This is a genomic window from Streptomyces rapamycinicus NRRL 5491 (assembly GCF_024298965.1).
Lineage (GTDB): Bacteria > Actinomycetota > Actinomycetes > Streptomycetales > Streptomycetaceae > Streptomyces > Streptomyces rapamycinicus.
The window spans coordinates 8,394,786-8,450,551 of sequence record NZ_CP085193.1; the positions used below are offsets into that span (position 1 = coordinate 8,394,786).

Genomic DNA, 55,766 nt, shown 5'->3' on the forward strand with positions numbered 1-55,766 from the left:
GAAGCGTGGTGGAGGCGGCGCACTGGTGCGTTTCCGCGGGACCGGGGCGGTGGGAGCGGGCACCGGCGGGCGGAAGGTCACCGGCGCGGATTGATCACGGGTCCGTCGGGGCCGTGTGGGGGACGGATCGGTGGGTGGCTGGAACCGTGGCCGGCCCGAGGGCGTGGTGGGATAGCCGGTTCGGGTGGGTGGGGGTGTGCCGGATCCGGGTGTGCGGAAGGACGGCGGGCCGGGTGGTGTCGTGGGCCGGGGCATGGGGGCCGGGCGGGGGCTGGCCGAGTTGTTGTTGGATGGGCTGGTGGGGGCGCGGAAGGTGGGCATGCCCGGTGGTCCGATCTGTGGACCGAACGGAGGGGTTGCTCCGGGTACGGGTTCGCGGAACAGGGCCGGTCCGGGCGGGCGGCGCCGGACCACGGGTGGGCTGGCCGCTCGCGTGCTGCGGCGGGTCTGAGCGGGGATTGGTGTGCTGTTCCTGCCGGTGCGGGATCGCGATGCCGCACCGAAGGCGCTGGTTGAGTTCATGCCGCGTAGTGCTCCGAGGGTTTTGGCGGCGATGTAGGTGCGCACCAGGCTCCCGGTGAAGGAACGCCGGTGGCTGCCGCGGAGAGAGCCGAGAATCCAGAAGGGGATCTTGAACAGGATGTACATCAGGGCCAGGGAGACGATGAGGTCGACCAGGCCCGTTTTGTTGGGGCCGAGCAGGGTGAAGCCGTCCGGGTCCAGGAACACCCGCAGGGCGATGACCAGGGTCAGGGACTGGGCGAGTTGAACGGCCAGTAGGCCGAAGAAGCTGCGCCACCACCAGCGGGCGATGCCGTCGGTCTGCGGCAGGGCGTGGCACATCAGGGCCAGTGGCGCTCCGGCGACCATGATCATGGTGAGCGCGACGCGTACGGCGTAGGTGACGAGGAGTGCCACCAGCATCCCGGCGATGAACACCTGCATGAAGATGACGAAGATGCCGCCGTTGATGGAGTTGAGGATCAGGTTGCGCAGCGTCTTCGCGGCGCTGTCCTCGTCCACGCCCTCGCTGAGTACGGCTCGGGACAGGGCGTTGGTGGTGGCGATGGCCTTGTTGGCGACGAACAGGGACAGGGCCGCGGCCAGGAAGCCCAGGACGATGCGCGGGGCGATTTCCTTGATGGAGTAGTGGGTCTGGACGGACTGGTAGGCCATCACCACGATCCCGGCGATCATGATGAGCATGCCGTAACAGGCCAGCATGATGTGCCAGGAGTTCGACCACAGCTCACCGATGCGTGGCAGCTGGTCCAGGGTCGGGGTGGACAGCAGGGTTTTGCCGAGAAGGTCCAGCAGCGGGTTGAGCGCCTTGGTGACCAGTCCCTTGAAGAAGACGGTGATGGCGGCGTTGATGCCGTCGACGATCCAGCCGACGACACCGCCCGGACCGCCTCCGTCATCGTCGTCGCCGTCCGGTTCTTCGGTCGGGAGCGGAACGGAGCTGGCGTCGCCGCTGCTGCTGGGCTGCGGAATGCAGTCCGACGGCGGCGACCCGCTCGACGGAGAAGCACACGGGTGCTTCTCCGTCGTTGAAGGCGGTGCGGTGGGAACGTGAGGAATTCCTGGTGATGAGCCCCACGACGGCGAACTCGGCGCCGGACTGCCGGGCGCGGCTGAGGCGGTGCCGGAAGGTTCAGGGGCGGGGGCGTCAGGTGCGGCTCGCGCACCCGACGCCAGCAGCCAGCCGAACAGCACCGCGATGACCACCGCCACGAAGCCCGAACCCAGGGCCCGTATCCGGTTCACCGGCCGGTGAGGGCGCGCTCCCGACGCTGTGCGGAGCGCGCTGTGCCAGCGGGCCACGGGCGGAGGGGGTGGCGGGGCGGCGGGCATCAGGCACCCACGATCCCTTTGAAGATCTCCACCACCAGCGGCGCCAGGGTGGCCAGCCCATACCCGTAGCCGGCGCTCTTGAAGGAGGACTTGGCTTTCTCGACTTCACCCGGGTCGCCTGCGGCCAGGATGTACCGCACACCCCCGACGGTGAGGAACACGGTGGCCAGACCTGCCAGAATGCCCATGAGCCAGCTACGCAGGTTGTCCAGGACCGTGTTGATCGACTTGGCCAGCGCCTGGACCTGTACCGGCTCGGCTTGCGCCGCCGACGTCAGCAGGATCGACACCGCGACAACGAGGCTGACGATCAGCAGGAACCGCCCCGCCCATGTGGCCAGGCACCGCTGGCTGCTGCGGTCGGCACGGGCGGTGCGGTGGTGTCGGCAGCGGCGGGACGGCGGTGATGTCAGGCGCATCGTGGTACCTCCGAAGACTGCCTGGGGGATGCGGCGGGCGAACTCCCCCCGCACCTGAGAAGGCCGGTCTCGGGCCGCGAATTGGACAGGGGATCCGGAGCTTTCTGCGCGGCGTCGTCCGGCGAATTGCTAACGGAGTGTGACGAGCCTGTGCGGAGTTGTCGGGCAGGCCGGTCGGGGTCGGCCAGCACGCTGGCGGCGACCGGGTCGTTCGAGTCGGTGTCCAGGGCTTGATCGCGTAGGAATGCGACCAGACGGCGCTCGGCGCGTTGGCGGGCCTTGTAGGCCGCGTCGGTCGTAGTCCGATTCGCGACTGCCCAGCCGGTGATGGCGGACTCCTCCAGTCGGGTCGCGCCGATCAGGTCAGCCTCGGTCCGGGTCAGGACCGACTGACGGACTGCCTGGGCGAGAACGAGGTCCGGGTGCCCCCACGGGGGCCTGGGCGGAGAGGAATGGAAGCCGGAGGCCACCGGTGTGGGCGCGCCCAGAGCTTCGGCCAGGGCGGCGTGCCCGGCTCGATAGGCCGCCCACCGCAGCCGCACGAGCACACGCGGCCGGTCGAGATCGATGTCCGCCAAGGCGGATAGAAAGCCGGAGAGGACCTCCGCCTGGACGTCGAACGCGTCGCCGGGATACCGGGCCGCCAGCCACCGCGAGGTGCTTGCCAGGGCGGGCAGCGCCATCCCGGTGCACGCCAGAGTCCAGGTGGCGCCTTCCTCCCGGGAGCGCCGCACCAGATGAGCCCACACGGCGTCGCGGGTGCGGCGAGAGCAGCGGCACCGCAGCATGCGGCTCCGCAACTCGTTCAACGGCACCAGGCGGTTGGGCAGACCGGAAAACTTCCGGCCGTCCACCGACAGGGGATCCGGCCCGGTCACCAGCCAGGTAAAGCACTGCCGAGCGGTATCAAGCGGCAACTGTTGGACTTGACGGCGGTTCGAGTGATGAGCGTGACGCCTGCCAGCCATGAAACGCCCTCCTTCACACAAGAGGTGGAAACGACGCATCAATGGATTCAGGTCGCCGACAAGAAATAGCCAAGAGGGCAACAAGGCGTTCGGCCTTGTGTGCCGTCAAAATTGCTAAAGAGTTCCTAAGCGCGACAATGAAGGCGGTCGCGCGGAGGTAGTGGGGAACGGCTTTGGACGCACGCCCTTAGTCGCCTCTTAAGCTGCTTTGACCTGCTGTTTTATTTTCTCAGTAGGTGTTCCCTGGTCGTGTGGCAAGCCAGTGAGACCGGGCGCGCCGGGTCGTGCTTTCGCCACCCGAGGGCTCGGGGAGTGGAAGATTCCCCGAAGGAAATATGGAGCGTCGCCGAGGCCTGCCTGGAGTCCGGTGAGGCACCGACTTTTCCGCCCATCGGCATGCTGACGAAGAATCCCAAGAGAGCGTTCGGCAGGGCGCGACCCTGAGGGGCGGATGGGTGACTTCGGCTCGACGGTGTCCAAAACTGGCCCCGAACCCGGTCTTTTCCGGTGTCCACGCAGTGCTACGGACCCAAGGAGAACGGGTATGACACGCAACCGACGAGGCGCCAGGCCACCCCACGGTCGAGAAGGACATCAGCAGTACGACCCCTTCGACCGACGGGGCGGCGGGGGCGCCCAGGCCAGTTCACCCCGAGGCGCGCTGTTGGGACGCTGGGTGCGCCCCGGGTCGGTCTGGCCGGTCGCATTGGAGCAGAGCCACCCGGATGCGGACACCCTCCCCGGGTGGCTTCTGGGCGCCATCGTCAAGATCGTCGCCCTCTACAGCGAACCCGGGCAGCGGGTACTGCTCCTCGCCCCGCCCACCCGCCACGGTGAATCCACGGCCGGACGAGAACTCCCGGGCTCGGCTGAGTCAGGATCCGGTCTGCTGACCGGACTGACCGACGCGGCCCAGACCGCAGCCCGACTCGACCGCACCCTCCATGTGTGTATCGCTGCGTCCGTCAGGAGCCCGCTGTCCGAACCCGGACTCACCCGCCAGTCGGGGTTCGGACTCCTCCCGGGGCCGCCCGACCCGACACCGACTCACGCCGACCTGCCCGCGGACCCGAACGCGACCGCAGTCAGTCCGGATCGCTACGACACTGTGATCACTTTCGTCGACCCACGAGACCCCGACTGGGTCGCCGACACCCCTTGGCGCGATCTCCTGACGCCGAACGGGACCTTGGCATTCATCACCCACAGTGACCATCAACAGGGGCGTCTGTTCGACCCCGGCAGCCTGCTGACGCACACCGCTCACCGCGCGGGGCTCATCGCCCTCGATCACGTAGTCCTGCTGGAGACTCCTATCCGTCGCAGCGGCCTGACCGCACCACCGCCTCGCGAGGCAACCCCGCTCTCGCAACGTCGGACCGATGCTTCGAAGGCGCGCCACATTCGCATCCACTCCGACGTGTACCTGTTCGCACGTCCCCGGGCGGAGGCAGACACCGAAGCTGGGGAGGGGCGCTGATGGCTCACCAATTCCCGCCGCTGTGCTGGGTGGGCCTTCCGCTCTCGGTGTGGCCCACTGGACAGCACGACGGCTCCCTCCAGTTGGCGCGCGGCCCCTACGTGTCCGCCACCGCCCAGGATCCTGCCCGTATGCCTCCGGCCATCGCCGCCTACGCCATCGCTGCGTATACCCGCCCCGGCGACACCGTGCTCGACCCCGACTGCGGCGTCGGCACGGTCCTGGTCGAGGCCCTGTGCGCCGGACGACATGCCATCGGGATCACCCGCCACCACCGATGGCGGACCATCGCCCGTGCCAACGTCACCGCAGCCAAACGTGACGGCGCTGTGCCGGATGGAATGGTGCTCGATGGTCCCCCCGACGCGACGGCCATGCGCAATGCCGGGCTGGCCGGCCACAGCGACCTGCTCCTGACTGCCTGGCGTCCCCCTCTGCGCTCCCGTGCGCACCGGACAGATGAACTTGATCGGGGCACCAGCGCGACCGCCGAGGAAGGCGCGGCCGTTGACCGACTCCATGCGCTGCTGGTCCAATGCCAACCGCTGCTGCGGCCCGGCGGCTACGTGATCGTTGTGGTCCCGCGACACCGCAGCCGCGATGCTCTGCTCGACCTGCCGGGGCATGTAGCGCGTGTTGGGCGGACGGGCGGACTGCTTCCGGTGGAACGGTGCGTCGCGCTGCTGAGTGGGCTGCGCGACTCCCGGCTCGTAGTGCGCGCCTCGCTGGCTCAGCGCCGCAGCGTCGCTCGCCACGAACGAGTCCTCGCACAGCCGGTCATGCTGACCACTCACCAGGATGTGCTGATCTTCCAGACTCCACGGCATACCGCCGCCGCAGCGCTGTCCGCTCCACCGCATGGGCCCAGTCCGCTGCGCCGCCGGGAGCGGGCGGCCGTCTCGCAGGGGAGGGCCGCGGCGTGATCTTCCCGTACTACGCCGATGATTCGGTCACCCTTTACACCGGGGATGGGGTCGAGGTGCTGCGCAATCTCCCGGACGACCGCGCGGACTGCGTGGTCACCTCGCCCCCGTACTGGGGACTGCGCGACTACGTCACCGGCACCTGGACCGGCGGCAACCCGTCGTGCGCCCATTCCACAGGCCATGGCACCAACGCCGCCCAGCACAAGCACCCGAGCCTGGAATATCCCGCGTCCACCGCGCACCGGGGCGGTGCCCCTCGCCCTTCAGCGGCACCGGCACCACCGGGCAGGCCGCATGCCAATTGGACCGCTCCTACCTCGGGATCGACCTCAACCCGCCGTTCCAGACTCTCGCTGAAGCGCGACTTTCGCAGATGAGGCGGCAAAGTGCCGATATAGAGGATCCTGCTGACGGGCGGCCGGGGACACCGTGAAACTGGCCCATTCCCCAGTCGCGGTTTTCGCTAAGGCATGCTCTGTCAACGCTTCATTTCGTGTCGCTGACCTCACCGTGGCCATGGCCCCCTGAACCGCGTCCGATTGGGAGTCTTCAAGATCCTACAGTGGGCATGTCGACGAAAGTGGCGTGCCAGGAGAGTCAAATTCATTCGCTTGATTTCCGCTTGCGCGGGACCAAAATTTGGAGGGTTTCATTGTCGAAATCCCCTGGCTATTCTGGGCGCCTGTTAACTGCACAGGAAACAGCGGGCCGACTCGGCGTGAAGCGCAAGACGCTCTATAACTGGGCAAGCACCTGGGAGGTGGAGCGACGGGGTCCAGAACCGCTCCGCATGGGAGGCCGGGCGCTGCGTTATCGGGAATCAGATGTTTCCCAGTACATCAAAAACATGCCGCGGGCTGCCTGACGGAGGGCTAGATAGGAGGTGACGAGTGGCCAAGGAAGAGCCGTATGACCGCTGGCACAAGTCTCGGCCCAGGGCCGGAGAGCCAGAGTGCCGCGAACACCCCGGTCTGGTACCGAGTGGCGAGCATGGGTGTGAGAAGCGGTGGCAAGCGCGCTGGAGGGACGAGAATGGACGCCAGTGCTCAAAGAACTTCCCGAAGAACAAGAAGACGGCTGCTCTAGCATTCCAACGCAGTCAACGTGCTGCGGTGGAGGAAGGTCGAGACCCGTTCCCGCATAGGGGTCGAAAGAGCAGCTCCGGCACCCCGACCATCGCTGAGTACATTGAGACATTCCTGTCTCGACACGAAGGCCGTGAGGGCACCGTTAAGACATACGGGTACCGGCTGCGAGGGAAAGTTGTACCGGTTTTGGGTTCGCGTTTGGTAGGCGACGTAAAGCGCGGAGAGTATCGAGATTTCTTCACCGAGATAAAGGCTGGAGGGATACCCGATACTACTCGTTCCGGAGTGAAGAAGGCGTTGTCGGCCATGTTGTCCATGGCGGTAGAGGATGGCTACCTTGAGGGAAACCCCGTGTCGGGTATCCGTCTTCCCAAAGGGAGCGGCAGAGGCGTGCGGCTGGCATGGAAACATGTGATCGCATTGGCTGAGGAGATCGATCCTCGATATGAACTGTTGATTTGGTACGGGGCTTTGCAAGCTCTGCGTTCCATGGAAGCTGCTGGAGTGCGGCGTCCCGACATGGAGACCGCAGCGGGCAAGCAGTTAGTGGAGGAACAGCGGCAACGGGGGAAAGCAGTGCCCTTGAAGACGGAAGCCAGTCAAGCGGTGCTCGATGTTGGTTCCTTCCTGCTCGACAAGTACAAGGCGCACATGGCTCGTTGGCGAGCGCCTCTGTCGACTGCGGCGCTACGTAAGAGAGAAAAGCGAGGTTTGCCCCCCGTCCCTGAGGAGTACGGAGACCTGGTCACAGTAACCAGGTACTGGACGCCCGTACGAGAGAACGCCCTGTGTCGGGCGTTCGACCTGGCGAAGGAGCGGGCTCGGGTGCGAGGAGTGGAGATCCCGAAGAAGGCCACATTCCGGGACCTTCGGCATTTTGCTGATGCCGTGCTGGTCGCCTCGGGCCTGGAGCCGCGCAAGGTGCAGGCGCGCATGCGCCACGCACGGCTGGCCGAGACGCTGGATACGTACGGCTACCTCGTTTGGGAAGTTGACTGGGAGAACGCTCCCGCCTCGTTCGAGGAGTTGTACGGCATCGCAGCGCCTGCTGGCCTGCCTGAGGTTGCCCTGACACCCCGAGCCGAGCGTGAACGAAGGAGCTCCCAACGACCTCGGTGAGCGATGGATGTAACCTGCGGTGCTTACCGGGTAGGACGGGCGTTTCGCTGGCAGATTGATCGTAGCCACGGCACAAGGTCCCGGAGACACGAGGAGGGCAGCACTCATGATCGGCGAAGTTGACTTCCATGCGGCTGGGGTTCCTCGGCTTCGGAAGGTTGTGCACCAGATGTGCATCACGATCGGTGATGCGGCATGTAGGTGCAGGTCGGAGGGTATCTGTGGGGGAGCCCCTACTGTCCCCGGCGTACAGGCCGACTCGTCCGCCACCAGGTCTCTGACCTGGGCCTATGCCCTGCTCAGGGCGCAACGTCCGTGACGGCCGCGATATGGCCGGTCAGCGTCTCCCAGTTGCCGGAGCCGATGGCCGTCTTCTCCTCCTGGGTGAACGGCGCCTGCTCCAGGAACGAGCGGGCGACCCCGCCGCTGGTGTCCAGGAAGGGGAAGCCGCCGGGCCGCGTCCCGAACGTGTACGGGTAGTCGGTCGAGTACAGCATGCGGTCCGTGCCGACGACCTCCGCCGTCCACCGCAGATAGCGCTCGCTGACCGTGCCGCTTCCCGCGACCCAGAAGTTCTGGCGGAAGTAGTCGGCCAGGGGGCGTTCCAGCTTCGCCGCGTGGCTCAGGATCCCGATGTGGTCCAGGTAGAACAGGACGACCTCGCCCCAGTGCCCCGCGATCACCTGAAGACCGGGGTGGCGGTCGAAGACGCCGGAGAAGATCATCCGCAGGTACTGCACGCCCAGGTCGTAGTACCAGCCCAGCCCGGCGGTCGCGAGCATGGGGCCCACCCCGTGGGGCAGTCCCGAGTAGTACGCCTCCTGGACCGCCCGTACCGGGGTCTGCGGGTGGAAGTGCAGCGGCACCCGGAGCCGCTCGGCGGTGGCGTAGAGGTCGTCGAACTCCGGTGCGTCGGCCGGCTTGTCGCCGGTGCGCCCGTACAGCATCGCGCCGCGGAAGCCCAGCCGGGTGACCGCGCGTTCGAGTTCCGCCGCGGCGGCCTCGGGTGAGGGTGTCGGGATGGCCGCCAGTGCCTGGAAACGCCGCGGGTGGGCCCGGACGGCCTCGGCGAGCGCGTCGTTCGCCGCCCGCGCGACGCTCACGGCGTCCGCCGCCGTGAGGTTCTGCACCCCCGGGCTGGCCAGGGAGAGCACCGCGACATCCACGCCCTGGTCGTCCATGTCGGCCAGGCGCCGATCGCCGACGTCTCGCAACCGCCGTGCGAACGGCTCGTCGCCGTAGCCGAGTTGCGGGATCCGCGGAACCCCCGCCTTCGCCCATGCGTCGAGCAGGACCGGCAGAACCACGTGTTCCTCCAGGCCTACGATGCGCAGCTGCTCGGGCATAGCACACTCCTCTTGGTTCGCTGTTTCCGACGATACGGCAATGACGATAACACCGATAGTATCGATGGAATCGGATCGGCGGTATCATTGATTCATGTCTGATGGATCGAAGGGCGGCGCCATTCCCGTCCCGGAGCCGGAGGCCGCGGTCGACGCCCGTGAGGTCACCCGGCAGCGGGTTGTCGAGGCGGCGGCGGGCTTGCTCGCGCGCGAGGGGCGCGACGCGGTGACCACCCGCGCGGTCGCGGCGGCAGCCGGGGCGCAACCCCCCGCGATCTATCGCTTGTTCGGCGACAAGGACGGGCTCCTCGAGGCGGTGGCCGAGCATGGCTACGCCACGTTCCTCGCGGCCAAGCACGCGGACGCCCACCCTCGGGACCCCGTGGAGGATCTGCGGGCGGGCTGGGACCTCGCCGTTGAGTTCGGGCTCGCCAACCCCGAGCTTTACGCGCTGATGTACGGCGAGCCCAAACGCGGCACGACATCGGCCGCATTTCAGGCGGGCATGCGGATCCTGCTGGGGCGCGTCCGCCGCCTCGCCGCCGGCGGCCTGCTCCGCGTCGACGAAACGCTTGCGGCGGCTCTCATCCACGCGACCGCGCGCGGGGCCGTGCTCACCTGGCTGTCACTGCCCGCGGATCAGCGCGACCCGGCTCTGCTCACGGCGATGCGCGAAGCGATGGTCACCGCCGTCACCCACGAGAAACCCGTCGTGCGGGACGCGGGCCCGGCCGGCGCCGCCCGGACCTTGCGTGCCCTCCTGCCCGAACAGACGGCGCTCAGCGGTGCGGAGCGGCATCTGCTCGGCGAATGGCTCGACCGGCTCGCCGCGGACGACTAGGAACTCACGCTCATCCGCTCGGCGCCGGTCACGCGCAGCATGTCGAGTGCCGATGCCTCGCGCGTGCCGGCCGCGGCGGAGTAGACGATCATCGACTGGTCGGTGTCCGGCAGCAGGAGCGTGTCACAGTCCAGGACCAGGCGCCCCACATCGGGGTGGTCGATCGTCTTGCGCGTCGACCGGTACACCGCCGAGCGCCCCTCCTCCCACATGCTCCAGAACCGCTCGCTGCCGGCGATCAACTCCTCGATCAGCGCACGTAGATCCGGGTCGTCCGGGTAGCGCGAGAGCGCGGTGCGCAGCAGCCCGACCGACTGCTGTGCCGACGCCTCATCCTCTTCCGGGTCGAGCGCCACGCGCGCGTAGCCGCTGCCGAGGAACCGCTGCCAGATGATGTTGCGGCGCCCCTCGGGCCATTGGCTCAGGTCTCCGAGGAGCGCACCCGCCATCGGGGTCTGCGCCAGCACGTCGCCCTTGGCCGACAGCACCAGCGCGGGCAGGCCGGCCAGTCGTTGGAGCAGCCGCAGCACGCTCGGCCGGAGCGCCATCTCAACCCCGCCGGCGAGTGGCGGTGCGCTGCCGGCGAGGCGGAAGACCTGGTCGCGTTCGTCCCGCTCGAGCCGGAGCGCCTGGGTCAGCGCCGTGAGCACCTGGGTGGACGGCCGCGGTCCGCGGCCCTGCTCCAGGCGGACCACGTACTCCACGCTCAGCCCGGCGAGTTGGGCCACCTCCTCACGGCGCAGCCCGGCGACCCGGCGCCTGGGGCCGGCCGCGAGGCCGACCTCCCCGGGTGCGATGCGGGCCCGGGCGGCCTTGAGGACGCGGGCGAGTTCGAGACGGTCCATGCGCCCAGTCTCCCCCGGCCGGCGCTCGGCATCCTGGTACGGCCGCTCCCACTCTCGGGCGTGCCTGGATGGCGTCCCGCCACCGGTGCATCGTTCGGGGCATGAGCGATACCCGATCCACCTCGGACCCCACGACCACCGTCCTGATCACCGGCGCCAACAAGGGCCTTGGCCACGAGACGGCCCGCCGGCTCGGCGGGCTCGGCTGGCGCGTCTTCCTCGGCGCACGTGACGATGTACGCGGCCGCGAGGCCGCCGAGCGGCTGTCGGCCGACGGCGCCGACGTGACGTTCGTGCCGCTGGACGTCACGTCCGACGACTCGGTCAACGCCGCCGTCCGGACCGTCCGCGAGACCACCGACCGGCTCGACGTCCTGGTCAACAACGCCGGGATCACCGGTGAGCTCATCGGCCCCGAGGATACGCTGCCGCAGCACCTCATCCCCGTTTTCCGCGTCAACGTGTTCGGCCCGGTCCGCGTCACTCACGCGTTCCTGCCGCTGCTGCGGGCGGCGCACGACCCACGAGTGGTGATGGTCTCCAGCGGCGCCGGGTCGCTCACCATCACATCGGACCCCCAGCGGAAGGAGTCGACCTTCCCCCACCTCATGTATCCGTCCTCCAAGGCCGCCCTCAACATGATCACCACCCAGTACGCCAAAGCCATCCCCGGGATCCGCTTCAACCTGGCCGACCCCGGCTTCACCGCCACCGACCTCAACGGACACAAGGGCACCCAGACGGTCACCGAGGGCACCGACGCCATCGTCGAGTTCGCCACCACCTCGCCCGGGCCGACCGGGCAGTACCGCGACCGCGACGGCGCCCTCCCCTGGTGAGGGGGACCGGGCGCACCCACATGGTGAAACCTTGGTGAGAAATCTTGAGGAGAGCTGCATGAGTGATGGAGAAGTTCCCACTTTTTCCATGGCTGAGCGTGATCGCCGGTGGGACCTGGCGCGGGCGTTCATGGAGCGCGAGGGTCTCGACGCGCTGCTCGTCTTCGGTGAACACGAAGACGCCGGCCCGGCGCCGTTCGCCTTTGACACCTGGTTCACCAACGGCAGGGCCGGGACGACGGTTGTCTTTCCCCGCGACGGAGACCCCATATCCCTGTTCCCTATGGAGATGTTCACGAAGGACCACCTCGAATCCACGCGCAGAGGCGACGTCATATGGATCCCGCCGGAGAACATCCGAGCGTCTCGCGACTCCCGCGCGATCGGTGACACGCTCCGCGAACTGGGGCTGGAGAAAGGGACGATCGGCGTCGTCGGCTTGGAGCCCTATCCCCCGTGGCACCCCGAGGGCATCGTGCCCTACCGCCTCTGGAACAACGTTCTGACGCAGTTTCCCGAGGTTCGGTTCAAGCAGGTCGCCATGGCTCTTTCCCGGCTCATCATGCCGCTGGGCCACGAGGAGATCGCCGTTGTGCGCCACTCGGCGCGTATCGGCGACGCCATGGTGCGAGCCATGGTCGACACCGCCGCTGCCGGTGTTCCGGAGAGCGAGGTGTACGCGGCGGGAATGGCCGCGGGATATGCGCGCGGGACCATTCCGGCGGCCATGCATTTCTGGTCCGGCCCCGACCCCCTCGCCTCCGGTCTGCCGCAGTGGGGCTACCGCCCGCAAGCTCCCCGCACCCTGCGGGACGGCGACATCATCTCCGCGGAGGTGTTCTGCAATGTCGGCGGACGCCACACCCAGCACCAGGTCACCATCGCCATCGGTGAGCCGCACGAGGACCTTCGGCGCGCCGCGGGCGTCGCTCGCACGGCCTACGACGCCGGGCTGCGAGCGCTGCGCCCCGGCCGGACGTTCGGCGACGTCGTCGACGCCGTGCGCCAGCCGTTGGACGCGGCCGACGGTTGGGAATTCGGCCCCGCGGTACACGCGCTCAACCCGGCGATCGCGCTGAGCGGCTTCCCCGCGGACGCCAGTCGGCGGATGGCCGGCGCCTCGGCCTACCCGCCCGAGGACGATCACCCCACCATCTCCGGCGACCTGGCACTCGAACCCGGGATGACCTTCGCCTTCGAGCCCAACTACGCCTTCGGGCGGCGCCTGGCCTACCTCGGCGGCACGGTGATCGTCGGCGAGGGCGAGCCGATCGAACTCAACCCGTACACGGCGCGGATCCTGCGGGCGGCAGGGGGCGACGCGACGATTTGCGCTGGAGTTGACTCCAGCTCTTAGCGTGGGGGTATGGCTGACTCCTCCGAACCGGACCGGATCGGCATCCGCGCTGTGTCGGAGCTGACGGGGCTGAGCATCGACACATTGCGCTGGTACGAGCGCGAAGGTCTGCTGCCCCTGGTGGAACGGGGCACTGGCGGACGGCGCCGCTACTCGCCCGCCGCGATCCGGTTCATCCGCCTGGTGCAGGCGCTGCGCCGCACCGGTATGCCGGTGGACGACGTGCGGGCCTTCGTGCGGATGGGCTCCGGCCTGGAATGGCACGACAGGCGTACGGCCCTCCTGGAGCGGCACGCCGCGGCCATCGAGCAGCAGATCGGGCAGTTGTGTCAGGACCTGGCGGTGGTGCGGGACAAGATCGCGCACCACCGCGACCTGAAACGGCGTGGCCTGGACTGCGAGGACGAGATCGGCACCGCTGCCCCCGGCGCCCGCCCTCCGGGCGAGGCGGCCCCGCGAACGAAGCGAGCGGCGGGAACGACGCGAACAACGGAAGACAGGAACGAACATGCCTAAGGTCAGTGGATGGGCGGCGCACGCGCAGGGCGCGGCCGTGGCCCCGTGGGACTTCGAGCGCCGGGAGCCGCGGGACAAGGACATCGCGGTGCGGGTCCGCTACTGCGGTGTGTGCGCCAGCGACCTGTCCGCGATCCGCCACGGCGACCCGGCCGCCTTCCCGCTCGTGGCGGGACACGAGATCGTCGGGGAGGTCAGCGCGGTCGGCGACGCGGTCACGCGGTTCTCGGTCGGCGACCAGGTCGCGGTGGGCAACATCGTCGACTCGTGCCGCACCTGCCCCGCCTGCCGCGCCGGCCGGGAGAACTGGTGCCACGAGGGAGTCACGCTCACCTACGGCGGCACCGACCGCGTCGACGGCTCCCGCACCCAAGGCGGATACTCCACCGAATACGTCGTCGACGAGCACTTCGCCTACCCGCTGCCGAGCGGGCTGGACCCGGCGGGAGTGGCCCCGCTGATGTGCGCGGGCGTCACCACCTACGTACCGTTGCGCCGCTGGGGCACCGGCCCCGGCCGGACGGTCGGCGTAGTCGGCATGGGCGGCCTGGGCCATATCGCCCTCCAACTCGCCCACGCCATGGGCGCCGAGGTCGTGCAGTTCACCACCTCTCCCGACAAGGCCACCGAGGCCCGCCGACTGGGCGCCGACGATGTGGTCCTCTCCCGGGACGAGCGGCAGATGGCCGCGCAGACCGGGCGCTTCGACCTGATCCTCGACACCGTCGGAGCGCCGCACGCGCTGGAGCCCTATCTGACCGCCCTGGCGATCGACGGGACCCTCTGCCTGGTCGGCATCCCGGAGCAAGACCTGCGGCTCAGCCCCCTCAGCCTGATCGTCGGCGCGAAGAACCTGGCCGGCGCGGGCAGCGGCGGAACCGTCGAAACCCAGGAGATGCTCGACTTCTGCGGCGCACACGGCATCACCGCCGAAACCGAGATCGTGCCCGCGCACGACGTCAATACCGGCCTCGACCGGCTGGCCCGCAACGACGTCCGCTACCGCTTCGTCCTCGACCTGGCCTGATGCGCGGCGTGAGGTGTTTCACGGAGGGGCGTGATGTGCCGGGGGGCTGGGTAAGCGCGCCGCGATCATCGCTTGAGATGCCGAGGTAATCGGTACACATAGGGCGAAAAGCATTGCTGGAAAGGAGGCGACATGTCGTCGAAGCGACGTCGTAAGAAGAAGGCCCGTCGTAAGAACGGAGCCAATCACGGGAGCCGCCCCCAGTCCTGACCTGGGGCTTCCGCCGAATGACGGCGACGGGCTCCCCGAGCGCGTGGCGCCACCGCGCCCGGGCACGGGGAGTCCCGTCAGTTGGCCTACGAGGGGTTCGAGGCGGCTGGGCGGCCTCCGGCGCGTTCCCACTGGGCCTCGTCCCACTCGACGTATTCGATCTGGGCGCCGCCGGGCAGCCTGGCGGTCAGGTTTCTGCCGGTGGGGGCCGCCTGCGGGCCGCGTACGATCTCGGCTCCGGTCCGGGTGAGACGTGCCTGGCATTCGTCCAGGTCGTCCACGATCAGCGTGGCCGACGTCGCCCGGTACGGCTCCAGTGTCCGTTCGTCTCCCGCCACCACCAGAATCCGGCCGACGGTGGCCAGCTCCAGGCCGTTCGGCATGGTGAAGCGGGTGGTGATCGGTTCACCGGTGAGGGCGGTGAGCGGTGACAGCGCCGCGTCCAGGTCGGTGGCGTAGACGCGGGCGTAGGTGCGGAAGATGCGCATGTTCAGCGGCAAGGTGTGACCGGCCGTGGCTATTCCGCCGGACCGGGTCTAGGCGTGGCGGCCCGCGCAGAGGGCTGTCTGGACGGCGGCCTTCATGTCGGCGTCCTGGGCGTCCGTGCCGCCCGCGTTGAGGTTCACCATGACCGTCGCCTGCCGGCCGTCGGCCGTGGCGCCGCCCACCGTTCCGTATCCGAGGATGTCGCCGCCGTGGCCCCAGTAGAGGCCGCCGTGGGGCAGTGGTCTGCTCTCCAGGCCGAGGCCGAGGCCGAGGCCGTACGCCCGACCGTCGGGGTTGCCGGTCGGGCGGGTCGTCATCATCTGCCGCTGTTGTGCCGGGCGCAGCAGCTTGCCGCGTACGAGTGCGTCCAGGAAGCGGTTGAGGTCGGTGCCGCTGGAGATCATGCCGCCGCCCGCGCCCGCGACCGAGGGGTTTCAAGCTGCTGCCGGAGGACCTCCTGCGGGGTGAGGTGGGCGAGGTAGTCGGGGATGCCGCTGGTGTGCTGGAGCAGTTGGCGGACGGTGATGATCCGCCCGTCGTTTCCGTGGCCGCGGATGACACCGGGCAGATAGCGCTCCACCGGCGCGTCGAGGACGATGCGACGCTCGCCCACCAGCTGGAGCACGACCGTCGCCACGAATGGTTTGGTCATGCTGCCGATCCGGAACCTGCTGTCGCGGCGCATCGGCGGGTGGCTCTTCACGTTTGCGACGCCGCTGGTCAGGACGGAGCTGCCGCGCCGGTTCCGTACCGCTACGAGTGCTCCGGGCACGCCGTCGGCCGTGGTCAGCCGGTGCAGGATGGCGCGCAGGCGAGGGGTGTGGTCGGCGGTCGTGTTCCGCCGCGGCGCGCCGTCACCCCTCGGCGCCGCCGCCACGGCACCCTTTGTCGCCGCCGCGACACCCGCCGCCACCGCCAGGGTGAGACCGCCACTCAGCACCCGCCTGCGCCTGACCACGTTCATGCGCTCCCCCTCGAAGCCCCATCGCGACCGAATGGTCACGTCAGAGTCCGCCGCGTTCGGGATCGATCCGGCCGGCCCCCATCGCCCTGGACAACCCCACTACGGCCGGTAGAGGGCGCGGACGCGGGCCGGGTCGGCGGGGCCGTCCTGGCCGAGGTGGAAGAAGTGGTTCACCTGCCATGCCTGGGTGCCGCGGGCCTGCCGGTTGGTCGTCGTCGCCCACGGCGGATAGACCCGGAACCCTCGCTTCCCGCCCTTCCCGCTACGGGAGACGATGCCGCGCTCGCACAGCACCGCGCACGGGAACACGAACTGCCCGAAGGCATGGCCGTCCCGGCTGCTGATGACGAAGAGGTCCACCCCGTCGCCGGCGTCGAAGGGCCGGATCGGCCCGTCCTCGGACCGCTGCCACACGGTGACGAACTGCCCGACCTTCGTCGGGGTGGTTTTGGCCACGCGGAACCGGACCGAGCGGCCGTCGAGCGTGAACCGACACGCCGCGTATTCGGCGCTCTCCGGTTCGGGCACCGGCGGCGAGCAGGCAAAACCGCTCGGGTCGTACACCAGTGTCTTCGCCGCCAGCAGGTCACCATGGAGCCCCGCCCATGGCTGATTTGTCGCCATGCGGTCATTCTGTCATCGGAGCAGTTCGAGCAGCGCGTCGGTGAACTCCTCGGTGGTGGCCGTACCGCCCAGGTCCGGGGTGCGGACGGGGGTCTTCGCCAGGACGGTCGCGATGGCGTCGGTGACGCGGGTGGCCGCCTCAGCGTGGCCGAGGTGGTCGAGCATCATCGCGGCGGACCAGATCGCGCCGAGCGGGTTGGCGATACCGCGTCCGGCGATGTCGGGGGCGGAGCCGTGGACGGGCTCGAACATGGACGGGAAGTCGCGTTCGGGGTTGAGGTTGGCCGCGGGGGCGATGCCGATGCTGCCCGCGACCGCGGCGGCGAGGTCGCTGAGGATGTCGCCGAAGAGGTTGGAGGCCACGACGACGTCGAAGCGCCGTGGGTCGAGGACGAACTTGGCGGCGAGGGCGTCGATGTGCTCCTGGTCCCAGGCCACCTCCGGGTGCGCGGTGGCGCGTTCGGCCACCAGCTCGTCCCAGAACGGCATGGTGTGGATGATGCCGTTGGACTTGGTGGCCGAGGTGAGCCGGCCGCCGCGCCGCTCGGCGAGGGAGAAGGCGTAGTCCAGGACGCGGGTGACGCCCTTGCGGGTGAACACCGCTTCCTGGACGGCCGTTTCCTCCGGCAGCCCCCGCCCGAGGCGGCCGCCGATCTCGCCGTACTCGCCCTCGACGTTCTCCCGGACGACGACGAGGTCGACGTCGCCGGGGCCCGCGTCGCGCAGCGGGCTGGGCACGCCCTCGAAGACGCGGATGGGGCGCAGATTGACGTACTGCTGGAAGCCCCGGCGGATGGGGATCAGCAGCCCCCACAGCGAGACATGGTCGGGGACGCCGGGGTAGCCGACCGCGCCGAGCAGGATCGCGTCATGGCCGCGCAACTGGTCGAGACCGTCGTCTGGCATCATCGCGCCGAGATTGGCATAGCGCTCGCAGGACCAGTCGAACGTCTCGTACGTGAAGCCGATGCCGTGCCGGGCGGCGACGGTGTCCAGGACCCGGCGGGCGGCCGGGATGACCTCGTTGCCGATGCCGTCGCCGGGGATCAGGGCGATGCGGTGGGTGGTGGTCGTGCGGCGGTTCGTCATGGAGGGGATTGCAGCAGGTGAGCGACTTCCGCGTCCAAGACGCAGATCGCATGGGTCTTATAGGCCCGCCCTATGAGATTCCATGTGGCTCCATGGCGGTGCCGACGAACGCCTCCGCCGCCGGTGTCAGCCGGGCCCGCCTGCTGACCAGGGCGATATGCAGGCTGGTGGCCGGCTCCAGGTCCAGGACCAGCGCCCCCGCCCGCTCCGCGAGGCCGCGCCAGGCGTCGGCCACCACGGCCAGGCCGACGCCCCGCAGCACCAGCGGCAGGATCGACACCCGGTGCTCGGTCTCGACCACGACGGTCAGCGCGACGCCCTCGGCCACCAGATCGTCGACGTACCGGCGCATCCCCGTCCCCTTCTGGCCCACGATCAGCCGGTGTCCGGACAGCTGCTCATGGTGCACCGGCACCCCGGGGCGGAACGGCCCGTCCGGGGGCGTCAGCAGCACGAAGCGCTGCTCGACCAGCGGATAGGTGCGCACATCGCCCTGCGGTACGGGGCCGGGGGAGGCCAGCAGCCCCAGCTCGCACGCGCCGGTGCGCACCATCTCCGTAACGTCGCGCGGGGTGAACGCGGCCTGTACGCGTACGGACACCGCGGGATGGGCGCGGGCGAAGCGGTCGATCAGCCCCGCGAGCGGTTCGACGGCCTGGGAGGGCGGGGCCGCGATGTCCACCCGGCCGCCGCGCAGCCCGTGCACCGACTCCACACTGGCCCGCGCGAGCTGGAGGCTGCGCACCGCCTCCCGCGCCGGTCCGATCAGCGCCGTGCCCGCGTCGGTGAGGACCGCCCGGCGGCCGATGCGGTGGAAGAGGTCGCTGCCCAGGTCGCGCTCCAGGGCGCGGATGGCCTGGGAGAGGGACGGCTGGGACAGATACAGCGCGGCGGCGGCCCGGTTGAATCCGCCCTGGTCCACCACGGCCAGGAAGTACTCCAGCTGCCGCACATCCACCGCGCCGCCTCCCCGCACACTTCCATAGGTGTCGCTTATAAGGATTGTCGTCAACGGGTCTTGGACGCGCACCGCGGGCGGCTGCTGGGATCGGGGCATGAGCGAGCAGCTGCTGGACGACTTCGACCGCCGCACCGTCCACGTCGAGGGTGTGGGAATCAACGTACGCACCGCCGGGGACGGGCCGCCGGTCCTCCTCCTGCACGGCTATCCGCAGACCCATATGATCTGGCACCACGTCGCCCCGGCGCTCGCCGCCACCCACCGCGTGGTCCTGACCGATCTGCGCGGCTACGGCGACAGCGACAAGCCCGTGTCCGACGCCGAGCACACCCCGTACTCCAAGCGGGCCATGGCGCGCGACCAGCTGCTGGTGATGCGGGAGCTGGGCTTCGACCGGTTCGCGGTGGCCGGTCACGACCGGGGCGGCCGGGTCGCCCACCGGCTGGCCCTCGACCATCCGCACGCCGTCTCAGCGCTCGCGGTCCTGGACATCGTGCCCACGCGGTACGTCTTCCAGCACGCCGACAAGGACTTCGGTCTCGGCTACTTCCACTGGTTCTTCCTGGCCGCGGACCACGGCATCCCGGAGCACCTCATCGGCCAGGACCCCGGGTTCTGGATCCGCACCCGGATGGGGGCGCGCCACCGGGGCGGAACCCCGTTCGACGAGGCGGCCCAGGCCGAGTACGTCCGCTGCTTCTCGGATCCCGCGGCCATCCACGCCAGCTGCGAGGACTACCGCGCCGCCGCCTCCGTCGACCTGGTCCACGACGACGCGGACGCCGCCGCGGGCCGCCGGGTCACCGCACCGCTGCTGGCCCTGTGGGGCGCGCACGGTTTCGTCGGCCGCCACTACGACGTACCGGAGGTCTGGCGCGGCTACGCGGACGATGTGCGCGGGCACGCGCTGCCGTGCGACCACTACCTTCCCGAGGAGGCGCCGGAGGAGACGCTGCGCCATCTGCGGGCGTTCCTCGGGGAGTACGGGAGCGCCTGACCGGAGACTTACGGTGCGGTCTGGAGGTTCTCCTGACGCGCGGCCGTCTCCTCGGCCGGGTCGGCGGCCCCGCGCGTCTCCCGCGCCAGTGCCACCGTGACCACGGTGAGCGCGCTCATCAGGGCGATGAAGACGACCACGCCGGTGACGCTGTGGTCGAACCAGAGCAGCAGGGCGGACGCGAGCATGGGCGCGAGGCCGCCGGTGAGCACGGTCCCGATGTTGTTGGCGATGCCGACCGCGCTGAACCGGACCGTGGTGTCGAAGAGTTCGGCGAAGAACGCGGGCTGGGAGCCGAGGACGGCGGACTGACCGATGCCCAGGGTGAGGAAGAGCGCGAGCCAGATGGCCCAGGTGTGTCCGCCGTCGATCACCGCGAAGAACGGCCATGCGGCGGCCAGCAGCACCAGGGCCCCGCCGATCGAGACCGGGCGCCGCCCGACGCGGTCGGAGAGCGCGCCGAAGGCCGGTACGGTCACCAGCTTCACGGCCGCGACCAGCGAGATGCCGCTGAGGAGTGCGGCGGTCGGCAGTCCGCGGTCCTCGGCGTAGGTGACCGAGAAGGTGCCGAAGACGTAGTAGCCCGCGTTCTCGGCGGCGCCCGCGCCGATCACGATGAGCATCTCCTTGGGGTAGCGGCGCCAGGCGGCGACGCAGCGGCTCCCGGCGATCCGCTGCCGCAGCGGGCGGCCGGATTTCGCGCCGGTGGAGCCCGTCTGCCCGGCCTGCCGCACCTGCTGGAATTCGGCGGTCTCCGGCAGTGAGCGGCGCACCCAGAGGCCGAAGAAGGTCAGGCCCGCGCTGAGCAGGAAGGGAATCCGCCAGCCCCAGGTGAGGAAGGCGTCCTCGGACAGCAGCCCGGTGGTGAGCGCGAAGGCGCCGGTGGACAGGAGGGTGCCGGTGCCGGTGCCGATCGCGGGCAGTGAGGTGAGCAGCCCGCGCCACTTGGGCGGTGCGTTCTCGAAGAGGATGATCAGCGCTCCGGTCTTCTCGCCGCCCGCGGCGAAGCCCTGGACGAAGCGCAGCAGTGTCAGCAGCACCGGCGCGGCGACGCCGATCTGCGCGTGGGTCGGCAGCAGGCCGATGGCCGTGGTGGCGAGCCCCATCATCAGCAGGGTGGCCACCAGCACGCCCTTGCGGCCCTGGGTGTCGCCCCGCTCCCCGAAGTAGGCGCCGCCCAGGGGCCGGGCGAGGAAGCCGATGGCGAAGGTGCCGTAGGCGAGGACCGTGCCGACCAGCGGGTCGCTGTCCGGGAAGTAGACCTTGTTGAAGACGAGGGCGGCCGCGGTTCCGTAGAGGGCGAAGTCGTACCACTCCACCGTGGTGCCGAAGACGGCGGCGAGGGCGACCTTGGGCTGGAAGACCGGCCTTCTGGTGGCGGAACTGCCGGTGTGCGTCATTGGGGGACTCCCTTGTCACCGTGGATCGAGTACCACTGTGTGGTTCGCTTGTGCCACTTGGTGGTTCGGTGATGTTATGGAGGCACACACCCCGTGGCAAGGGGTCACACCCCGATTCGCGCTGGAGGTCATCCGTTGAGCACGCCCGCCCCCGCCGCCCCGCCACCCCTGCTCGACGGCATCCGGGTCCTGGATCTGACCAATGTCCTCGCCGGGCCCTTCGCCGGATATCAGCTCGCCCTCCACGGCGCCGACGTTCTCAAGGTCGAGATGCCGGGGTCCGGGGACCTGGCCCGCCAACTGGGCGCCGACCGGCAGCTCAGCGAGGATCTGCTGGGCGCGTCGTTCCTGGCCCAGAACGCCGGGAAGCGCTCGCTGACCCTGAACCTCAAGGAGGACGAGGGGCGCGCGGCCCTGCTGCGCGCGGTGCGGGAGTCCGACGTCCTCCTCGAGAACTTCCGCCCCGGGGTGATGGACCGGCTGGGCGTCGGCCGCGACGTCCTCATGCGGGAGAACCGGCGGCTGATCTACTGCGCCGTCTCCGGCTTCGGCCAGACCGGACCGCTGCGCGCCCGGCCCGCCTACGACCAGATCGTGCAGGGCCTCTCCGGGATGATGAGCGTGACCGGCACCCCCGAGGTCAGCCCGCTGCGCGCCGGTTTCCCGGTCGCCGACACCCTCGGCGGCATGGCCGCCGCCTTCGCCGTGGCGGCGGCCCTGGTGCGCCGGGAGCGCACCGGAGGCGGCGCGTATCTGGACGTCTCGATGCTGGAGGCCGCGCTCACCGCGATGGGGTGGGTGACCTCCAACTACCTGATCACCGGCCGCCCACCGCGGCCCATGGGCAATGAGAACTTCACCGCCGCGCCGTCGGGGACGTTCCGCACGGCGGACGGATACCTCAACATCGCGGCCAACCGCCAGCGGCAGTTCGCCACCCTGTGCCGGCTCATCGGCCGCGCGGAACTGCTGGACGACGAGCGGTTCGCGCATCCCGCGGACCGCAAGGCCCACCGCGAGGAGCTGCGCGCCGAGGTCGAGAAGGGGCTCGCCGAGCGGACCGCGGGGGAGTGGGAGGAGATCCTCGCCGACGCCGGGGTACCGGCCGCGCGGGTGCTGTCCGTACCCGACGCGCTGGGCCTGGAGCAGCTCGCGGAGCGGGACTTCGTCCGCACGCTGCCCTTCCCGGACGGGCGGACGCGCGAACTGCGCGTCCTGGGCAGCCCGTTCCGGGTCGACGGCGAACCGGCGGCCGCCACCGCCCCGCCACCGCTGCTGGGCCAGCACACCGACCAGATCCTGGCCGGACTCGGCTACACCCCGAAGGAGATCGACGCGATGAGGGAGCGTGGTGCGATATGACCCGCCCGTCCGGAGAGCCGGAGGCCACGGCGGTGCCACAGGACGTCATCGACTGGTGGGCCACCGCCGTCAGCCGCATCCGGCCGGGCGAGATCCTGCTGCGCGGCTACCCGGTCGAGCAGCTGATCGGCCAGGTGTCCTTCGCCGAGACCGTCTGGCTGCTGCTGCGCGGCGAGTTGCCCACCCCGCCCCAGGGTCGGTTGCTGGAGGCCGCGCTCGTCGCCGCCGTCGACCACGGGCCCCAGGCCCCGTCGATCGCCGCCGCCCGGATGGCGGCCACCTGCGGACTGGGGCTGAACAACGCGGTGGCCACGGGGGTGAACCTGCTGGGGGACGTCCACGGCGGGGCCGGTCAGCAGTGCATGGGGGTCCTGGCCGGGCTGGAGGAGGCCGTGGCCGAGGGGGCGGACGTCGACGCCGCCGCGAAGGACCTGGTGGCCGAGTACCGCGCCACGGGCTCCCACGTTCCGGGATTCGGCCACCGCTTCCACCCTTACGACCCGCGCCGCACCCCGCTGCTCGACCTGGTGGGCGCGGCGGTGGCGGACGGCGAGGCGCCGGGCTGGGCGCTGCGCGCCGGGACGGCCCTGGAGCGGGCGCTGGCGGAGGGCCGCAGCCGTCCCGTGCCGATGAACATCGACGGCGCCACCGCCATCGTCTACAGCGAACTCGGCTTTCCGCCCGAGCTCGGACGCGGGCTGTTCGTGCTCTCCCGCAGCGTGGGCATCCTCTCCCACGCCTGGGAGGAGAAGTCCGGCGGGGCCAGGATCAAGGGCCCGCTGCCCCGGCGGCTGCTGCCCTCGTACGAGGGCCCGGCGCCCCGGAACCTCGACCGGCCGGAGAGCGGCGGGAACAGCGCCGGGAGCGCCTGAACGTCAGCCGCTCTCGCCGAGGAACCGCAGCTCCGACAGCCGCTTCGCGGCCTCGGCCAGCGCCGGGCGGAACGACTCGACACGCTCCTCGGTGAAGCGGCTGGTGGGCCCGCCGAGCCCCACCGCGGCGACGACCTGCCCGGTCGCGTCGGTGACCGGGGCGGCCACGGCGGACACCCCGTCCTCGCGCTCACCGTGGCTGACCGCCCAGCCCCGCTCCGCGGCGAGGCGCGCCCGTGTCGCCAGGACGGCGGCGAAGTCCGGGCCGCGACCGGCCGCCGCGGCCACCCGGCTCAGCGTCCGGGACGAGCCGCCGATGAGCAGGACGTGCCCGGAGGCACCGGCCCACAGGGGCATCTCCTCACCGATGCGCACCACATGGCGCAGCTGCTGGGTGCCCTCGTGCTGGGCCACGCACACCCTGGAGCCGCCCTGGCGGATGTAGATCCGGGAGGATTCGCCGCCCGACCGGACCGAGAGGACACGCAGACACTCCACCGCCTCCGGGGGCAGTCGCCAGGCGTCCTGGGCGAGCGCCGCCCAGCGCAGCAGACCGGCGCCGGGGGTGAGCCGGCCGTCCCCCCGGCTCCACAGCAGCCCGCGCTGCTCGAGGGTGGCCACCAGCCGGACCACGGTGGACTTGGCCAGCCCGGTGGCGTCGGTCAACTCCCGTACGCTGCGGGAGCGGTGGGACTCGTCGAACAGGGCGAGCAGATCCAGTGCGCGCAGGACGCTCCGTACTCCCTCGCCGCCCTCTCCGGCCGCCGTCCCCATCGCCGTCCTCCTCGCCGCACACCGCATGAGCCGCCCATCGGGGCGACGGTACCACCAGGCGGTTCGAGGGCCCGGAGTCGGCTGCGCGGGTATTCGGCTGCGCGGGTACTCGGCTACGCCGGTATGACGGTGACCAGGTCGGCGGGCATCCGACCCCGGAGATCATCCCATTCGCCCTCGCTGATATGGCGCTGCAGGGCCCCCAGGACGGTGTGGACCAGCTGTTCGGTGTCGCCCTGGATCGAGTACGGGAAGTCGTGCCGGATCCGCTGGAAGAACTCCTCGCTGTGCATCTTCACGGGCGTCTCCGAGGGCCTCCACCCCTCGTAGTACATGCCGCGCACCAGCATCGGGAGCTGTGCGCCGAACTGGACCGCCTCGTCCACCGTCAGCCGGTCCCGCAGCTGGTGCAGCACCGCGCGCAGGGCGGCGTAGGACTGTTTACGGCGCTCCTTGGGCCAGCCGTACGCGTCCTCGATCTCCTTGAGGAGCCGGTTGGTCTTGTCGACGGTCGTGTCGAACGCGGGAAAGCCTGTCGCAACCATCGTGTTCGTCCCTCTCTCATGAGTGGCGGACGGGGGTCGGCTCGCCGACCGGGCGGGTGAGGTCGGCGGTGGTGTGGCCGAGGTGGTCATGGACGTGGTGGACGGCCATCGCCCCCTCACCGGCCGCCGAGGTCACCCGCTTGACCGAGCCGCTGCGCACATCACCGGCGGCGAAGACCCCCGGCAGACTGGTCTCCAGGCTCAGACAGCGGCGGCCCTGGCCCTCCCACACACCGGCCGCCGCCCGGGCCTCGGCCTCGGCACCGGTGAGCACGAAGCCCCGGTCGTCCAGGGCCAGGACGCCGGAGAGCCAGGCGGTGCACGGCTTGGCCCCGATGAAGACGAACAGCGAGCAGGCGTTCAGGACGCGGCGCTCCCCGGTACGGCGGTGCTCCACCACGACCGCCCGCAGGGCGTCGTCGCCGCGCACCTCGCGCACCTCGGTGTCGAGGGCCACGGTCACCCGCGGATGGCGTTCGATCTGGTCGACCAGATAGCGGGACATCCGGGAGCCCGGATACGAGCCCCTGATCAGCAGGTGCACCCGGGGCACCCGCTCGGCGAGGAAGAGCGACGCCTGGCCCGCGGAGTTGCCGCCGCCGACCACCGCGACCGGGTCCGCGCCGCACTGCCGCGCCTCGTAGACGGTGGCCGCGTAGTAGACGCTCGCCCCCTCGAGACGCTCGATCCCGGGGACCTCCAGCCTGCGGTACCGGGCGCCGGTGGCCAGGACGACGGTGCGGCACGTGGTCTCGCCGCCGTCGGCGAAGGTGACGCGGTAGTGGCCCTCGTCCCGTTCGAGGGAGGTGGCCTCCGCCGGGACGCTCACCCGCGCCCCGAACATGCGCGCCTGGAGCACACCGCGCTCGGTGAGTTCGGAGCCGGAGATCCCGGCCGGGAAGCCGAAGTAGTTCTCGATCAGGGACGAGGTGCCGGCCTGGCCGCCGGTGGCGAACGCGTCCACGAGCGTGGTGCCAAGACCGTCGGAGGAGCCGTAGACCGCGGCGGCGATCCCGGCCGGGCCGGAGCCGACGACCAGCAGATCGCAGTGGCCGCAGGTGCCCACCGGCGGGGAGAGGCCGATGAGCCGGGCCAGTTCGGCGTTGCCGGGGTTGCGCAGCACCTGGTGCTCGCGCCAGATGACGATCGGGGTGTCCTCCGGGCTGACCGAGACGCGGCGCAGCAGCGTTTCGGCCTCCTCGTCCGCCTCCAGGTCGATCCAGCGGTGCGGCAGATGGTTGCGGGCCGCGAACTCGCGCAGCCGCCGGGTGTCGGGCGAGTAGCGCGAGCCGAGGATGCGGAACCCGGCGCCCGCCCCGACCAGCAGGGCGCGGCGGCCCAGATAGGCGCGGAGGATCAGATTGCCGAGGACAGGGGCGCGGGCCACCACCACCTGCAGCCGGTCCACCGGGACGGCCAGCACCTCCCCGGCCTCCCGGGCGTGGGCGGCGGAGAAGGCCGCCTGCCCCTGGAGCAGGGCCAGTTCGCCGAGGAAGCGCCCGGGGCCGTGCACCCTCAGCACCCGCTCGTCCGGGGTGCCGTGGTGCTCGGTGATCGCGATGGTGCCGCTGAGGACGACGAGGAAGTCCGTGCCCCGGTCGCCCTCGCGGAACACCGCCTCACCGGGCGCCACCGAACGGCGGGTGCCGTGCCCGGAGAGGAACGCGATCTGCTGGCCCGTCAGCCGCGGAAACGCGCCGTACAGATCCGGGGTCTCGTCCGGTGCCGCGCCCTCCGGCGCGGTGTCCGGGGAACGGTCCTCGCCGGACATCAGGCCATGGCCTCGTGGGCGTAGCACCACCGCCAGGTCTCGCCCGGTTCCATGGGCTCGACGATGGGGTGTTCCTCGGCGTACGCGTGGGACCGGGCGTGCTTGAGCGGCGAGGAGTCGCAGCACCCCACGTGCCCGCAGGTCAGGCAGAGCCGCAGATGGACCCAGGGGGACCCCAGGCGCAGGCACTCCTCGCACCCCTCGGGGGTGCGCGGGGAGACCTGGCGCACCATCGACAGGTGCGGATCGGGCTCGATGGCCATGGCGTTCACCCTTTCTCGTTTCCAGGATGAGCAGGGACGGGACGGCCCGCACCTCGGACCGGGGCGCGGTCCGCGGGGTGCGGCCGGTGGCGGGGTTGGACGGTCCGGTGCGGCATCGCGCTCACGCGGCCTTTCCGAGACCGGCGATCTCGGGGTGGCGTTCGTAGCTGACCGCCAACTCGCCTTGTTGTCCGTCCACCTTGATGGTGGTGCCTTCCTCGGCGTCGCCGCGCAGCAGGGCGCGTCCGATGCGGGTTTCCACCTCGTGGGAGATGTAGCGGCGCAGCGGGCGGGCCCCGTATACCGGGTCGTAGCCCTCGTGGGCGATCACCTCGCGCCCGGCCGGGGTCAGCTCGACGGCGATCAGGCGTTCGGCCAGCCGCTTGCGCAACTCGTCGAGCTGGAGCTCCACGATCCGCTCGATCTGCGGCTCGCCGAGTGGCTTGAACAGCACGATGTCATCGATCCGGTTGAGGAATTCGGGGCGGAAGTGGCCGCGCAGTTCGCTCAGCACCAGGCTTCGGGCGTCCGGTTTGAGTTCGCCCTCGGAGGTGACGCCGTCGAGCAGGTGCACCGAGCCGATGTTGGAGGTCATGATGATCACGGTGTTGCGGAAGTCCACCAGCCGCCCCTGGGCGTCGGTGATCCGGCCGTCGTCCAGGACCTGGAGCAGGGCGTTGAAGACATCGGTGTGGGCCTTCTCGATCTCGTCGAAGAGCAGGACCGAGTACGGCTTGCGCCGCACCGCCTCGGTGAGCTGGCCGCCCTCCTCGTAGCCGACGTACCCCGGCGGGGCGCCGACCAGCCGGCTTACCGTGTGCCGCTCCTGGTACTCGCTCATGTCCAGGCGGATCATGTTCTCCTCGGTGTCGAAGAGCGCGGCGGCCAGCGCCTTGGCGAGCTCGGTCTTACCCACGCCGGTGGGGCCGAGGAAGATGAACGAGCCGATCGGGCGGCGCGGGTCCCGGATGCCCGAGCGGGCCCGGATGATGGCGTCGGCCACCAGCTTGACCGCCTCGTCCTGGCCGATGACCCGCTCCTGGAGGATCTCATCCAGGCGCAGCAGCTTCTCCCGTTCGCCCTCCTTCAGGCGGGAGACCGGGATCCCGGTCCAGGCGGAGACGATGTCGGCGATCTCCTCCTGGGTGACCACCTCGCGCAGCAGCCGGTGCGCGCCCTGCTTGGCGGCCAGCTGGTCCTCCTCCGCGGCCAGCTTGCGCTCAAGCTCCTGGAGCCTGCCGTAGCGCAGTTCGGCGGCGCGGCCCAGGTCGTAGGCGCGCTCGGCCTCCTCGGCCTCGCGGCGCACCTCCTCCAGCTCCCGGCGCAGGTCCTGCACCCGGCGGATGGACTGCCGCTCGGCCTCCCACTGGGCGTGCTTGGCGTCGGCCTCGGCGCGCAGATCGGCCAGCTCCCGGCGCAGCTCCTCCAGCCGCTGGTGGCTGGCCGGATCGCTCTCCTTGGCCAGCGCGGCCTCCTCGATCTCCAGCCGGGTGACCCGGCGGGTGATCTGGTCCAGTTCGGCGGGCATGGAGTCGATCTCGGTACGCAGCCGGGCACATGCCTCGTCCACCAGGTCGATGGCCTTGTCGGGGAGGAACCGGTCGCTGATGTAGCGGTGGCTGAGGGTGGCGGCGGAGACCAGCGCGGTGTCCTGGATCTTCACGCCGTGGAAGACCTCCAGACGCTCGCGCAGGCCGCGCAGGATGGAGATGGTGTCCTCCACACCCGGCTCGTCCACCAGCACCATCTGGAAGCGGCGCTCCAGCGCGGCGTCCTTCTCGATGTGCTTGCGGTACTCCTGAAGGGTGGTGGCGCCGATCATGTGCAGCTCGCCGCGGGCCAGCATCGGCTTGAGCATGTTCCCGGCGTCCATGGCGCCCTCGGCGGCCCCCGCCCCGACCACCGTGTGCAGCTCGTCGACGAACAGCAGGATCCGCCCCTGGGCCGAGGTGACCTCGGTGAGCACGGCCTTGAGCCGCTCCTCGAACTCCCCGCGGTACTTCGCGCCGGCCACCAGCGACCCCATGTCCAGGGCGAAGACCGTCTTGTCGCGCAGCCCCTCGGGGACGTCGCCGCGGACGATGCGCTGGGCCAGGCCCTCCACGATGGCGGTCTTGCCGACACCGGGGTCGCCGATGAGCACGGGGTTGTTCTTCGTCTTGCGGCTGAGGATCTGCGTCACCCGGCGGATCTCGGCATCCCGGCCGATCACCGGGTCCAGCTTGCCCGAACGGGCCTCCAGGACCAGATCCCGCCCGTACTTCTCCAGCGCCTCGTACGCCACCTCCGGATTGGCCGAGGTGACCCGCTGACTGCCGCGCACCTGGTTCAGCGCGTGCAGGAACGCCTCCCCGGTGATGCCGTGCTCCTTGAGCACCCGCCCCACCGCGGTGGCGGACCCCTCCCCGGCCAGCGCCAGCACCAGATGCTCCACCGAGACGTACTCGTCCTTCAGCCGCTTCGCCTCCCGCTCGGCGGCATCCAGCACCTGGGCCAGCCGCTGGGTGATGAAGACCTGCCCGGGGGCGGCGCCGGGGCCGGTGACCTTGGGCTTGCGCGCAACCTGCGCCTCCAGCAGGGTGCGCACCGCTTCGGGGTCGGCGCCCAGCCGGCCGATCAGCCGGGACGTCAGCCCGTCGGGCTGTTCGAGGAGGGCCAGCAGCAGATGCTCGCCGTCGACCTCGGTGTGGCCGTAACCCTGGGCGCTGGTCTGGGCGTCCTGGAGGGCTTCCCTCGACTTCTCGGTGAGGCGGTTCATGTCCATGGCGGTCCTTCACTCCTCGCGCCGCCGCGGCGCAGTTCGGCTTCGAGCCGGTCAATGCGGTCGAGCAGATCGAGCACCAGACCGATCGAGGCGTAGTTGAGGCAGAGCCCGGTGTGCAGCCGCTCGACGCGGGCCAGTGCCGCCGGGGCGTCGAGGGCGAACACCAGCCGCCCGGCGGCGTCGCGCTCGGCGTCGATCAGGCCGAGGGCGACGAAGCGCCGGATCAGGTCGGGGTGGAGCCCGGTGCGACGGGCCACGGTCTCCAGGGACAGCCTGCGCGCGGGCACCAGCTCGTAGTGGACGGCCGTCACGGGGAGGTGGTGGGTGGCCGTGACGGTCCTGGGTACGTGAGTGCTCATCGCTCCCTCCGGGGGTCGAAGGAGGAGGTGCGGCCCAGCTCCTCGAACAGCTCCCGCTCCCGGGCGCCGAGGTGCGGCGGCACCATGACGCGGATCTCGGCGTACAGATCGCCGTCGGGGCCGCGCGGATCCGGCATGCCCTCGCCGCGCAGCCGCAGCTTGCGGCCGCTGGAGGTGCCGGGCGGGACGGTCACCTTGGCGGTGCCGCCGGGTGTGGGTACGGGGACGGTCGCGCCGAGCGCGGCCTCCCAGGGGGACACCGGAAGGTGGACGTGGACGTTCCGGCCGTCCAGCCGGAACCGCGGATGCGGCAGGATCCGCACCCGTAGATACAGATCCCCGGCCGGTGCGTCACCGGTGCCCCGGCCGCCCTGCCCGGCCAGCCGGATGCGCTGCCCGTCGATGACCCCCGCCGGGACGTTCACCTCGAAGGTGCGCTGCCCCGTGGGCCCGGCCAGGGTGACGCCGCGCCGCCCGCCGTGGAAGGCGTCCTCGACGGTGAGCGGCAGCTCCGCCTCCTGATCGGCCCCGGCGATGGTGACGCCGACCGCGCCGCCCGGCCCCGCGCCGCCACCGCCGAAGAACGCGCCGAACAGGTCCTCGAAGTCCACCCCCTCGCCCCCGGCGTCCTCGCCGAAGCCACGGGTGAACCGCACCCGGCCGCCGTCGCCGGCCGTCGTCCAGCCGCGGAAGCCACCGCCGCCGCCCCCGGCACCCGTGCCGACGCGCTCCTCCCAGTCCTCGGGGATCTTGCGGTAGTCCTCGCCGAACCGGTCGTAGCGGGCCCGGGTCCGGGGGTCGGAGAGCACGCTGTAGGCGTCGTTGAGCTCCTTGAACCGCTCCTCGGCGTCCGGGTCCTTGTTCACATCGGGGTGGTGGCGGCGGGCCCGGGTGCGGAACGCCTGCTGGATCTCGTCCTGGCTCGCGCCCCGGGACACCCCGAGCACCTCGTAGTAGTCCCGTGCCATGGCCTTCTCACTCCCGCTTCGCCACGGCCACGGCCACCGGCCGCAGTTGGCGGCCGGGCTCCCCGTAGCCGGGGCGCAGCACCTGGACCACGGTGCCCGGTTCCGCGTCGGCGTCCTCGACCACGCCCACCACCTCGTGCCGGGCCGGGTCGAACGGCACCCCCGTCTCGGCCTGCCGCTCGTAGCCCAGCTGGGCCAGGGTGTTCACGGCCTGGTCGTGGATGGCCTTGACGCCCTCCACGATCGAGCCGGGGTCGGCCTCGGCGTGGGAGAGGGCGAGTTCGAGGTTGTCGATGACGGGCAGCAGGGCCGCCGCCGTACGGGCCCGCTCGGCGGCCCGCTCCCGCTCCAGCTCCCTGGCATGGCGCTTGCGCAGGTTCTCCAGGTCGGCCAGGGCCCGGCGCCAGCGGTCGTCGAGCTCGGCCAGCGCGGCGGCCTGCTCGGCGGCCCGCTCGTCGGCCTCGCCGACGGCGGGTCCGCCGGCCGCGTCCGGGCCGGGGCCCTCCCCGCCCGCGCCGCGCGCCTCCGCGGCGCCCGGGGCGGGCAGATCCTGCTCCCGCTCCGGTTCCGTCACGGCGCCCTCCGGCACCGGGTCGGGCTGCTGCGGTTGAGTGGACATCGCGGCCTCTCGGTGAGCCTTCGTGGGATCGGCCTTCGTCGGATTGGTTTCGGTTCAGCCCTTGTCGAACTCGGCGTCGATGACGTCCTCGTCGCCCCCGCCGCCTCCGCCCCCGGTGTCCTGGGCGCCGCCCGCCCCGGGCCCGCCGGCCGCGCCGCCCGGGCCCGCGCCCGCACCGGCCGCCTCATGGGCGGCCAGGCCCGCGTAGACCTGCTGGAGCTCGGAGGCCAGCGGCCTGGTCCGGTCGACACCGGCCTCGTTCCTGACCGCCTCGCGGGCGTCGTGCACCAGCATCTCGGCGCGCGACCGCTCATGGGAGGGCACCGCCTCGCCCAAGTCGGCAAGGCGCTTCTCGACCTGGTAAGCGGCGGCATCCAGCTCATTGCGCGCGTCCACGGCCTCGCGCAGCGCCTGGTCCTCACCGCGATTGCGCTCGGCCTCCTGGACCATCCGCTCGACCTCGCCGCGTTCCAGGTTGCCGGTCTCGCTGATCTGAACGGACTGCTCCTTGCCGGTGTCCCGGTCCCGCGCCGTGACATTGAGGATCCCATTGGCATCGATATCGAAGGTCACCTCCACCTGCGGCTCACCACGCGGCGCCGGACGGATGCCGGTCAGCTGGAAGCGGCCGAGCACCCGGTTGTCGGCGGCCCGCTCACGCTCACCCTGGAGGATCACGATGTCCACCGCCTGCTGACTGTCCTCGGCCGTGGAGAAGGTCTCGGTGCGGCGCACCGGAATGGTGGTGTTCCGCTCGATGATCTTCGTCATCACGCCGCCGCGGGTCTCCACGCCCAGCGACAGCGGCGTGACATCGAGCAGCAGGACATCCTTGACCTCCCCCTTGAGCACCCCCGCCTGGATCGCGGCACCCAGCGCCACGACCTCGTCGGGGTTGACGCTCATATTGGGCTCCTTGCCGCCGGTCAGCCGGCGGACCAGGGCCTGTACGGCCGGCATCCGGGTCGAGCCGCCGACCAGGATCACCTCGTCGATGTCGCTCTCCCCGGCCTTGGCGTCGGCCATGGCCTGCTGCACCGGGCCCAGACAGCGCTCCACCAGATCGACGGTGATCTGCTCGAAGGTGGACCGCATCACGGTCTCGGTCAGATGCTTCGGACCGGAGCCGTCCGCGGTGATGAACGGCAGGTTGAGCTGGGTCCGGGTCACCGAACTCAGCTCGGTCTTGGCCTTCTCCGCGGCCTCGAAGAGCCGCTGCAGCGCCTGCGGGTCCCGGCGCAGGTCGATGCCGTTCTCCTGCTGGAACTTGTCGGCGAGGTGGTCGACCAGCCGCCGGTCGAAGTCGTCGCCGCCCAGGTGGCTGTCGCCCGCGGTGGAGCGGACCTCCACCACCCCGTCCCCGACGTCCAGGATGGACACGTCGAAGGTGCCGCCGCCGAGGTCGAAGACCAGGACCGTCTCATGGCCCTTCTTGTCCAGCCCGTAGGCGAGAGCGGCCGCGGTCGGCTCGTTGATGATGCGCAGCACGGTCAGACCGGCGATCTCACCGGCGTCCTTGGTCGCGCTGCGCTGGGCGTCGTTGAAGTACGCGGGCACCGTGATGACCGCCTCGGTCACCCGCTCGCCCAGCTGCTTCCCCGCGTCGTCGGCCAGTTTGCGCAGCACCTGCGCGCTGATCTCCTCCGGCGAGTACAGCTTCTCGCGCACCTTGAAACGGGCCAGGCCGCCCTCGTCCGGGACGACGTCGTAGGCGACGGCCTTCGCCTCGGCGGAGACCTCGTCGTAGTGGCGGCCGATGAACCGCTTGGCCGAGTAGATGGTGCCCTTGGGGTTGAGGATCGCCTGGCGCCGGGCCAGCTGCCCCACCAGCCGTTCACCGGTGTCGGTGAAGGCCACCACCGACGGTGTGGTGCGGCTCCCCTCGGAGTTCGGAACGACCGAGGACTCACCGCCTTCCCATGCGGCGATCACCGAGTTGGTGGTGCCCAGGTCGACGCCGACTGCCTTGGCCATGGCAACTCCTTCCGGAGGCGGCCACGGGCCGCATACATCGCCCGGTCGGCCGCTGAAGCGGGATCGGTGAACGGGGCCTCTCCTTCCAGGGTGACAAATCGGACAGGAATCGGCCCCCGCACCCCCGGGTCGAATATCGGTGACCCGAATGCGCCCACGGGACGGGGGAGCCGGGGCCGGGCCCCTCAGCCCGTGGAGCCCGTGGAGACGTCCTGCTCGACCCAGATCGTCTTGCCGTCCGTGCTCTGCCGGGTGCCCCAGCGCGTCGCCATCTGGGCCACCAGCATCAGGCCCCGGCCGCCCTCGTCGAAGACCCGGGCCCGCCGCATATGGGGTGCCGTGCTGCTGGCGTCGGAGACCTCGCAGATGAGGTCGCGGTCGCGGATCAGCCGCAGCCGGATGGGCGGGCGGCCGTAGCGGATCGCGTTGGTGACCAGTTCGCTGACGATCAGCTCGGTGGTGAAGACGGTCTCCTCAAGACCCCAGTCGATCAGTTGCTCGGTGGTGCTCCGGCGGGCCTCGGCGACGGCGCGCGCGTCCGCCGGGATGTCCCAGGTGGCGACCCGGTCGGAGTGGAGCGCCCGGGTGCGGGCGAGGAGCAGGGCGATGTCGTCGTCCGGATGGGCCGGGGGCAGGGCCCGCAGGACGTCGTCGCAGAGCGCGTCCAGGGAGGGCGCGGGGCGGCTCAGGACGTCGCGCAGCGTCTCGAGCCCGTCGCCGATCTCGCGCTCGCGGCCGTTGATCAGGCCGTTGGTGTAGAGGGCGAGCAGACTGCCCTCGGGCAGCTCCGTCTCCATGATCTCGAAGGGCAGTTCACCGAGGCCCAGGGGCGGACCGATGGGCGGGCCGAGCACGTCGGCGGTGCCCTCCGGGCTGATCACCAGTGGCGCCGGATGGCCCGCCGCGGCGATGGAGCAGCGGCGCGAGACCGGGTCGTAGACCACGTACAGACAGGTGGCGCCGAAGGACCAGAAGCGTTCGGTCTTCTCGTCCGAGTACAGCCGGGTGACCATGTCGTCGAGGTGGGTCAGCAGCTCCCCGGGCGGCAGGTCGATATCGGCCAGGGTGCGTACGGCGGTGCGCAGCCGCCCCATGGTGGCGGCCGCGTGGATACCGCGCCCCACGACATCGCCGACCACCACGGCGGCGCGGGCGCCGGACAGCTGGATCGCGTCGAACCAGTCGCCGCCCACCCCGGCCCAGGCGCCCGAGGGCCGGTAGCGCGAGGCCATCTCCAGCGCGGTCAGCTCGGGCAGCCGCTGCGGCAGCAGGCTGCGCTGGAGGGCCTCCGCCGTCCTGCGCTCGCGCAGATAGCGGCGGGTGTTGTCCACGCAGACGGCCGCCCGGGCGGTGAGCTCCTCGGCCAGCAGCGTGTCGTCGTCGGTGAAGGGCGCCGGGGTGCGGTGGCGGGCGAAGAACGCCGTGCCGAGGGTGACCCCGCGGGCGCGCATCGGCGTCACGATCACCGAATGCACTCCGTGCTCGCGGATACGGGCGGCCCGGCCGGGGTCCTTGGTCTCCCAGCTCGCCAGCAGGGACGGCGTCACCTGGTGCCGTGCGGCCCGGCCCTTGAGCAGGCACGCCGCCGTGGGGGAGTGCCGGGGGTGGGTGGCCAGGTCCCCGACGTCGGCCAGTGCCTCGGGGGCGCCGTCGAGGATGGACCGGTGGGCCGCGCGCCGCAGGGTGACGGGCTCGCGCAGCGGCCCCTCCGGGGGCTCGTCGCCCTCGTGGAGGAAGGTGAGCAGATCGACGCTGGCGAAGTCGGCGAGCCGGGGGACGGCCACCTCGGCCAGCTCCTGGGCGATCCGGTCCAGGTCCAGATGGCTGCCCAGCCGCGCCCCCGCCTCGTTGAGCAGCTGGAGCCGCTGCCGGGCCTCCTGCTCGGCGGTGGTGTCGCGGGCCGCGAAACACACGCCGCGCAGCCCGCCGGTGCGGTTGGCCAGCGGGGCCAGCGAGACCGACCAGGTGTGCTCCTGGCGATCGCCCGGCTCCCGCAGATGCGTCTCCAGCTCCAGGCGTTCGCCGCTCTCCAGCACCCGCCGCATGGCCCGCTCGACCCGGTCGCTCTCCCCGTGGCCGACCAGCTCCGTCAGCCGCAGCCCGCGCATCTGCTCCTCGCTGCGGGCGGTGGCGGCCTGCATATAGGCGTTGGCCCGCGCCAGCCGCAGCTCGGTGTCGAACAGTGCCAGGACGCAGGGGCACTGGGCGAAGGCGTGGTCCGCGGGGGTGACCGGCTCCTGTGGTTCCAGGGGCGCGGCGGAGACCAGGAGCCAGCCCGCGGGGCCGTCGTCCGGCGGGCCGCGGTGGGCCAGCAGCTCGACCTCCAGCGGATGGCCGTCCCGGTGGCACAGCGCGATCCGGCCGCTCCACCGGGGCCCGTGGGCCAGGCACGGCCCGGCGCCCTCGCCGGTGCCCCGGGCGGTGCCCCCGCCGGTGTCCCCGCCGGTGTCCCCGCCGGTGTCCTCGGGGCTGCCCCGGGCGGTGTCCCCGCCACTGTCCCCGGTGGCCGTCTCGGCGCGCAGCTCGGCCGCCGGCCGCCCCACGACCTCCTCGGCGCGGTAGCCCAGCAGCCGCCGCGCGCCCTCGCTCCACCCGGTCAGCACGCCGTGGTCGTCGACCGTGGCCGTGGCCAGGCCGAGGGCGCCGGGCGGCGGGTCCGGCCGGACGCGGGGGGCTGTGGGGTCGGGAGGCGTCATCATCGGACATCGGGTCGACGGCTCATGGGCCCGGCGGATGCCACTCGATCATCAAAATCGTGGCGTCGTCGCTGAGTTCGCTGTGCCGGTGGTCGAGGATCGCGTGGATGAGCAGGCGCAGCACCTCGGGGGCGTTCTGCCCGGCCGCCGTCGAGCGGATGATGTGGTCGGCGAAGCGCTCCAGGCCGAACTGCTCGCCTCCCTCGTCGCGCGACTCCACGACCCCGTCGGTGTAGAGCAGGACGCGGTCACCGGGCTCCAGCGTCGTCTCGTAGATCTGGCGGGGCGCGTCCGACAGCCGCGCGGGCAGCCCCAGTGGCGGTTCGGCAGGCCGCTCCAGCTCCTTGTCCAGCAGCCGTTGGCGGCGGATGACCAGCGGTGTGGGGTGGCCGCAGTTGGACCAGCGCAGCGCCCCGCTGGGCATGTGCAGCTGGAGGAAGACGCCCGTGCAGAACTGGTCCGGAAGCCATTTGGCCAGCGCCTCGTCCACGGTGGTGACGAGCGCCGCCAGGTCGGCGCCGGTGCGCCGGGCGTTGCGGCTGCCCGCCATCGCCACCGAGGTGGTCAGCCCGGACGCCAGGTCGTGGCCCATCGCGTCGAGGATCGTGGCGTGCAGGACGTCCTCGGTGAACGAGTGGTCGAAGGCATCGCCCCCCAGCTCGTACGCGGGCTCCACGACGGCCGTCGAGACCACCCGGCCGGTGCCGATGGAGCGGGGCGGGAGGAAGGCCCGCAGCATCTCCGTGGGCAACTGCATGGACCGGGTGCGGGTGCGCCGCGCGAAGGTGTCGATATAGGTCCGCTTGGACGTGATGACCAGGGCGAGGAGCGAGGCCAGCGTCCGGCAGCGCCAGAGCCTGAGCCCGTCCAGGGAGGCCATCCGCAGCTGCAGGACCCCGAGCCGCTCCGCGCCGTTCATCAGCGGCAGCCATACGGTGAGCCCGCCCGTGCCCTCCTCCTCGACCCGCACCGAATCGGTGCGGTAGGCGAATCCGGCCAGGGAGTGGTCGAGCTCCAGGCGTGGCTCGCCCTCCTCGAGCGGCATCAGCAGCCGCTGCCGGAGGTCGATCAGGAAGACGACCGCGCGGCCCATGTTCATGGCCTCGGTGTAGCGGTCCAGGGCCACCGGGAGCTCCGCCGGTGATGCCTCGTGGGTGGCCCGGAGCAGCTCCTCCAGCAACTGCTCAGCGGTCTCGGCCGAGGTCGACACGTTCGCGTCCACCATGCGGTCAACCTTACGGCGGCGGGCCCCGCGACGCCCGGGGGTCACGGGGGGTCACCGGGGCGTGGGCACCGGCTCCCGGGGGACGGCGGCGGGCTCGCGCGGGGGCTCGCCGGGGGCGAGGGCCTCGCGTGCGACGGCCTGGCGTACGGCGGTCTCCAGGGCGGCCTGGCGTATGACGGTCTCGCGTACGGCGGTCTGCGGTACGGCTACGGCGGCGTCGCGTACGGCGGACCCCCGTACGACCACGGTGTCCCCGCGTGCCCCCGCACCCGCCCCCGACCGCGGGGCCCGGGAGAGCAGGACCACGCCGCGGGCGGCCGCCGCCGCGCCCATGGCGGCCAGCGCCCAGCCGCCCGGCCCGCCCCGGAACCGCTCGTCCAGCAGCACGATCCCGATGGCGGCCGCCGCCACCGGGTTGGCCAGGGTCAGGGTGGCCAGGGGTGCGCCGAGGCCGCTGCCGTAGGCGCTCTGGGACAGCAGCAGACCGCTCACCGCGAAGACCGCGACCAGCACGGCCACGACCGCGGTCCGCCAGGACACCAGGGCCGCCTCGGGGGCGCGGGAGCCGGCGAGCGCCACCGTGAGGGTCTGGGTGAGCGCCGAGGCGACGCCGGAGGCGACCCCGGACCCGGTGGCGAACCGCAGGCCACGGCCCGGCGTTCCGCGCCCCCCGCGCCCCGGCCGGACGCACAGCCCGATGAACGCCAGCACGACGGCCGCGAGCCCGACCGCCTCCGGCAGGCTCAGCGTCTCGCGCGGGGTCTCACCGGCGGTGACCGGCAGCAGGGCGCCGAGGCCGAGCAGGGCGAGGACCACGCCCCGCCACTCGTCCCGGACCACCCGCCGCCCGGCGAGCCGAGCGCCCAGCGGGACGGCCGCCACCAGGGTCAGCGCGCCGAGCGGCTGGACCAGGGTGAGCGGTCCGTACCGCAGCGCGGCCACATGCAGCAGGGCACCGGTGGAGTTGAGGCCGACCGCTCTCCACCAGGCGCCGCGCAGCAGCAGCCGCGGCATGCGGTCCGGCCGCCCGCTCGCGGCCAGCCGCTCCTGGGCCACGGCCGCGGTCGCGTAGGCGACGGCCGAGGCGAGCGCGAGCGCGACGGCTATGACGGTCGGGTTCATCCACCGTGCCTTCCTCTGGGCACTGTCTGTCTGCCTGCCACCGGGGGCGCTATCGGCACACAAACGTATCGATACGAGAGTGTACCGGTGCGGTGCCGTATCGGTACAAGGGCGTATCGGTACGCGGATGTGTCGGTACACTGCGTGGTCGGGGAGGGAGCCGGAGTCCGGTGGACCGAGGAGGAGACCCGATGGCGACGCAGAGCCCGGAGACGGACGCGCCGCAGCGCCGTTCCAAGATCACCCCCGAGCGGGAGCAGGAGTTCTATCAGGCGGTCCTCGAACTGCTCCAGGAGGGCGGCTACGAGGCCCTCACCATCGAGGCGGTCGCCGCCCGCACCCGCGCCAGCCGCTCCACCCTCTACCGGCAGTGGTGCACCAAGCCCCAGCTCGTCGTCGCCGCGCTGCGCTCCTGCAAGCGCCCCTTCGCGCTGGAGGGCATCGACACCGGCTCCCTCGCGGGCGATCTGCGCGCCGTCGCGGAGGCGGTGGGCGAGGCGGGGGAGGTGTGCGGCGGTGACACCGCGCTGGTGTACGCGCTCGGGCACGCCGCGCTGCAGAACCCCGATCTGCTCCAGGCGCTGCGCGCCGCGCTGATCGAGCACGAGGTGAAGACGATCCAGACGATGGTCCGCCGGGGCGTGGAGCGCGGCGAGGTGGCCGCGGACAACCCCGCCCTCGAATTCGTCCCCACCCAGCTGATCGGCGCGATGCGGGTCCGCCACCTGCTCGAGGGCCGGGCCGCCGACCGCGCGTATCTGACCCGCTTCCTCGAGGCGTCGGTCTTCCCCGCGCTCGGGCTGGCTCCTTAGGGGTGCCCGGCGGTGCGCGTACGCCTGCGGCGGGCTGCTCCCCTCCCCGCCCCTTCCCGAAACTGGAGCTCCGCCCCAGCCCCCGCCGGGGCTCCGCCCCGGGCCCCGCTCCTCAAGCGCCGGAGGGGCTGGAAGGCGGGGCTCTGCCCCAGGCACTGGACCGGGGCTCCGTTCCTTCCCGCAGCACCGATTTGCGGCTTCGCCGCGCGTGGAGGGGCTCCGCCCCAGTCCCCGGGGTCCAGGGGCGAAGCCCGGTCTTCCAGCCCCTCCGGCGCTTGAGGAGCGGCGTCTGGGGCGGAGCCCCAGTTTCGGGAAGGGGCGGGTAGGGGAGCAGAACCGCCGGACACCCCGCAGGGCCCTCGGACCGGAACCGTAAGGCCGTCGGCCGGGTTGCCGGGCTCGTTCGCGGGCTGCGGGGCCGTCAGATGATGGGCGGGCGGCCCAGCCTGGTCATGTGCCATACCGTGCGCCAGCGCATCGGCCGGCGCCGTCCGCAGCTGGTGCGCAGGCCCTCCAGGAAGCCGCCCGCCCAGGCCCGCAGCCCGGTCAGGGAGCGGGTGCGGGCGAGCGTGAGCAGCGTCCAGGTGGCCAGGTAGAGCGGTGCCAGCGGCAGCGGCAGGTGGCGGCGGGCCAGCCAGACCCGGTTGCGGGCGGTCATCCGGTGGTAGACGGCGTGCCGGGCGGGGGAGGTCCGGGGGTGCTGGAGCAGCAGTTCGGGGGCGTAGACGACCTTCCAGCGCGCGTCGAGCGCCCGCCAGGCGAGGTCGGTCTCCTCATGGGTGAAGAAGAACGCGTCCGGCCAGCCGCCGATCTGCTCCAGCATCGCCATCGACAGGCCGTGGGCGCCGCCGAGGAAGGTGGTCACCTCGCCGCCGCGCATCGGGTCGGACGCGCGCAGCCGGGGCACGTGGCGGCGCTGGGTCTCGCCCGTCTCGTCGGCGATGCGGAAGCTCACGATGCCCAGGCGCGGATCCTCGGCGTACAGATCGCGCACCCGGCGGAAGACGTCGGCGTCCACCAGCAGCCCGTCGTCATCGAGGTCGACGACCACGTCCACGTCGCCGAACTCGCGCAGCCGCCGCCAGGCGACGTTGCGGCCGCCCGAGACCCCGAGGTTCTCGGTCAGCTCGACCGTGGTCACCTCGCCCGGGAACTCGGGGAACTCCGGGAGCGGGGAGCCGTTGCCGACGACCACGACGCGGGCCGGGGGCACGTCCTGCTTCGCGACCGACTCCAGCAGGGCGGCCACCTCTCTGGGCCGGTTGCCCATGGTCAGGATGGCGATACCCAGGCGTGGTTCGGGGGCGGCGGGCACGGTGGGACTCCAGAGTTCGGTTGCGATGCCCGCGATCGTAACCGTTCACTCAGAAAGACACTTCCGTACGGCTGATGTTCATCAAGGACTGAGCAACGAGCTTCCAAGACTGAGCAAAACAATCAGCCGTCGAGTGCGGCGAGCGCCTTCTTGGCCGCGTCGATGGCGCCCTTACGGATGTCATCGGAGCCGGCGGCCTTGTGGCTCTCGAAGTCGCCGCCGTTGTAGGTCACGGTGACCGTGGCGTTGTCCTGGTGGACCGTCACCACGGCCTCGCGTATGCCCTGGTCGTCGTCCTCGGTGGTCTTCTCGGTCACCGACGCGTCGTCGCCGAGGCCGGGCACCGCGCTGCCGCCCCCGCTCTTCTGCTTCCCCTGCTTCCCCGCGACGCTCTTGACGTCGTAGGCGATGTCCAGCCAGCGGTAGTCGAAGTCGTCCAGCGCGTGCCAGGAGCAGCCCGTACGGCGGTTGAGGTCGCTGGACTTCAGCTCGTTCCCGGCCGTTTTGGCGCCCGGCACCAGGTCCTTGATCATCGACTCCGGGAGGACCGTGCACGCCTCCTCGGGCGGCTTGGCGTAGCGCGGCGCGGCGGCGCCGGTCGCCGGGGCCGAGGTCTGCGGGGAGGGGCCCGCCGGGGTGGCGCTCGTGTCCGAGTCGTCCGACGTCGTCATGGCCACCCCCGCGGCGGCGAGGACGGCGACGGGCAGCAGACGGGCGACCAGGGTGAGCGGCAGAGAACGCACGGCGGTCTCTCTTCGTTCGGATGCCGGTGTGGGGCGATGGTGAGGCGGTGGTGGGGCAGCGGTGAAGGATGTGGCGCGGTGGGAGACGACCCTGCCATATCGAGCGGTCCTCGAACAGTCCGGGGGTGGGCGAGGGGGCGTCCGGGAACCGCTGTGCCGATGGGGTGAATTGCCCACATCCTCACATTATCTCCACAATCGGAGGGTTATCTACGACGGGTGACGTTCCCTCATCCGTCAGCCGCGGCCGATGTACGGCATCGCCGTCGCCATGACCGTCGCGAACTGCACATTCGCCTCCAGGGGCAGCGACGCCATATGCCGCACCGTCCGTGCCACGTCCGCGACGTCCATCACGGGCTCGGCCACCACCTCCCCGCTCGCCTGCGGCACACCGGCGGACATCCGTTCGGTCATCTCGGTCGCCGCGTTGCCGATGTCGATCTGCCCGCAGGCGATGCCGTACCGGCGCCCGTCCAGCGACAGCGACTTGGTGAGCCCCGTGATGGCGTGCTTGGTGGCCGTGTACGCCACGCTGTCCGGCCTGGGCACATGCGCCGAGAGCGAGCCGTTGTTGATGATCCGTCCGCCCCGGGGGTCCTGGTCCCGCATCAGCCGGAACGCCGCCTGTGCGCACAGGAACGCCCCCGTGAGGTTGGTGTCCACCACCGACCGCCAGTCCTCGTAGGCCAGATCCTCCAGCGGCACGCCGCGCGGGCCGAAGCTGCCCGCGTTGTTGAACAGCAGGTCCAGCCGTCCGAACCGCTCCCGCACCGCCGCGAAGAGCGCGTCCACCCGCTCCGGACTGGCCACATCCGTCGGCACCACCGGGGCCGGGGGGCCGCCACCGGCCAGCCGCGCCGTCTCGGCCAGGGCCTCCTCGCGGCGCCCGGCCAGCACCACCGACCAGCCCGCCTCGAGGAGTTCGAGCGCCACGGCCCGGCCGACCCCGGAGCCCGCGCCCGTCACCACCGCCACTTTCGACACCACCGACACACGTCCGTCGCTCATGGCGCCGCAGCGTACGCCACGTCAGTTCACCGTGCTGGTGCGCCGATTCGCCGTAAAGGTCCCTTCCGGCAACGGAACTCACCGAGCGGTCATATCGATGTCGTGTGCACGCAAACGCCCGGCCGTCCCCCGGCACTCCAATTCCTCTGACGCCACGAGCCAGGGGAGAGCACATGGCACACGACTCGCACCAGCGCGCCATACGAGCCGCGGCCGCAACGTTGGGACGCCGCCGCTTCCTCACCGTGACGGGAGCCGCCGCCGCGCTCGCCTTCACCACCAACCTGCCCAGCGCCCACGCCGCGCAGGTGTCGCCGCGCGCGCTCGCCGACAACCCGTTCACGCTCGGCGTGGCGTCCGGCGACCCGCTGCCCGACGCCGTCGTGCTGTGGACCAGGCTGGCGCCCCGCCCCTACGAGCCGGGCAACGGGCTGCCCGAAGAGGGCACCGTCAAGGTCGAGTGGGAGATCGCCCGCGACGAGAAGTTCAGCCGCGTCGCCCGCCGGGGGACCATCACCGCGCACGCCGAGTTCAACTACACGGTGCACGTGGACGCCAAGGGGCTCGAGCCGGGCCGCGTCTACTGGTACCGCTTCAAGGCCGGGAACTGGACCAGCCCGGTGGGCCGCACCCGCACCACCCCCGCCCTGGGCGCCAAGGTCCAGGAGGTCCGCTTCGGCCTGGTGTCCTGCCAGGCGTACCACGACGGCTACTTCACCGCCTACCGCCACCTGGCGGGGGAGGACCTGGACGCCGTCTTCCACGTGGGCGACTACCAGTACGAGTACGCGGTCAGCGCCGCGGGCGGCGCCCGCGGCTACACCGACCGCACCCTCCCCGCGCACTTCAACACCGAGACCATGACGCTCGGGGACTACCGACTGCGCTACGCGCTCTACAAGTCCGACGAGGACCTCCAGGCCGCCCACGCCGCCTTCCCCTGGTACGTCACCTGGGACGACCACGAGACCGAGAACAACTACGCGGGCGACATCGACGAGAACGGCAGCCCGTCGGACGAGTTCCTGATCCGCCGGGCCGCCGCCTACCGGGCGTACTGGGAGAACATGCCGCTGCGGATGCCGCAGCGGCCGAGCGGCGCCGACATGCGGCTCTACCGCCGCTTCCACTACGGCAAGCTGGCCCAGTTCGACATCCTCGACACCCGCCAGTACCGCTCCAACCAGGCGTACGGCGACGGCTGGCAGTACCCGGGCCCGGAGTCCGAGGACCCCTCGCGCACCCTCACCGGCGCCACCCAGGAGCGCTGGCTGCTCGACGGCTTCCAGCGCTCCACCGCCACCTGGAACGTGCTGCCGCAGCAGGTCACCTTCTCCCAGCGGAAGAACACCACGGCCGCGCGCTCCAAGCTCTCCATGGACTCCTGGGACGGCTACCCCGCCTCCCGGGAGCGGATCCTGGCCGGTGTCGAGAAGGCGGGCCTGGACAATTTCGTCGTCCTGACCGGCGATGTCCATGTGCACTACGCCTTCGACATCAAGAAGGACTTCGACGACCCGGGCTCCCGGACCCTGGGCGTGGAGTTCGTCGGCACCTCCGTCAGCAGCGGCAAGGACGGCGCCGACAAGCCCGACAACTGGGCCACCTACATGGCCGCCAACCCGCATATGAAGTTCTACAACGGCCGGCGCGGCTATGTGACGGTCTCGCTGGACGAGGAGCGGGCACGGGCCGACTACAAGACTGTCTCCGCGGTCACGACCCAGGGCGCGCCGCTCACCACGGCGGCGTCGCTCGTCAGCGAGGCCGGGAACCCCGGCCTGCAGCAGGTCTGACGGGCGGGCGGGCCCGGCGCGCACCCCATGCGCCGGGCCCGCCCCGCTCACGCCCCGCCCCGCTCACGCCCCGCCCCGCTCACGCCCCGCCCCGCTCACGCCCCGCCCCGCTCACGCCCCGCCCCGCCCACGCCTCGTCCGCGTCCCCGTCCGCTTCCGGATACCGCACCCCCAGCCGCTTCCGCGCCGCGTCCAGGGTCCGCATCACCGCCAGCGTGCCGTCCAGCGGCACCAGCGGGGACTCCGTCTCGCCCGCGCGCAGCGCGCGCATCACCTCCGCCGCCTCCCGCTGGTAGGAGCGCAGCCCGTCCACCGCCGTGATCTCCTCCGGATCCCGGCCGGGCCGGTGCAGTACGAAGCGCTCGGGCTGGAAGAAGCCGCGCGGGAACTCGATCCGCCCCGCCGTGCCCGTCACCGCCGCCGTCATCGGCGTATCGGCGGTGATCGAGCAGGACAGCAGCGCCACCGCCCCGCTGTCCCAGCCCAGCGCCAGGCCCGTGTTCACATCCACGCCCTCGGGGGAGAGCTGCCCCACCGCCCGCACCTCGTCCGGCTCGCCGAGCAGCAGCTGGGCGAAGGACACCGGATAGACGCCGAGGTCCAGCAGCGCGCCGCCGCCCAGCGCCGGATCGCGCAGCCGGTGCTCCGGGGGATACGGGCCGGGCAGCCCGAAGTCCGCGTGGACCGCCCGGACCTCGCCGATCGCGCCGTCGTGGATCAGCTCGGTCATCCGGCGGACGACCGGGTCGCAGTACGTCCACATCGCCTCCATCAGGAAGCGGCCCCGGGCCCGGGCGAGGTCCACCAGCTCCTGGGCCTCGCGGACATTGAGCGTGAACGGCTTCTCGCACAGCACCGCACGCCCCGCCTCCAGACACAGCCCGGCCGCCGCCCGATGGGCCGAGTGCGGGGTGGCGACATAGATCACATCGATGTCGTCATCGGCGGCCAGCTCCTCCCAGCCGCCGTAGGCACGGGATATCCCGAACCGCTCCGCGAACCGCTTCGCCGACTCAGGACGGCGCGAGCCGACCGCGATGACCTGCGCATCCGCCATCTCCAGCAGGTCCGTGGCGAACGAGGCGGCGATGCCACCGGTCGCCAGAATCCCCCACCGCACCGGCTCGGCCTTCGGTCCGGACATCCCCACCCCTGGCTTGTTCGGTGCTTATTCGGTCGTGAGCACTCCAATTCAGCTGAGAGCATAGACAACGATTCAACGACTCATGGAAGGTCAGCATGCAGCAGCCCGGCCAAACGGCCGCCGCTCCCTCCCGGGCTCACAGACCCGACCCCTCTTCTCCCTCCTCCGCCGCCGCGCCCCAGGTCACCGCCCCGCTGACCGCGCAGCGCCGTACGAGCCTCCTCGTCACCTTCGTCCTCGGCGGGCTCACCGCGCTCCCCGCCCTCTCGATGGACATGTACCTCCCGGCCCTGCCGGAGGTCACCGACGCGCTCCATAGCTCGGCCGCCACCGCCCAGCTCACCCTCACCGCCTGTCTGATGGGCATGGCGCTCGGCCAGCTCGTCGTCGGCCCGATGAGCGACAAGTGGGGCCGCCGCCGTCCCCTCCTCATCGGCATGGTGATCTACGTCATCGCCACCGCCATCTGCGCCTTCGCACCCACCGCCGGGCTGCTCATCGGGTTCCGGCTGCTCCAGGGGCTCGCCGGGTCGGCCGGGATCGTGATCGCCCGCGCCGTCGTCCGCGACCTGTACGACGGCATCGCGATGGCCCGCTTCTTCTCCACCCTCATGCTGATCTCCGGCGTCGCGCCCATCGCCGCGCCCGTCATCGGCGGGCAGATCCTGCGCTTCACCGACTGGCGCGGCGTCTTCGTCGTCCTCACCGTGATCGGCGCCCTGCTCACCCTCGTCGTCTGGCGCTTCCTGGGCGAGACCCTGCCCGCGGAGCGCCGCCAGGACGGCGGGCTCGGCCAGACGCTCCGTACGATGCGCGGGCTGCTCGCCGACCGCGTCTTCGCCGGATACATGCTCGCGGGCGGCTTCGCCTTCGCCGCCCTCTTCGCCTATGTCTCCGGTTCGTCCTTCGTCGTCCAGGAGATCTACGGCGCCTCCCCGCAGACCTTCAGCCTCCTCTTCGGGCTCAACTCGATCGGCCTCATCGGCATGGGCCAGATCAACGGCCGGGTGCTCGTCGGCCGAGTCAACATGGACAAGGTGCTGGCCGTGGCGCTGACGCTGATCGCCCTCGCGGCGACCGCGCTGCTGATCCTCTCCGCCGGGGTCTTCGGCAAGGCCGGTCTGGGGCCGGTCGCGGCCTGCCTGTTCGTGCTGATGTCGTCGATGGGTCTGGCCATGCCGAACACCAACGCCTCGGCGCTGATGCGCACCCCGCACGCCGCCGGTTCCGCCTCCGCGCTGCTGGGCACCTCCACCTTCCTGCTGGGCGCGGTCGCCTCCCCGCTGGTGGGGATCGCGGGCGAGACCACGGCGGTGCCGATGGCCGTCGTCCAGCTGTGCTGCGCGCTCGCGGCCATGGCCTGCTTCATGGGATTCTGCCGTCCGTGGCAGCGACGTACGAAGCACAGCGTGACCGTGGTCTGACCCGGCTGCTGGAGACCGTCAGGGCGCTTCCCGAGGGGGAGCGCCCTTGGTGTTCCGGGGCGGCGCTGGCCGCCGGGACCGGCTCCGGCCCGCTGGCCGAGGAGCCCTTCGGCTGGGCGGTGCGCCACGCGGCGTACGACGAGACCTCCGACCGGGGCGTGGAGCTGCCGCGCGAGCGGTGGGAGCCGGTGCGCCGCGACACCGTCTTCGACCTCGCCTCGCTCACCAAGCTGTTCACCACCATCGTGGCGCTGCGGGCCGTCGAACGCGGGCTGATCTCGCTGGACGGTCGGGTGGCCGGGTACGCCCCGGAGTGCACGGCCGCCGCCGAGCACGGCATCACCGTGCGGCAACTGCTCACCCACACCTCCGGGCTGATCCCCGAACTGCCGCTGTACGAGTACGAGTACGTGGAGGACGGGCGGGAGCGGGCGCTGGCCCGGCTCGCGGCCGAGCCGCCGGCCACCCCGCCCGGCACCGCCCGCCGCTACTCCGACCTCAACTTCCTGCTGCTCCAGCGCGTCCTGGAGCGGTCGGCGGGGCAGCCGCTGGACCAGCTCGTCCAGGAGACGGTCACCGGGCCGCTGGACATGACCGGCACCCGCTTCAACCCGCCCGCCTCCTGGCTCCCCCGGATCGCGGCCACCGAGGACCAGCGGCGGCCCTGGGGCAAGCTGGACCGGGGGATGCTGCGGGGCGTGGTGCACGACGAGAACGCCTGGGCGCTGGGTGGGGTCGCGGGGCACGCCGGGCTCTTCTCGACCGCCGGAGACCTGGCCGTGCTGTGCCGGACGCTGCTGGCCGGGGGCGGGCCCGCGCTGTCGTCGGAGTCCACCGAGCTGATGCTGACCGCGCCGGGGCTGGGCTTCGAGGTCGACCAGCCGTGGTTCATGGGGGAGTTGGCGGGGCGGGGCGCCGCGGGGCACACCGGGTTCACCGGGACCAGCCTGGTGGTGGACCGGGCCCGCGGGGCCTATCTGGTGCTGCTCGCCACCACTGTGCATCCGCGCCGCCGCCCCGGCGACAACGCGCCCCGAGCGGCGGCGGCCACGGCGCTGGCGCGCGCCTTGGGCTGAGGGTGCCGGCCCGAGCCCTTGGCTGAGGGTGCTGGCCCACGCCTCGGCCTGACAGCACTGGCCCGCGCCTCGGCCTGACAGCACTGGCCCGCGCCCTTGGCCGACCTGCCTCGGCCGGCCTGCTCTCACCAGCCGGTGATGTCAGGACAGTTGGCCTGATCCGTTCGCTTCGTTAGCCTGTGCAACTGCCGTGTACCCCCGGACGGCCGCGCTGCTCCACCGCCATGAGGAAGACCGCTGTGACGAACCTCCAGGACCCGCAGGACTCTCCGGCCCCTCAGGACTCACCGGGCGCGGAGGACGCGCCCGGCGACCCGGGCCCGGCGGCGCCGCCCCCCGGCTGCCCCGCCCACGCCGACCCCTCCCACACCGGCCCCGCACTGCTGTACGGGGAGCGGTACCTGCGGAATCCGGCCGAGAGCTACGAGCGGATGCGGCGCGACCACGGACAGGTCGCCCCGGTCCTGCTGGAGTCCGACGTCCCCGCCTGGCTCGTCCTCGGCTATCGCGAGATACGCCAGGTCGTCACCGACGTCCAGACCTACGGCCGCGACTCACGCCGCTGGAACCGCTGGGACGAGGTGCCGTCCGACTGGCCCCTCATGCCCTGGGTGGCCCACAGCCCCATGATCCACTTCACGGAGGGGGACGAGCACCGGCGGCGCTCGGCGGCCGTCAGCGACGCCCTCGCCTCCGTCGACCCCTTCGAACTGCGCCGGCACTGCGAGCGCTTCGCCGACTCGCTGATCGACAAGTTCGTCGGCAGCGGCAAGGCGGACCTGGTCTTCGACTACGTCTACTCGGTGCCCGCCCTCGCCATGGGCACGATGTACGGCCTGCCCGAGGACCAGCTGGAGTACATGGCGGAGGCGGTGACCGTCTCGCTGCTCTCCAACGACGAATCCATGGCCGCCCAGCAGCGCGCCGCCGAGGTGGTACAGCGGCTGGTGGCGGCCAAGCGCGAGGAGCCGGGCCCGGATGTCACCTCCCGGTACATCGAGAACTCCCCGGACCTCACCGACGAGCAACTCGTCGGCGACCTGATGGTGATGATCGCCGCGGGCATGCCCGCCACGTCCTACTGGATCGGCAACACCGTCCGGCTGATGCTCACCGACGACCGCTTCACCGTGACCCTCGCGGGCAACCGCCGCAGCATCGGCGAGGCCATGAACGAGGTGCTGTGGGCGGACTCCCCGCTCCAGAACGTCATCGGCCGCTTCGCCACCCGGGACACCACCCTCGGGGACCAGCGCATCCGCGCCGGTGACCTCCTCGTCCTCGGCTTCGCCGCCGCCAACGCGGACCCGCTGCTGTGGCCCGACTCCACGGTGGGCTACGCCGGGAACAACGCGTATGTGTCCTTCTCCGGTGGCGACTACGGTTGCCCGGCGCATGCGCCCGACCTGGGCAAGATCATCTCGGAGACGGCGATCGAGGTGCTGCTCGACCGGGTGCCGGACCTGGAGCTGGCCGTCGAGCCCGACGAGCTCCAGTGGATGGACTCCCTCTGGTACCGCTGCCTGGTCTCCCTCCCGGTCACCTTCACCCCCGCCCCGGCCGCGGGCTAGCCGGCGTCCGATCGGGAGCGCCACCGCCCCCGCATCGTGCTCGTTTGATGTCATCGGGGGTGGACCTCCGGGAGGCGCTGTTCTCCACCCCCGATTCCACCTCTGGGTCCAGGTGCGGAAGGGCGCCCGACAGCACGCTTGGGGGCATGACAACAACCGAGTGGATCACCGACATCGCCCTCATCCTTGTCGTCTTCCGGCAACTGCGGGAAGGCCGCCTGGACCTCAAATCCTTCCTCATCCCGCTGGGGATCGTGGCCTTCGTGGCCCATACGTACCTGGACGGCGTTCCCACCGCGGGCAACGATCTGGTGCTGGTGGGGGCACTGATGGCTGTGGGCGCCGTGCTCGGCGTCGCCGGTGGTGTGTACACCCGGGTCCGGGCACTCGACGGACACATCCTGGTCAAGGCCGGTGCGGTCTCGGCGGTTCTCTGGGTGCTGGGCATGGGCGCGCGCATGGGATTCCAGCTGTGGGTCGAGCACGGCGGTGGCGCCGACGACGTGGCCCGGTTCAGCGTCGCCCACCACATCACGGGCGACCAGGCATGGGTGGCGGCGTTCGTCCTGATGGCTCTCACCGAGGTGGTCACGCGGCTGGCCACGATCTTCCTGCGCGGCCGGCTGGTGCCCCGCGAGCAGCAGGCACCGGCGGCGAACCACCTCCTGGCCCGGCCGTGAGCTATGGTCTGGCCGTGCCCGCAGCCGAGCCCGCGTCCTCCCCCGCGTCGGTGCCACCCCACCGGGTCGAACCGCGGTCGATGCCGGGACGGGACCCCCGTATGCAGTGGGTGCTGACCCTGGCCGTCATCGGCGCCGGGATCCTGACGATCCGGCCGATGGGTTTCAGCGGGTGGGGGCTGGCGGTCGCCGTGCTCTTCGTGCTCAACTGCCTGGCGCTGCTGGCCCGAGGGCTGCCCGAGGCCAGGGTCACGGAGCGGGTCGCCGTCGTCTGGCTGTCTCTCGGGATCGTCGCGTCGGCCGCACTGATCGCCACCGGCCGCGGCGGATCGACCTACCTCTTCGCCTTCTTCCTCGCCGGACACGTCGGATACCGGCTCCGGACCAGACCGGCCGTCGTCCTCGCGCTGTCCTGCAGCCTGCTGTGCGGCGCCGTCCTGTACTTCCATCTCGGGCCCGGTCACCACCTGGTGCCCTGGGAAATCGGCCTGGCCACCGGCGTCCCGGTCCTGGTCGGGATCGCCAACCGCAGTCATCACCAGGCCGTGCGGTCGGCGCTCTCGGCGGCGGAGTCCGCCGAGAGCGCCGCCCGAGCGGAGGCCCAGGCGGCGGTGCTGACCGAGCGCAGCCGGATCGCCCGGGACGTGCACGACGTCCTGGCGCATTCGCTGGCCGGGATCAACATGCAGCTGGAACTGGCCGACGCGCTGCTCGACACCGGTGACCTGGAGAAGGTGCGAGAGGCCAACGGCAAGGCCCACAGCCTGGTCAAGGAGAGCCTGAAGCAGGCGCAGTGGACCGTGCACACCCTCCGCGAGGACTCCCTGCCGCTGCTGGAGAGCCTGACCGCGATGCTGGCGTCGTCCGGCCACCGCGACGCCCTCACCGTCACCGGGACCGTCCGGGAGGTGCCGGCGCAGGTGACCCAGAACCTCCTGCGGATCGCCCAGGAGGCGCTGACCAACGCGGCCCGGCACGCGCCCGGCGGCGATGTCGGCGTGGAGCTGACGTTCGCCGCCTCGTCGACGACACTGAGGATCCGCAACCGTGCCGCCACCCGCCCGGTGGACGCGGGCGTCGGCAGCGGGATGGGACTGATCGGGATGCGTGAACGGGTGGCCCTGCTGAACGGAACCCTCACCACGGGCCCGGTCACCGAGGAACCCGACCAGGGCGGCTGGCAAGTGGAGGCAGTGATCCCGCAATGACCGAACCCTTCGGAGACAGCCGGACGTTGAGGGTGGTCGTCGCCGATGACCAGGCCGCCGTCCGGGAGCCGCTCGCCGCGGTGTTGGGACTCTCCGCGGACATCGAGGTCGTCGCCGCGGCGGCGGACGGGAGCGAGGTCCTGACCGCGGTCGCCGCCGGGCCGGTGGACGTGGTGCTGATGGATCTGAGAATGCCCGTACTCGACGGGACCGAGGCGACCCGCAGGCTGAGCGAGGAACACCCCGAGGTGGCCGTCGTCGTCCTCACCACTTTCGCCGACGACGACTCGATCCTGGCCGCGCTGAGCGCGGGCGCCCGCGGTTACCTGACGAAGAACGCGGGACGCCAGGACATCGTCCGGGCGATCCGGGCCGCCGCCGCGGGCCAGTCCGTACTCGACCGGGAGGTCCAGGACCGGCTGCTGGCCACCGTCCGCGGCAAGCCCACGGCTGCCGGAAGCGCGCTCCCCGCGGACCTCACCCCCCGCGAACGCGAAGTGCTGGCCGCGATCGGGCAGGGTCTGCCGAACCGGGCCATCGCCGAGAAGCTCTTCATCAGCGAGGCCACGGTCAAGACCCACATCAACAACCTGTTCGCCAAGGCGGACATCCGCGACCGGGCCGACGCCGTGCGCCGCGCCATCGCGGCCGGCCTCGCCTGACCCGCCACGACCGGCTCCGCCGCGTTGGGCGCGAACGGCCACGACGGTGGCGCGGGCGAGCGACGGCAGGTCAGGGCATCCAGCGGAGCGCTTAGTGGCGAGGCTCCTCCTCGGGGGGCCAGACATCGCCCCAGGACACATCGCGGGCGGCCCGGTACAGCGGCCCCTGACGCTTGGTCACCGTGGTACGCCCCAGCCCCTCCTCGGGCGCGCACAGGTCCAGCAGCACCTGACCCTTGCGGATCTGCGGGCGGCGCACCACCCGCGCCCCGGCGGGCGTCGCGTCGAACCGTACGGCCGCGACATAGCTGAACTTCTCGTCCTCGTACGGCAGCGAACCGCCCTTGACCCGCCGGTGGAGGGAGGAGCGGCGGACCCGGGTGGCGAAGTGGCACCAGTCGGTGCCGGGCTCGATCGGGCAGGACGCGCCGTGCGGGCAGGGGGCGACGATCCGCAGCCCGGCCGCCAGCAGCCGGTCCCGGGCCTCGCGGATCCGCAGATAGCCGTCCGGGGTGCCCGGCTCGATCAGCGCCACGGCCTGCGCCGCGCGCGCCGCCTCGGCCACGACGGCGTGCCGGTCGGCCTCGGCCAGTTCGCCCAGTACGTAGCTGACGGTGACCAGGTCGGTCCCGTCCGGCAGCGCGAGGCCGTCGCCGATGGCCCGGCGCTGCCAGCGGGCGGTGCGCAGCGCCTCGGAGGGCGCCTGCCGGGCCAGTTCGCGGCCGAGGGTCAGCGCGGGCTCGGCCCAGTCCAGGACCGTGGTGCTGTGCCCGGCCCCCGGCCAGGCGGCGGCCACGGCCCAACTGGCCGCGCCCGTACCGCCGCCGATGTCGATGTGCGTGGCCGGGGCCCAGCCGGGCGTACGGGCGCGGAAGGCGTCGAGGGCGGCGCGCACGGCCTCGAAGGTCGCGGGCATCCGGTACGCGGCGTACGCGGCGACGTCGGAGCGGTCGCGCAGCACGGGCGCGTCGGTCGGGGTGCGCCCCCGGTAGTGGCCGATCAGCCGGTCGACCGCCTGGGCCGCCTGGCGGGGCGGCAGACCGTCGAGGAGTCCGGCGAGCGCGGTGTGGGGCGTCTCGTCGGCGAGGGCGGCGTCGGGGGCGTGCATTCGGGGGATTCTACCGGCGGGAGGTAACCGTCCTCGCCGCCCGGGCGGAGGGTCGGTCAGGGGCCGGGCCACCCCCGCCGTCCGGGCCGGACCGCTGGTCGGCCACCGCTGGTCGGACCCGCTCACGGCCCGCTCGCCCGCCACCGCCCGCCGTCGGTCACCCCCCGCCGTGCGCCCGCGGCATTCGTACGGGCGTGGAGATCAGCCGTCCCGGCGCGTCCGTGATGATGCCGTCGCAGCCGAGCCGCAGCATCCGGTCCCGCTGTGCCGGGGTGTCCACGGTGTGCGCCCATACTCGCGGTATCCCGGAGGCGACGGCCCGTCGTACGTCCTTGTCGCGTGCCCGGTAGTCGACGTCCAGCAGATCGACGACGCCGCGCCAGTCGCGCGGGGTGTCGGTGCGCATCTGCCGGGCGGACCGCCACAGCTGGGTCAGCAGCCCCTTGCGGTGGGCCTCGCGGGCCACCTCGGGGCGGTTGCTGTTGACGTAGACGGAGTGGATCAGCCCCCGGTCGCGGATCATCTTCGCCAGCCGCGGCAGGCTTTCCGGGTCCTTGGCCTCCACCATCAAGGTGATCCGACCGCCGAACCGGTCCAGCACCTCGGCGACGGTCGGCGGCCGCTCGGGCCGCCAGGTGCCGCGCAGGGAGGGGTCGGGGCGCAGCCGGACGTCGCGCCACTGGGCGGTGGTCAGGGCCCGTACGGGCCCGGTCCGGTCGGTCGTGCGGTCCAGCGTCGCGTCGTGCATCACCACGAGCGTGCCGTCCCCGAGCAGGCGGCTGTCGAAGTCCAGGACCTGGGCGTCGTGCCTGCTGAAGGCGCTGGCCAGCCCGGACATGCTGTTCTCCGGCACTTCCAGGGCGCCGCCGCGGTGCGCGGTGTAGACGACGGCGGGCTTCCGGGACGACGGCGTCGTGAGCGCGGGCTGGAGGCCGAGGCGCGCCGGTTCGGCGGCCGGAAGTATTTCGGCGGCCGGGGGTATGAGGCGTCGTACGGACGGACGAGCGGTGGGGTGGGCCGCGACGGCCGCCGGTATGGAGAGGCCGAGCACCACGACGGCGGTCAGAAAATGCCTGCTGATCATAAACGGAACGCTAGGGGCGTGACATCCGTTATGCCCTGATATCGGCACCCGGTCGGGGTGCTCTCACCCACCCCGGATGCGGACACCGGCCACTTCCGGAGCAGGATGGTGGCAGCATTGATCGGGTACCGGCGGTACCGCCGGTACGGGCGGTGAAGCGAGGCGGTAGATGGAACGCATGGGCAGGTTCTCCCAGTGGCTGCGTCGGCCGAGGAGCGGAGCGGGCGGCGACCAGGGCACGGGAGCGGGCGCCGCGGGCGTCCGCGAGGACCTGCTCATGGCCGCCGCGGCGGCGGGATTCCCGCTCGCGCCGGCCGCGTACCCCTCCGGCTACGGCTGTTCCTGTGACCGCATCGGCTGTCCCACCCCGGCCCGCCACCCCGTCTCGTTCGCCTGGCAGACCCAGGCGACGACGGACCCGGACAAGGTCGCGCAGTGGCTGCGCGCCGATCCGCAGGCCAACTTCATCACCGCCACCGGCATCATCCACGATGTGCTCGACGTGCCCGCGGACGCGGGGCGGCTGGCCCTCGAGCGGCTGGGCGCGGCCGAGGTCGAGGTCGGGCCCGTGGCCACGAGCAGCGGCGATCTCCAGCAGGGCCGGATGCTCTTCTTCGCGGCCACGCGGGGTACGCCCGACGACGAGGACGAGTGGTGGCCGTGTGAGCTGGACTGCCATCCGGAGACGATGGATGAGCATCCGGGGCTGCGGTGGCACTGCCGGGGGAGCTATGTGCTGGTGCCGCCCGCGAGGTTGCCGGGGGACGGGCATGTGGGGTGGGTGCTCGGGCCGGAGCGGCCGCTGCCGGATCCGCTGACGCTGCTGGAGGCGCTCACCGATGCGTGTGCCCGCTTCGCGGGCTCGGATCAGGATCAGGCTGCTGCTTGGCCGCTGGGGCGGTAGGGCGGTCGCGTCTCGGGGTTTCGTTGCCGGGTGCGGGCCGGTGGGTGGGTTGTGCCCACCCGTCCCTCCCCCAGCTACCGCTGGGAGGTGCCCCCTCCGCGGGACGATTGCCCACAACTAGCCTCATTCGCCCTTCGCGGCGGTTACGCCCTCCAGGCGGTTGAGGAAGACCACCTTCGGGTCTGCCGCGTCCTTCGCGGGGACCCGTACCGCCGACTCCGCGATGCGGGTCAGCGTCACCGCCCTCTTGGCCTCCCCCGTCATCAGCGCCTTGATCTGCGGATCCGGGTTGGGCCGGAACCCCTTCGCCATGGTCTGCTTCTGCCGGTGGTGCGAGGTGAAGAACACGATCGCCCCGCCGTCCGAGGTGCGCAGCCCCACCGGGGCGTCCTGTGCGCCCTGCGCCGGGCTGTCGATGTACTCGGTCCAGAACTTCGGCGTGCGCAGGTACTTCTTCCGGGTGTCCCGCAGCCCCGACGTGGACTGCCCGTCGGCGAAGACCGAGCCCTTGCCCGTCATCAGGTAGTCGGCGTACTCCGCGCTCAGCTTGTCCGGCCG

At 71.6% G+C, this 55,766-nt stretch carries 54 protein-coding genes (2 of these 54 cut by a window edge); 23 read left to right on the plus strand and 31 right to left on the minus strand.

Going from position 1 to position 55,766, the window contains the following annotated elements; genetic code table 11:
• The 3 genes from LIV37_RS35185 to LIV37_RS35195 form a co-directional block, all read right to left on the minus strand.
• Positions 1–1,767, minus strand: the 5' portion of a protein-coding gene (locus LIV37_RS35185) for a TrbL/VirB6 family protein (protein ID WP_020871835.1). Its footprint begins 57 nt before the window's first position; only the first 1,767 of its 1,824 coding nucleotides appear in the window; the start codon lies at positions 1,765–1,767; its stop codon lies beyond the left edge, outside the window.
• Between the two features lie 86 nt (positions 1,768–1,853).
• On the minus strand, positions 1,854–2,273 hold the full coding sequence (locus LIV37_RS35190; RefSeq protein ID WP_020871836.1) for a pilin: 420 nt from the start codon (positions 2,271–2,273) through the stop codon (positions 1,854–1,856).
• Entirely contained in the window at positions 2,264–3,241 is a 978-nt protein-coding gene (locus LIV37_RS35195; protein WP_020871837.1) for a hypothetical protein, read from the minus strand. The genes LIV37_RS35190 and LIV37_RS35195 overlap by 10 nt, the downstream gene beginning before the upstream one ends.
• Positions 3,242–3,785: 544 nt before the next feature.
• On the opposite strand from LIV37_RS35195, the gene LIV37_RS35200 reads away from it, so the two are divergent.
• The 5 genes from LIV37_RS35200 (at position 3,786) to LIV37_RS35215 (ending at position 7,854) form a co-directional block, all read left to right on the plus strand.
• Complete coding sequence (locus LIV37_RS35200; protein ID WP_148717769.1) at positions 3,786–4,721, plus strand: hypothetical protein; 936 nt, start codon at positions 3,786–3,788, stop codon at positions 4,719–4,721.
• A complete protein-coding gene (locus LIV37_RS35205) occupies positions 4,721–5,644 on the plus strand; it encodes a DNA methyltransferase (protein WP_121824132.1) in 924 nt (307 codons plus the stop codon). Before LIV37_RS35200 ends, LIV37_RS35205 begins: the two co-directional genes overlap by 1 nt.
• Positions 5,641–6,024, plus strand: coding sequence for a hypothetical protein (locus LIV37_RS35210; RefSeq protein WP_158634864.1), 384 nt, complete (start codon positions 5,641–5,643; stop codon positions 6,022–6,024). Before LIV37_RS35205 ends, LIV37_RS35210 begins: the two co-directional genes overlap by 4 nt.
• Positions 6,025–6,215: 191 nt before the next feature.
• Positions 6,216–6,512 carry a helix-turn-helix transcriptional regulator gene (locus LIV37_RS52680; protein WP_148717768.1) on the plus strand — a complete coding sequence of 99 codons (297 nt, stop codon included), beginning with the start codon at positions 6,216–6,218 and terminating at the stop codon, positions 6,510–6,512.
• A 508-nt stretch (positions 6,513–7,020) separates the two neighbouring features.
• On the plus strand, positions 7,021–7,854 hold the full coding sequence (locus LIV37_RS35215) for a site-specific integrase (RefSeq protein ID WP_121824129.1): 834 nt from the start codon (positions 7,021–7,023) through the stop codon (positions 7,852–7,854).
• A gap of 299 nt (positions 7,855–8,153) precedes the next feature.
• Here LIV37_RS35215 and LIV37_RS35220 read toward each other — a convergent pair whose 3' ends face one another.
• On the minus strand, positions 8,154–9,200 hold the full coding sequence (locus LIV37_RS35220; RefSeq protein WP_020871840.1) for an amidohydrolase family protein: 1,047 nt from the start codon (positions 9,198–9,200) through the stop codon (positions 8,154–8,156).
• Between the two features lie 94 nt (positions 9,201–9,294).
• On the opposite strand from LIV37_RS35220, the gene LIV37_RS35225 reads away from it, so the two are divergent.
• Complete coding sequence (locus LIV37_RS35225; RefSeq protein ID WP_020871841.1) at positions 9,295–10,041, plus strand: TetR/AcrR family transcriptional regulator; 747 nt, start codon at positions 9,295–9,297, stop codon at positions 10,039–10,041.
• Here LIV37_RS35225 and LIV37_RS35230 read toward each other — a convergent pair.
• Positions 10,038–10,886, minus strand: coding sequence for a helix-turn-helix transcriptional regulator (locus tag LIV37_RS35230; RefSeq protein ID WP_020871842.1), 849 nt, complete (start codon positions 10,884–10,886; stop codon positions 10,038–10,040). The genes LIV37_RS35225 and LIV37_RS35230 overlap by 4 nt on opposite strands.
• 101 nt (positions 10,887–10,987) lie before the next feature.
• Here LIV37_RS35230 and LIV37_RS35235 point away from each other — a divergent pair, with 101 nt between their 5' ends.
• The 5 genes from LIV37_RS35235 (at position 10,988) to LIV37_RS52685 (ending at position 14,835) form a co-directional block, all read left to right on the plus strand.
• Positions 10,988–11,725 carry an SDR family NAD(P)-dependent oxidoreductase gene (locus LIV37_RS35235; RefSeq protein ID WP_020871843.1) on the plus strand — a complete coding sequence of 246 codons (738 nt, stop codon included), beginning with the start codon at positions 10,988–10,990 and terminating at the stop codon, positions 11,723–11,725.
• An 88-nt stretch (positions 11,726–11,813) separates the two neighbouring features.
• A complete protein-coding gene (locus LIV37_RS35240; protein ID WP_020871844.1) occupies positions 11,814–13,082 on the plus strand; it encodes a M24 family metallopeptidase in 1,269 nt (422 codons plus the stop codon).
• Positions 13,083–13,091: 9 nt separating this feature from the next.
• Entirely contained in the window at positions 13,092–13,598 is a 507-nt protein-coding gene (locus LIV37_RS35245; protein ID WP_020871845.1) for a MerR family transcriptional regulator, read from the plus strand.
• Positions 13,591–14,625 (plus strand): NAD(P)-dependent alcohol dehydrogenase, encoded by a 1,035-nt coding sequence (locus LIV37_RS35250; protein WP_020871846.1) that lies wholly within the window; start codon positions 13,591–13,593, stop codon positions 14,623–14,625. The genes LIV37_RS35245 and LIV37_RS35250 overlap by 8 nt, the downstream gene beginning before the upstream one ends.
• Before the next feature lie 132 nt (positions 14,626–14,757).
• Positions 14,758–14,835, plus strand: a complete 78-nt coding sequence (locus LIV37_RS52685; RefSeq protein WP_370443954.1) for a 50S ribosomal protein bL37 — start codon at positions 14,758–14,760, stop codon at positions 14,833–14,835.
• Positions 14,836–14,921: 86 nt separating this feature from the next.
• Here the strand turns inward: LIV37_RS52685 and LIV37_RS35255 are convergent, their stop codons facing one another.
• From LIV37_RS35255 to LIV37_RS35280, 6 genes are all read right to left on the minus strand, one after another.
• Positions 14,922–15,323 (minus strand): VOC family protein, encoded by a 402-nt coding sequence (locus LIV37_RS35255; protein ID WP_020871847.1) that lies wholly within the window; start codon positions 15,321–15,323, stop codon positions 14,922–14,924.
• A 48-nt stretch (positions 15,324–15,371) separates the two neighbouring features.
• Positions 15,372–15,725, minus strand: coding sequence for a beta-lactamase family protein (locus LIV37_RS35260; protein WP_243146102.1), 354 nt, complete (start codon positions 15,723–15,725; stop codon positions 15,372–15,374).
• Complete coding sequence (locus LIV37_RS35265) at positions 15,722–16,285, minus strand: serine hydrolase domain-containing protein (protein ID WP_243146101.1); 564 nt, start codon at positions 16,283–16,285, stop codon at positions 15,722–15,724. The genes LIV37_RS35260 and LIV37_RS35265 overlap by 4 nt, the downstream gene beginning before the upstream one ends.
• 99 nt (positions 16,286–16,384) lie before the next feature.
• The gene (locus LIV37_RS35270) at positions 16,385–16,909 is read right to left on the minus strand and encodes a MepB family protein (RefSeq protein ID WP_020871848.1); all 525 of its coding nucleotides are present in this window, start codon (positions 16,907–16,909) and stop codon (positions 16,385–16,387) included.
• 12 nt (positions 16,910–16,921) lie between these two features.
• A complete protein-coding gene (locus LIV37_RS35275; RefSeq protein WP_020871849.1) occupies positions 16,922–17,998 on the minus strand; it encodes a tartrate dehydrogenase in 1,077 nt (358 codons plus the stop codon).
• Positions 17,999–18,068: 70 nt separating this feature from the next.
• Complete coding sequence (locus LIV37_RS35280; RefSeq protein ID WP_020871850.1) at positions 18,069–18,956, minus strand: LysR family transcriptional regulator; 888 nt, start codon at positions 18,954–18,956, stop codon at positions 18,069–18,071.
• Between the two features lie 97 nt (positions 18,957–19,053).
• Between LIV37_RS35280 and LIV37_RS35285 the strand changes: the two genes are divergently transcribed.
• Positions 19,054–19,956, plus strand: coding sequence for an alpha/beta fold hydrolase (locus LIV37_RS35285; RefSeq protein WP_020871851.1), 903 nt, complete (start codon positions 19,054–19,056; stop codon positions 19,954–19,956).
• A gap of 8 nt (positions 19,957–19,964) precedes the next feature.
• Here the strand turns inward: LIV37_RS35285 and LIV37_RS35290 are convergent, their stop codons facing one another.
• On the minus strand, positions 19,965–21,356 hold the full coding sequence (locus LIV37_RS35290; protein ID WP_020871852.1) for an MFS transporter: 1,392 nt from the start codon (positions 21,354–21,356) through the stop codon (positions 19,965–19,967).
• A 135-nt stretch (positions 21,357–21,491) separates the two neighbouring features.
• Here LIV37_RS35290 and LIV37_RS35295 point away from each other — a divergent pair, with 135 nt between their 5' ends.
• Positions 21,492–22,718: a CaiB/BaiF CoA transferase family protein gene (locus LIV37_RS35295; RefSeq protein WP_020871853.1), complete on the plus strand. Its 1,227-nt coding sequence runs from the start codon at positions 21,492–21,494 to the stop codon at positions 22,716–22,718.
• Positions 22,715–23,590: a citryl-CoA lyase gene (locus tag LIV37_RS35300; RefSeq protein WP_020871854.1), complete on the plus strand. Its 876-nt coding sequence runs from the start codon at positions 22,715–22,717 to the stop codon at positions 23,588–23,590. Before LIV37_RS35295 ends, LIV37_RS35300 begins: the two co-directional genes overlap by 4 nt.
• Before the next feature lie 3 nt (positions 23,591–23,593).
• Here the strand turns inward: LIV37_RS35300 and LIV37_RS35305 are convergent, their stop codons facing one another.
• From LIV37_RS35305 to LIV37_RS35360, 12 genes are all read right to left on the minus strand, one after another.
• Positions 23,594–24,364, minus strand: coding sequence for an IclR family transcriptional regulator (locus LIV37_RS35305; protein WP_020871855.1), 771 nt, complete (start codon positions 24,362–24,364; stop codon positions 23,594–23,596).
• A 113-nt stretch (positions 24,365–24,477) separates the two neighbouring features.
• The gene (locus LIV37_RS35310) at positions 24,478–24,909 is read right to left on the minus strand and encodes a DUF2267 domain-containing protein (protein WP_020871856.1); all 432 of its coding nucleotides are present in this window, start codon (positions 24,907–24,909) and stop codon (positions 24,478–24,480) included.
• A gap of 16 nt (positions 24,910–24,925) precedes the next feature.
• Positions 24,926–26,680 carry an FAD-dependent oxidoreductase gene (locus LIV37_RS35315; RefSeq protein ID WP_020871857.1) on the minus strand — a complete coding sequence of 585 codons (1,755 nt, stop codon included), beginning with the start codon at positions 26,678–26,680 and terminating at the stop codon, positions 24,926–24,928.
• Positions 26,680–26,943, minus strand: coding sequence for a UBP-type zinc finger domain-containing protein (locus LIV37_RS35320; protein ID WP_044582043.1), 264 nt, complete (start codon positions 26,941–26,943; stop codon positions 26,680–26,682). The genes LIV37_RS35315 and LIV37_RS35320 overlap by 1 nt, the downstream gene beginning before the upstream one ends.
• 121 nt (positions 26,944–27,064) lie before the next feature.
• Positions 27,065–29,707, minus strand: coding sequence for an ATP-dependent chaperone ClpB (clpB, locus tag LIV37_RS35325; protein WP_020871859.1), 2,643 nt, complete (start codon positions 29,705–29,707; stop codon positions 27,065–27,067).
• A complete protein-coding gene (locus LIV37_RS35330; RefSeq protein WP_020871860.1) occupies positions 29,698–30,066 on the minus strand; it encodes a chaperone modulator CbpM in 369 nt (122 codons plus the stop codon). The genes clpB and LIV37_RS35330 overlap by 10 nt, the downstream gene beginning before the upstream one ends.
• Positions 30,063–31,034, minus strand: a complete 972-nt coding sequence (locus LIV37_RS35335; protein WP_020871861.1) for a DnaJ C-terminal domain-containing protein — start codon at positions 31,032–31,034, stop codon at positions 30,063–30,065. Before LIV37_RS35335 ends, LIV37_RS35330 begins: the two co-directional genes overlap by 4 nt.
• Before the next feature lie 7 nt (positions 31,035–31,041).
• Positions 31,042–31,653: a nucleotide exchange factor GrpE gene (locus LIV37_RS35340; RefSeq protein WP_121824127.1), complete on the minus strand. Its 612-nt coding sequence runs from the start codon at positions 31,651–31,653 to the stop codon at positions 31,042–31,044.
• A gap of 54 nt (positions 31,654–31,707) precedes the next feature.
• On the minus strand, positions 31,708–33,627 hold the full coding sequence (dnaK, locus tag LIV37_RS35345; RefSeq protein WP_121824126.1) for a molecular chaperone DnaK: 1,920 nt from the start codon (positions 33,625–33,627) through the stop codon (positions 31,708–31,710).
• Between the two features lie 185 nt (positions 33,628–33,812).
• Positions 33,813–36,323 (minus strand): SpoIIE family protein phosphatase, encoded by a 2,511-nt coding sequence (locus LIV37_RS35350; protein WP_121825077.1) that lies wholly within the window; start codon positions 36,321–36,323, stop codon positions 33,813–33,815.
• 22 nt (positions 36,324–36,345) lie between these two features.
• Positions 36,346–37,548, minus strand: coding sequence for a PP2C family protein-serine/threonine phosphatase (locus LIV37_RS35355; RefSeq protein ID WP_020871863.1), 1,203 nt, complete (start codon positions 37,546–37,548; stop codon positions 36,346–36,348).
• A gap of 51 nt (positions 37,549–37,599) precedes the next feature.
• Positions 37,600–38,670, minus strand: coding sequence for a DMT family transporter (locus LIV37_RS35360; protein WP_020871864.1), 1,071 nt, complete (start codon positions 38,668–38,670; stop codon positions 37,600–37,602).
• A gap of 191 nt (positions 38,671–38,861) precedes the next feature.
• Here LIV37_RS35360 and LIV37_RS35365 point away from each other — a divergent pair, with 191 nt between their 5' ends.
• Positions 38,862–39,482 carry a TetR/AcrR family transcriptional regulator gene (locus LIV37_RS35365; protein ID WP_020871865.1) on the plus strand — a complete coding sequence of 207 codons (621 nt, stop codon included), beginning with the start codon at positions 38,862–38,864 and terminating at the stop codon, positions 39,480–39,482.
• Between the two features lie 421 nt (positions 39,483–39,903).
• On the opposite strand, the gene LIV37_RS35370 is transcribed toward LIV37_RS35365, so the two are convergent.
• The 3 genes from LIV37_RS35370 to LIV37_RS35380 all read right to left on the minus strand — a co-directional run bounded on the left by LIV37_RS35370 (position 39,904) and on the right by LIV37_RS35380 (position 42,551).
• Positions 39,904–40,752 carry a glycosyltransferase family 2 protein gene (locus tag LIV37_RS35370; RefSeq protein WP_121825076.1) on the minus strand — a complete coding sequence of 283 codons (849 nt, stop codon included), beginning with the start codon at positions 40,750–40,752 and terminating at the stop codon, positions 39,904–39,906.
• Between the two features lie 167 nt (positions 40,753–40,919).
• Positions 40,920–41,540 (minus strand): hypothetical protein, encoded by a 621-nt coding sequence (locus tag LIV37_RS35375; RefSeq protein ID WP_020871867.1) that lies wholly within the window; start codon positions 41,538–41,540, stop codon positions 40,920–40,922.
• A gap of 237 nt (positions 41,541–41,777) precedes the next feature.
• Positions 41,778–42,551 carry an SDR family oxidoreductase gene (locus LIV37_RS35380; protein WP_121824125.1) on the minus strand — a complete coding sequence of 258 codons (774 nt, stop codon included), beginning with the start codon at positions 42,549–42,551 and terminating at the stop codon, positions 41,778–41,780.
• A gap of 173 nt (positions 42,552–42,724) precedes the next feature.
• Between LIV37_RS35380 and LIV37_RS35385 the strand changes: the two genes are divergently transcribed.
• The gene (locus tag LIV37_RS35385; RefSeq protein WP_020871869.1) at positions 42,725–44,347 is read left to right on the plus strand and encodes an alkaline phosphatase D family protein; all 1,623 of its coding nucleotides are present in this window, start codon (positions 42,725–42,727) and stop codon (positions 44,345–44,347) included.
• 79 nt (positions 44,348–44,426) lie between these two features.
• Here LIV37_RS35385 and LIV37_RS35390 read toward each other — a convergent pair whose 3' ends face one another.
• The gene (locus LIV37_RS35390; RefSeq protein WP_121824124.1) at positions 44,427–45,491 is read right to left on the minus strand and encodes a Gfo/Idh/MocA family protein; all 1,065 of its coding nucleotides are present in this window, start codon (positions 45,489–45,491) and stop codon (positions 44,427–44,429) included.
• A 95-nt stretch (positions 45,492–45,586) separates the two neighbouring features.
• Here LIV37_RS35390 and LIV37_RS35395 point away from each other — a divergent pair, with 95 nt between their 5' ends.
• The 6 genes from LIV37_RS35395 to LIV37_RS35420 all read left to right on the plus strand — a co-directional run bounded on the left by LIV37_RS35395 (position 45,587) and on the right by LIV37_RS35420 (position 52,112).
• Positions 45,587–46,915, plus strand: coding sequence for a multidrug effflux MFS transporter (locus LIV37_RS35395; RefSeq protein ID WP_020871871.1), 1,329 nt, complete (start codon positions 45,587–45,589; stop codon positions 46,913–46,915).
• Complete coding sequence (locus LIV37_RS35400) at positions 46,876–47,991, plus strand: serine hydrolase domain-containing protein (RefSeq protein WP_020871872.1); 1,116 nt, start codon at positions 46,876–46,878, stop codon at positions 47,989–47,991. Before LIV37_RS35395 ends, LIV37_RS35400 begins: the two co-directional genes overlap by 40 nt.
• Before the next feature lie 239 nt (positions 47,992–48,230).
• A complete protein-coding gene (locus LIV37_RS35405; RefSeq protein ID WP_020871873.1) occupies positions 48,231–49,562 on the plus strand; it encodes a cytochrome P450 in 1,332 nt (443 codons plus the stop codon).
• Between the two features lie 146 nt (positions 49,563–49,708).
• Positions 49,709–50,242, plus strand: coding sequence for a hypothetical protein (locus LIV37_RS35410; RefSeq protein WP_020871874.1), 534 nt, complete (start codon positions 49,709–49,711; stop codon positions 50,240–50,242).
• Between the two features lie 101 nt (positions 50,243–50,343).
• Complete coding sequence (locus LIV37_RS35415) at positions 50,344–51,450, plus strand: sensor histidine kinase (RefSeq protein WP_020871875.1); 1,107 nt, start codon at positions 50,344–50,346, stop codon at positions 51,448–51,450.
• Entirely contained in the window at positions 51,447–52,112 is a 666-nt protein-coding gene (locus tag LIV37_RS35420) for a response regulator transcription factor (RefSeq protein ID WP_020871876.1), read from the plus strand. Before LIV37_RS35415 ends, LIV37_RS35420 begins: the two co-directional genes overlap by 4 nt.
• A gap of 91 nt (positions 52,113–52,203) precedes the next feature.
• On the opposite strand, the gene LIV37_RS35425 is transcribed toward LIV37_RS35420, so the two are convergent.
• Both LIV37_RS35425 and LIV37_RS35430 read right to left on the minus strand, forming a co-directional pair.
• Positions 52,204–53,220 (minus strand): small ribosomal subunit Rsm22 family protein, encoded by a 1,017-nt coding sequence (locus LIV37_RS35425; RefSeq protein ID WP_020871877.1) that lies wholly within the window; start codon positions 53,218–53,220, stop codon positions 52,204–52,206.
• 157 nt (positions 53,221–53,377) lie between these two features.
• Entirely contained in the window at positions 53,378–54,304 is a 927-nt protein-coding gene (locus LIV37_RS35430) for a glycerophosphodiester phosphodiesterase (RefSeq protein WP_020871878.1), read from the minus strand.
• A gap of 169 nt (positions 54,305–54,473) precedes the next feature.
• On the opposite strand from LIV37_RS35430, the gene LIV37_RS35435 reads away from it, so the two are divergent.
• On the plus strand, positions 54,474–55,208 hold the full coding sequence (locus tag LIV37_RS35435; RefSeq protein WP_121824123.1) for a bifunctional DNA primase/polymerase: 735 nt from the start codon (positions 54,474–54,476) through the stop codon (positions 55,206–55,208).
• Positions 55,209–55,331: 123 nt separating this feature from the next.
• Here LIV37_RS35435 and LIV37_RS35440 read toward each other — a convergent pair whose 3' ends face one another.
• Positions 55,332–55,766: the 3' end of an SCO2278 family lipoprotein gene (locus tag LIV37_RS35440; RefSeq protein WP_476718415.1), read on the minus strand. 489 nt of this gene lie beyond the right edge of the window; only the last 435 of its 924 coding nucleotides appear in the window; its start codon lies off the right edge, out of view — the gene reads right to left on this strand; it ends in the stop codon at positions 55,332–55,334.

Coding starts and splice junctions, on each gene's coding strand:
- LIV37_RS35265 (WP_243146101.1), bottom strand. CDS start 16,285: ATGAACGTGGTCAGGCGCAGGCGGGTGCTGAGTGGCGGTCTCACCCTG.
- LIV37_RS35300 (WP_020871854.1), top strand. CDS start 22,715: ATGACCCGCCCGTCCGGAGAGCCGGAGGCCACGGCGGTGCCACAGGAC.
- LIV37_RS35235 (WP_020871843.1), top strand. CDS start 10,988: ATGAGCGATACCCGATCCACCTCGGACCCCACGACCACCGTCCTGATC.
- LIV37_RS35240 (WP_020871844.1), top strand. CDS start 11,814: ATGGCTGAGCGTGATCGCCGGTGGGACCTGGCGCGGGCGTTCATGGAG.
- LIV37_RS35225 (WP_020871841.1), top strand. CDS start 9,295: ATGTCTGATGGATCGAAGGGCGGCGCCATTCCCGTCCCGGAGCCGGAG.
- LIV37_RS35320 (WP_044582043.1), bottom strand. CDS start 26,943: ATGGCCATCGAGCCCGATCCGCACCTGTCGATGGTGCGCCAGGTCTCC.
- LIV37_RS35430 (WP_020871878.1), bottom strand. CDS start 54,304: ATGATCAGCAGGCATTTTCTGACCGCCGTCGTGGTGCTCGGCCTCTCC.
- LIV37_RS35260 (WP_243146102.1), bottom strand. CDS start 15,725: ATGATCTCCAGCGGCACCGACCTCAACCGCTTCCTGGACGCACTCGTA.
- LIV37_RS35335 (WP_020871861.1), bottom strand. CDS start 31,034: ATGGCACGGGACTACTACGAGGTGCTCGGGGTGTCCCGGGGCGCGAGC.
- LIV37_RS35270 (WP_020871848.1), bottom strand. CDS start 16,909: ATGGCGACAAATCAGCCATGGGCGGGGCTCCATGGTGACCTGCTGGCG.
- LIV37_RS35360 (WP_020871864.1), bottom strand. CDS start 38,670: ATGAACCCGACCGTCATAGCCGTCGCGCTCGCGCTCGCCTCGGCCGTC.
- LIV37_RS35380 (WP_121824125.1), bottom strand. CDS start 42,551: ATGAGCGACGGACGTGTGTCGGTGGTGTCGAAAGTGGCGGTGGTGACG.
- LIV37_RS35255 (WP_020871847.1), bottom strand. CDS start 15,323: ATGCGCATCTTCCGCACCTACGCCCGCGTCTACGCCACCGACCTGGAC.
- LIV37_RS35305 (WP_020871855.1), bottom strand. CDS start 24,364: ATGGGGACGGCGGCCGGAGAGGGCGGCGAGGGAGTACGGAGCGTCCTG.
- LIV37_RS35330 (WP_020871860.1), bottom strand. CDS start 30,066: ATGAGCACTCACGTACCCAGGACCGTCACGGCCACCCACCACCTCCCC.
- LIV37_RS35195 (WP_020871837.1), bottom strand. CDS start 3,241: ATGGCTGGCAGGCGTCACGCTCATCACTCGAACCGCCGTCAAGTCCAA.
- LIV37_RS35395 (WP_020871871.1), top strand. CDS start 45,587: ATGCAGCAGCCCGGCCAAACGGCCGCCGCTCCCTCCCGGGCTCACAGA.
- LIV37_RS35205 (WP_121824132.1), top strand. CDS start 4,721: ATGGCTCACCAATTCCCGCCGCTGTGCTGGGTGGGCCTTCCGCTCTCG.
- LIV37_RS35420 (WP_020871876.1), top strand. CDS start 51,447: ATGACCGAACCCTTCGGAGACAGCCGGACGTTGAGGGTGGTCGTCGCC.
- LIV37_RS35365 (WP_020871865.1), top strand. CDS start 38,862: ATGGCGACGCAGAGCCCGGAGACGGACGCGCCGCAGCGCCGTTCCAAG.
- LIV37_RS35350 (WP_121825077.1), bottom strand. CDS start 36,323: ATGACGCCTCCCGACCCCACAGCCCCCCGCGTCCGGCCGGACCCGCCG.
- LIV37_RS35315 (WP_020871857.1), bottom strand. CDS start 26,680: ATGTCCGGCGAGGACCGTTCCCCGGACACCGCGCCGGAGGGCGCGGCA.
- LIV37_RS35340 (WP_121824127.1), bottom strand. CDS start 31,653: ATGTCCACTCAACCGCAGCAGCCCGACCCGGTGCCGGAGGGCGCCGTG.
- LIV37_RS35250 (WP_020871846.1), top strand. CDS start 13,591: ATGCCTAAGGTCAGTGGATGGGCGGCGCACGCGCAGGGCGCGGCCGTG.
- LIV37_RS35275 (WP_020871849.1), bottom strand. CDS start 17,998: ATGACGAACCGCCGCACGACCACCACCCACCGCATCGCCCTGATCCCC.
- LIV37_RS35410 (WP_020871874.1), top strand. CDS start 49,709: ATGACAACAACCGAGTGGATCACCGACATCGCCCTCATCCTTGTCGTC.
- LIV37_RS35230 (WP_020871842.1), bottom strand. CDS start 10,886: ATGGACCGTCTCGAACTCGCCCGCGTCCTCAAGGCCGCCCGGGCCCGC.
- LIV37_RS35435 (WP_121824123.1), top strand. CDS start 54,474: ATGGAACGCATGGGCAGGTTCTCCCAGTGGCTGCGTCGGCCGAGGAGC.
- LIV37_RS35245 (WP_020871845.1), top strand. CDS start 13,092: ATGGCTGACTCCTCCGAACCGGACCGGATCGGCATCCGCGCTGTGTCG.
- LIV37_RS35190 (WP_020871836.1), bottom strand. CDS start 2,273: ATGCGCCTGACATCACCGCCGTCCCGCCGCTGCCGACACCACCGCACC.
- LIV37_RS35390 (WP_121824124.1), bottom strand. CDS start 45,491: ATGTCCGGACCGAAGGCCGAGCCGGTGCGGTGGGGGATTCTGGCGACC.
- LIV37_RS35355 (WP_020871863.1), bottom strand. CDS start 37,548: ATGGTGGACGCGAACGTGTCGACCTCGGCCGAGACCGCTGAGCAGTTG.
- LIV37_RS35200 (WP_148717769.1), top strand. CDS start 3,786: ATGACACGCAACCGACGAGGCGCCAGGCCACCCCACGGTCGAGAAGGA.
- LIV37_RS35220 (WP_020871840.1), bottom strand. CDS start 9,200: ATGCCCGAGCAGCTGCGCATCGTAGGCCTGGAGGAACACGTGGTTCTG.
- dnaK (WP_121824126.1), bottom strand. CDS start 33,627: ATGGCCAAGGCAGTCGGCGTCGACCTGGGCACCACCAACTCGGTGATC.
- LIV37_RS35370 (WP_121825076.1), bottom strand. CDS start 40,752: ATGGGCAACCGGCCCAGAGAGGTGGCCGCCCTGCTGGAGTCGGTCGCG.
- LIV37_RS35425 (WP_020871877.1), bottom strand. CDS start 53,220: ATGCACGCCCCCGACGCCGCCCTCGCCGACGAGACGCCCCACACCGCG.
- LIV37_RS35415 (WP_020871875.1), top strand. CDS start 50,344: ATGCAGTGGGTGCTGACCCTGGCCGTCATCGGCGCCGGGATCCTGACG.
- LIV37_RS35285 (WP_020871851.1), top strand. CDS start 19,054: ATGAGCGAGCAGCTGCTGGACGACTTCGACCGCCGCACCGTCCACGTC.
- LIV37_RS35290 (WP_020871852.1), bottom strand. CDS start 21,356: ATGACGCACACCGGCAGTTCCGCCACCAGAAGGCCGGTCTTCCAGCCC.
- LIV37_RS52685 (WP_370443954.1), top strand. CDS start 14,758: ATGTCGTCGAAGCGACGTCGTAAGAAGAAGGCCCGTCGTAAGAACGGA.
- LIV37_RS35385 (WP_020871869.1), top strand. CDS start 42,725: ATGGCACACGACTCGCACCAGCGCGCCATACGAGCCGCGGCCGCAACG.
- clpB (WP_020871859.1), bottom strand. CDS start 29,707: ATGGACATGAACCGCCTCACCGAGAAGTCGAGGGAAGCCCTCCAGGAC.
- LIV37_RS52680 (WP_148717768.1), top strand. CDS start 6,216: ATGTCGACGAAAGTGGCGTGCCAGGAGAGTCAAATTCATTCGCTTGAT.
- LIV37_RS35310 (WP_020871856.1), bottom strand. CDS start 24,909: ATGGTTGCGACAGGCTTTCCCGCGTTCGACACGACCGTCGACAAGACC.